This is a genomic window from Streptomyces sp. NPDC093111 (assembly GCF_040683955.1).
Lineage (GTDB): Bacteria > Actinomycetota > Actinomycetes > Streptomycetales > Streptomycetaceae > Streptomyces.
In genome coordinates this window covers 211,084-255,308 of the sequence record NZ_JBFBNW010000016.1, presented here as the reverse complement: position 1 = coordinate 255,308, position 44,225 = coordinate 211,084, and the positions used below count along the sequence as shown (strand labels likewise).

The 44,225-nt window shown below is 73.2% G+C and carries 36 protein-coding genes (1 of these 36 running past the window's edge); 18 read left to right on the top strand and 18 right to left on the bottom strand.

What is annotated here, in order from left to right; genetic code table 11:
* The first annotated feature begins 294 nt into the window (after positions 1-294).
* The 5 genes from AB0Q96_RS28170 (at position 295) to AB0Q96_RS28150 (ending at position 8,223) form a co-directional block, all read left to right on the top strand.
* Positions 295-1,368 (top strand): 5'/3'-nucleotidase SurE, encoded by a 1,074-nt coding sequence (locus AB0Q96_RS28170; RefSeq protein WP_365330217.1) that lies wholly within the window; start codon positions 295-297, stop codon positions 1,366-1,368.
* 106 nt (positions 1,369-1,474) lie between these two features.
* Positions 1,475-2,185, top strand: a complete 711-nt coding sequence (locus AB0Q96_RS28165) for a spermidine synthase (RefSeq protein WP_365330215.1) — start codon at positions 1,475-1,477, stop codon at positions 2,183-2,185.
* 60 nt (positions 2,186-2,245) lie between these two features.
* Positions 2,246-2,983, top strand: coding sequence for a response regulator transcription factor (locus AB0Q96_RS28160; protein WP_365330213.1), 738 nt, complete (start codon positions 2,246-2,248; stop codon positions 2,981-2,983).
* A gap of 50 nt (positions 2,984-3,033) precedes the next feature.
* A complete protein-coding gene (locus tag AB0Q96_RS28155) occupies positions 3,034-4,086 on the top strand; it encodes an ATP-binding protein (RefSeq protein WP_365330231.1) in 1,053 nt (350 codons plus the stop codon).
* Between the two features lie 303 nt (positions 4,087-4,389).
* Positions 4,390-8,223, top strand: coding sequence for a multifunctional oxoglutarate decarboxylase/oxoglutarate dehydrogenase thiamine pyrophosphate-binding subunit/dihydrolipoyllysine-residue succinyltransferase subunit (locus AB0Q96_RS28150; RefSeq protein WP_365330211.1), 3,834 nt, complete (start codon positions 4,390-4,392; stop codon positions 8,221-8,223).
* 80 nt (positions 8,224-8,303) lie between these two features.
* Here AB0Q96_RS28150 and fxsT read toward each other — a convergent pair whose 3' ends face one another.
* The 7 genes from fxsT to AB0Q96_RS28115 all read right to left on the bottom strand — a co-directional run bounded on the left by fxsT (position 8,304) and on the right by AB0Q96_RS28115 (position 20,214).
* Complete coding sequence (fxsT, locus tag AB0Q96_RS28145) at positions 8,304-11,333, bottom strand: FxSxx-COOH system tetratricopeptide repeat protein (RefSeq protein ID WP_365330209.1); 3,030 nt, start codon at positions 11,331-11,333, stop codon at positions 8,304-8,306.
* Positions 11,334-11,391: 58 nt separating this feature from the next.
* Complete coding sequence (locus tag AB0Q96_RS28140) at positions 11,392-12,669, bottom strand: HEXXH motif-containing putative peptide modification protein (protein ID WP_365330208.1); 1,278 nt, start codon at positions 12,667-12,669, stop codon at positions 11,392-11,394.
* Between the two features lie 75 nt (positions 12,670-12,744).
* Positions 12,745-12,966 carry a hypothetical protein gene (locus AB0Q96_RS28135; protein WP_365330206.1) on the bottom strand — a complete coding sequence of 74 codons (222 nt, stop codon included), beginning with the start codon at positions 12,964-12,966 and terminating at the stop codon, positions 12,745-12,747.
* A gap of 158 nt (positions 12,967-13,124) precedes the next feature.
* Entirely contained in the window at positions 13,125-16,262 is a 3,138-nt protein-coding gene (locus AB0Q96_RS28130) for an SAV_2336 N-terminal domain-related protein (protein ID WP_365330204.1), read from the bottom strand.
* A gap of 7 nt (positions 16,263-16,269) precedes the next feature.
* Positions 16,270-17,283: a MoxR family ATPase gene (locus AB0Q96_RS28125; protein WP_365330202.1), complete on the bottom strand. Its 1,014-nt coding sequence runs from the start codon at positions 17,281-17,283 to the stop codon at positions 16,270-16,272.
* Positions 17,284-17,644: 361 nt separating this feature from the next.
* The gene (locus tag AB0Q96_RS28120; protein ID WP_365330200.1) at positions 17,645-19,744 is read right to left on the bottom strand and encodes a trypsin-like peptidase domain-containing protein; all 2,100 of its coding nucleotides are present in this window, start codon (positions 19,742-19,744) and stop codon (positions 17,645-17,647) included.
* Entirely contained in the window at positions 19,741-20,214 is a 474-nt protein-coding gene (locus AB0Q96_RS28115) for a CU044_2847 family protein (protein ID WP_365330198.1), read from the bottom strand. The genes AB0Q96_RS28120 and AB0Q96_RS28115 overlap by 4 nt, the downstream gene beginning before the upstream one ends.
* 105 nt (positions 20,215-20,319) lie before the next feature.
* Here AB0Q96_RS28115 and AB0Q96_RS28110 point away from each other — a divergent pair, with 105 nt between their 5' ends.
* The gene (locus AB0Q96_RS28110) at positions 20,320-20,505 is read left to right on the top strand and encodes a DUF6104 family protein (RefSeq protein ID WP_037674049.1); all 186 of its coding nucleotides are present in this window, start codon (positions 20,320-20,322) and stop codon (positions 20,503-20,505) included.
* Between the two features lie 36 nt (positions 20,506-20,541).
* Here the strand turns inward: AB0Q96_RS28110 and AB0Q96_RS28105 are convergent, their stop codons facing one another.
* Positions 20,542-21,381 carry a hypothetical protein gene (locus AB0Q96_RS28105; RefSeq protein ID WP_365330196.1) on the bottom strand — a complete coding sequence of 280 codons (840 nt, stop codon included), beginning with the start codon at positions 21,379-21,381 and terminating at the stop codon, positions 20,542-20,544.
* A gap of 193 nt (positions 21,382-21,574) precedes the next feature.
* On the opposite strand from AB0Q96_RS28105, the gene AB0Q96_RS28100 reads away from it, so the two are divergent.
* Together AB0Q96_RS28100 and AB0Q96_RS28095 are read left to right on the top strand one after the other, a co-directional pair.
* Positions 21,575-22,453 (top strand): DUF4097 family beta strand repeat-containing protein, encoded by an 879-nt coding sequence (locus AB0Q96_RS28100; protein WP_365330194.1) that lies wholly within the window; start codon positions 21,575-21,577, stop codon positions 22,451-22,453.
* Position 22,454: 1 nt separating this feature from the next.
* Positions 22,455-23,588, top strand: coding sequence for a helix-turn-helix transcriptional regulator (locus tag AB0Q96_RS28095; RefSeq protein WP_365330193.1), 1,134 nt, complete (start codon positions 22,455-22,457; stop codon positions 23,586-23,588).
* 26 nt (positions 23,589-23,614) lie between these two features.
* Here AB0Q96_RS28095 and AB0Q96_RS28090 read toward each other — a convergent pair whose 3' ends face one another.
* The 3 genes from AB0Q96_RS28090 to AB0Q96_RS28080 all read right to left on the bottom strand — a co-directional run bounded on the left by AB0Q96_RS28090 (position 23,615) and on the right by AB0Q96_RS28080 (position 27,443).
* A complete protein-coding gene (locus AB0Q96_RS28090) occupies positions 23,615-25,033 on the bottom strand; it encodes a cellulase family glycosylhydrolase (RefSeq protein WP_365330191.1) in 1,419 nt (472 codons plus the stop codon).
* A 79-nt stretch (positions 25,034-25,112) separates the two neighbouring features.
* Entirely contained in the window at positions 25,113-26,078 is a 966-nt protein-coding gene (locus AB0Q96_RS28085) for a zinc-binding dehydrogenase (RefSeq protein ID WP_365330189.1), read from the bottom strand.
* 153 nt (positions 26,079-26,231) lie between these two features.
* A complete protein-coding gene (locus tag AB0Q96_RS28080) occupies positions 26,232-27,443 on the bottom strand; it encodes an NADP-dependent malic enzyme (RefSeq protein ID WP_365330187.1) in 1,212 nt (403 codons plus the stop codon).
* Positions 27,444-27,978: 535 nt separating this feature from the next.
* Here AB0Q96_RS28080 and AB0Q96_RS28075 point away from each other — a divergent pair.
* Genes AB0Q96_RS28075 through AB0Q96_RS28065 form a run of 3 tightly spaced genes read left to right on the top strand, consistent with a single transcriptional unit; the run spans position 27,979 to position 30,688 of the window.
* Positions 27,979-28,944, top strand: coding sequence for an ABC transporter substrate-binding protein (locus AB0Q96_RS28075; protein ID WP_365330185.1), 966 nt, complete (start codon positions 27,979-27,981; stop codon positions 28,942-28,944).
* A 29-nt stretch (positions 28,945-28,973) separates the two neighbouring features.
* A complete protein-coding gene (locus AB0Q96_RS28070; protein WP_365330183.1) occupies positions 28,974-29,924 on the top strand; it encodes an amino acid ABC transporter permease in 951 nt (316 codons plus the stop codon).
* On the top strand, positions 29,921-30,688 hold the full coding sequence (locus AB0Q96_RS28065) for an amino acid ABC transporter ATP-binding protein (protein WP_365330181.1): 768 nt from the start codon (positions 29,921-29,923) through the stop codon (positions 30,686-30,688). The genes AB0Q96_RS28070 and AB0Q96_RS28065 overlap by 4 nt, the downstream gene beginning before the upstream one ends.
* A gap of 77 nt (positions 30,689-30,765) precedes the next feature.
* Here the strand turns inward: AB0Q96_RS28065 and AB0Q96_RS28060 are convergent, their stop codons facing one another.
* Positions 30,766-31,530 (bottom strand): class I SAM-dependent methyltransferase, encoded by a 765-nt coding sequence (locus AB0Q96_RS28060; protein WP_365330179.1) that lies wholly within the window; start codon positions 31,528-31,530, stop codon positions 30,766-30,768.
* Between the two features lie 96 nt (positions 31,531-31,626).
* On the opposite strand from AB0Q96_RS28060, the gene AB0Q96_RS28055 reads away from it, so the two are divergent.
* A complete protein-coding gene (locus AB0Q96_RS28055) occupies positions 31,627-32,256 on the top strand; it encodes a CGNR zinc finger domain-containing protein (protein ID WP_365330177.1) in 630 nt (209 codons plus the stop codon).
* Here AB0Q96_RS28055 and sodX read toward each other — a convergent pair.
* Positions 32,160-32,582 (bottom strand): nickel-type superoxide dismutase maturation protease, encoded by a 423-nt coding sequence (gene sodX, locus AB0Q96_RS28050; RefSeq protein WP_365330175.1) that lies wholly within the window; start codon positions 32,580-32,582, stop codon positions 32,160-32,162. The two genes, AB0Q96_RS28055 and sodX, sit on opposite strands and share 97 nt — an antisense overlap.
* Positions 32,583-32,724: 142 nt before the next feature.
* On the opposite strand from sodX, the gene sodN reads away from it, so the two are divergent.
* The 3 genes from sodN (at position 32,725) to AB0Q96_RS28035 (ending at position 34,849) form a co-directional block, all read left to right on the top strand.
* On the top strand, positions 32,725-33,120 hold the full coding sequence (gene sodN / locus AB0Q96_RS28045; RefSeq protein WP_329424065.1) for a superoxide dismutase, Ni: 396 nt from the start codon (positions 32,725-32,727) through the stop codon (positions 33,118-33,120).
* Positions 33,121-33,323: 203 nt separating this feature from the next.
* A complete protein-coding gene (locus AB0Q96_RS28040; RefSeq protein ID WP_365330173.1) occupies positions 33,324-34,571 on the top strand; it encodes a hypothetical protein in 1,248 nt (415 codons plus the stop codon).
* Positions 34,568-34,849, top strand: coding sequence for a hypothetical protein (locus AB0Q96_RS28035; RefSeq protein ID WP_365330171.1), 282 nt, complete (start codon positions 34,568-34,570; stop codon positions 34,847-34,849). Before AB0Q96_RS28040 ends, AB0Q96_RS28035 begins: the two co-directional genes overlap by 4 nt.
* Here AB0Q96_RS28035 and AB0Q96_RS28030 read toward each other — a convergent pair.
* On the bottom strand, positions 34,824-36,854 hold the full coding sequence (locus tag AB0Q96_RS28030; protein ID WP_365330169.1) for a tetratricopeptide repeat protein: 2,031 nt from the start codon (positions 36,852-36,854) through the stop codon (positions 34,824-34,826). The two genes, AB0Q96_RS28035 and AB0Q96_RS28030, sit on opposite strands and share 26 nt — an antisense overlap.
* Before the next feature lie 940 nt (positions 36,855-37,794).
* Here AB0Q96_RS28030 and AB0Q96_RS28025 point away from each other — a divergent pair.
* Together AB0Q96_RS28025 and AB0Q96_RS28020 are read left to right on the top strand one after the other, a co-directional pair.
* The gene (locus AB0Q96_RS28025; RefSeq protein ID WP_365330167.1) at positions 37,795-40,758 is read left to right on the top strand and encodes a BTAD domain-containing putative transcriptional regulator; all 2,964 of its coding nucleotides are present in this window, start codon (positions 37,795-37,797) and stop codon (positions 40,756-40,758) included.
* 150 nt (positions 40,759-40,908) lie between these two features.
* Positions 40,909-41,043: a hypothetical protein gene (locus tag AB0Q96_RS28020; protein ID WP_365330165.1), complete on the top strand. Its 135-nt coding sequence runs from the start codon at positions 40,909-40,911 to the stop codon at positions 41,041-41,043.
* Positions 41,044-41,078: 35 nt separating this feature from the next.
* Here the strand turns inward: AB0Q96_RS28020 and AB0Q96_RS28015 are convergent, their stop codons facing one another.
* Positions 41,079-41,570, bottom strand: coding sequence for a GNAT family N-acetyltransferase (locus AB0Q96_RS28015; protein ID WP_365330163.1), 492 nt, complete (start codon positions 41,568-41,570; stop codon positions 41,079-41,081).
* Positions 41,567-42,520, bottom strand: a complete 954-nt coding sequence (locus tag AB0Q96_RS28010) for a LysR family transcriptional regulator (RefSeq protein WP_365330161.1) — start codon at positions 42,518-42,520, stop codon at positions 41,567-41,569. The genes AB0Q96_RS28015 and AB0Q96_RS28010 overlap by 4 nt, the downstream gene beginning before the upstream one ends.
* A 180-nt stretch (positions 42,521-42,700) precedes the next feature.
* Here AB0Q96_RS28010 and snpA point away from each other — a divergent pair, with 180 nt between their 5' ends.
* The gene (gene snpA, locus AB0Q96_RS28005) at positions 42,701-43,339 is read left to right on the top strand and encodes a snapalysin (protein ID WP_365330159.1); all 639 of its coding nucleotides are present in this window, start codon (positions 42,701-42,703) and stop codon (positions 43,337-43,339) included.
* Between the two features lie 173 nt (positions 43,340-43,512).
* Here snpA and AB0Q96_RS28000 read toward each other — a convergent pair whose 3' ends face one another.
* Positions 43,513-43,935 (bottom strand): DUF6304 family protein, encoded by a 423-nt coding sequence (locus AB0Q96_RS28000; RefSeq protein WP_365330157.1) that lies wholly within the window; start codon positions 43,933-43,935, stop codon positions 43,513-43,515.
* A gap of 42 nt (positions 43,936-43,977) precedes the next feature.
* Positions 43,978-44,225: the 3' portion of a hypothetical protein gene (locus AB0Q96_RS27995; RefSeq protein ID WP_365330155.1), read on the bottom strand. 28 nt of this gene lie beyond the right edge of the window; 248 of the gene's 276 nt are visible here — the last part of the coding sequence; its start codon lies beyond the right edge, outside the window; its stop codon occupies positions 43,978-43,980.

Below are 44,225 nucleotides of genomic sequence, written 5' to 3'. Positions count from 1 at the left end.
TAGGGGGTGTCCGGACGTGGTGGCGCCCGTAACGAGCGCAGCGAAGTGAAGGTCGCAGTCCGGACACCCCCTACCCCCGCGGAGGCACCGGCGCCCGTGGAGGCACGGGTCTCCCCCACCCACAAGCCGAGGGCACCCACCGCACCCACCGCACCCACAAAGCCGCACCACACCCACAGACCGCGGGGCTCCTGACGCTGCCCCGCGCCCGATCCGGGGCCCTCCCGTGGGGGGCAGGGCCCCGGATCGCTTTTTCCTCCCCATTTGCCATGCCCATGACATGAAGGGACCCTCATGCGCATCCGCACCGCCCTCACCACGGCAGCCGCAGCCCTCCTGACCGCCGGCACCACCGCCTACGCGGCGGCCCCCGCGACCCCCGCCGCCACCACCGAGCACCGCCCCCTCGCCGGCCTCCGCGTCCTGATCTCCAACGACGACTCCATGCAGGCCGCCAAGGCGAGCAACTCCGACGGCCTCGGCCTCTACGAGCTGCGCCGCGCGATGTGCGCCGCGGGCGCGGACGTCGTCGTGATGGCCCCCTGGCAGGTCCAGTCGGGCAAGGGCACCGCCGTCACCAACGGCGGCGTGGTCACCGCCCAGCGCCGCACCGCGCTGCCCGCCGGCTACGAGGCCGACTGCGCGACCGCCCCCTCCCAGGGCGCGGTCTTCGGCGTGTGCCTCGCCGCGGGCCCCTGCGGCAAGGACACCCCGAGCGCCACCCCGGCCGACACGGTGAAGCTGGCCCTGCGCGGCGGACTGAGAGCGAAGGTGGGCTGGAAGGAGGCCCCGGACCTCGTCCTGACCGGCATCAACTCGGGCCCGAACGTCTCGGCCAGCGTCAACGACTCGGGTACGGTCGGCGCCGCCGTCGCCGCGATCGACCAAGGCGTCCCGGCCGTCGCGTTCTCCTCGTCCGGCGACGAGAGCAACCTGTTCTTCCCGCGCGAGAACTACCGCGCCCACGCGGAGTTCGGCGCCCGCCTCGTCGCCGGCCTGAGGGCGCGCTCCCTGCTGACCCCGGAGTTCGCGCTCAAGGTCGACTACCCGGACGTGAGCACCGGCCGGCGCGCGAAGCCCCCGGTGTGGACGCGGATCGGCGACGGCGCCGTGGTCTACCACGCCTTCGAGCAGCGGGGCACGAGCGACTCCTTCGACATCGCGCTCGGCCTGTGCCCGGTGGACGGCACGGGCGAGGGCGAGTGCGCGGAGGGCCGGAAGGACGCGGACTCGACCTGGCTGCTCGACAAGGGCCACATCACGATCGCCCCGGTGACCTGGGACCGCACGTACGGCACGCCGGTCGAGGCGCGGCGCGCGCTGAACCGAATCGAACAGTACGTCAAGCACGACGCGCCCCGCTTCTGAGCGGCTCGCGCGGCAAACCCCGTACTCCGTAACGTGTTCGCCCCGGCCACCCGCCTCAGGGGGGCGGCCGGGCCGAGCACCGTGGACGAGAACGGAGCAAGCCGGTATGAGCACCCCTGCCACCCCCGCCACTCCCGCAACCCCCACCACCCCCGTCGTCATCGACCGCCGCCAGGGCCCGTACGGAGAAGTGGTCCTACGCCGCCACGCCGAGCGCTACGAGATCATCGCCAACGGCACCTTCCTGATGGACACCTCGGACGGGCGCTCGGAGCGCCTGCTGATCGACGCGGCGATGGCGGCGCTCCCCGAGCCGGTCCGCGCCTCGGGTCCGGCGGTCCTCATCGGCGGTCTGGGCGTCGGTTTCTCGCTGGCCCACGCCGCCGCCGACCCGCGCTGGCGCAGGATCGCCGTGGCGGAACGTGAGGAGGCGGTCATCGACTGGCACCGCGAGGGCCCCCTCGCGGCGATCTCCGGCCCGGCACTCGCCGACGGACGCACCGTGATCCTGCACACGGACCTCCTGACCCACCTTCGCACCTCCCCGGACACCTACGACGCCCTGTGCCTGGACATCGACAACGGCCCGGACTGGACGGTCACCGAGGACAACGAATCCCTGTACTCCGCCCAGGGGTTGGCGGCCTGCGCGGACCGGCTCAGGCCCGGCGGGATCCTCGCCGTTTGGTCCGCCCGGCCGTCCGCCGATTTCGAAGGGTCATTGCGGAATGCCGGATTCAGCGGGGTACGCACCGAAGAGATCCCCCATGCCCGGGGCGTCCCCGACGCGGTCCACCTCGCCGTACGGCCTGCGTAGCCGGGACGGCGCCGGTACCTCTAGGCTGCTGCACCGACATCGGCGACGCGAGGCGGGGCAATGGAGCAGACACACACCACTCACCACGGTGCGGCGGCCACTCCGGGGGCCCAGCGGCGCGTCCTTGTCGTGGAGGACGACTCGACGATCGTGGAGGCGATCGCCGCGCGGCTGCGCGCGGAGGGCTTCCTGGTGCAGACGGCGACGGACGGACCCGCGGCGGTCGACGCGGCGGAGGCATGGCAGCCGGACCTGATGGTCCTCGACGTGATGCTGCCCGGATTCGACGGCCTGGAGGTCTGCCGCCGGGTCCAGGCGCAGCGACCGGTCCCGGTCCTGATGCTCACGGCCCGTGACGACGAGACGGACATGCTGGTCGGTCTCGGCGTCGGCGCCGACGACTACATGACGAAGCCGTTCTCGATGCGCGAGCTGGCCGCCCGGGTGCACGTCCTGCTGCGCCGGGTGGAGCGCGCCGCGCTGGCGGCGGTCACCCCGCGCAGCGGCATCCTGCGGCTGGGCGAGCTGGAGATCGACCACGCGCAGCGCCGGGTCCGGGTCAGGGCCGAGGACGTGCACCTGACGCCGACCGAGTTCGACCTGCTGGTCTGCCTGGCGAACACGCCCCGCGCGGTGCTCTCCCGCGAGCAGCTCCTGGCGGAGGTGTGGGACTGGGCGGACGCCTCCGGCACCCGGACCGTGGACAGCCACATCAAGGCGCTGCGCCGGAAGATCGGAGCCGAGCGCATCCGTACGGTCCACGGGGTCGGCTACGCGCTGGAGACCCCGGCGTCGTGAGCCGGCCGCGGCGGGACGCCGACGGCCGCCCCCGGCGGGAGCGGCACCGGATAGTGATCTCGATCAAGACCAAGCTGGGCGCGCTGGTGGTCGGGGCGGTCCTGCTGACCTCGTGCCTGGCGCTGGTGGCGATCCGCACCTCGACCGAGTTCCGCTACATCACGATCTTCGCGATGATCGCGACCCTGCTGATCACCCAGTTCGTGGCGCAGTCGCTGACCGCGCCGCTGGACGAGATGAACACGGTGGCCGGCTCGATCTCGCGCGGCGACTTCAGCCGCCGGGTGCGCGGTGCGGACCGCCGGGACGAGCTGGGCGACCTGGCGTCCACGATCAACCGCATGGCGGACGACCTGGAGGCGGTGGACCGGCACCGCAAGGAGCTGGTGGCGAACGTCTCGCACGAGCTGCGCACTCCGATCGCCGCGCTCCGCGCGGTGCTGGAGAACGTGGTGGACGGGGTCTCCCAGGCCGACCCGGAGACGATGCGGACGGCCCTGAAGCAGACCGAGCGGCTCGGCCGGCTGGTGGAGACGCTCCTCGACCTGTCACGGCTCGACAACGGTGTCGTGGCGCTCAGGACGCGTCGCTTCGAGGTCTGGCCGTACCTGTCCGGCGTGCTGCGGGAGGCGAACCTGGCGGCCTCCCAGCGCGGTCTGACCACCAGCTCGGGGCTGCACAACCGGACGGACGTGCATCTGCACCTGGACGTGTCGCCGCCGGAGCTGACCGCGCTCGCGGACGCCGAGCGGCTGCACCAGGTGATGGCGAACCTGATCGACAACGCGGTGAAGCACTCGCCGCCGCACGGGCGCGTCACCGTACGGGCCCGGCGCGGGCCGTTCCCGGACTCCCTGGAGCTGGAGGTCGAGGACGAGGGCCCGGGCATTCCGGAGGCGGAGCGGCACAAGGTCTTCGAGCGCTTCAACCGGGGCACGGTCCCGGCCCAGCACGGTCCGGGCAGCGACGGCGGCACGGGGCTCGGCCTCGCGATCGCGCGCTGGGCGGTGGATCTGCACGGTGGCCACATCGGTGTGGCCGAATCGTCACGTGGATGCCGCATCAGGCTCACCCTTCCGGGCAGCCTTCGCTCGCGGGATTGACGTAGGGTTCGAACCGGAAGCAGACGTTCTGCGTGTAACCGTACGAGCACTCGTACGAGAGACCCGCGTGACGTGGTCAGGAACAGGACAGGGATGCGCCCCCAGGGGGCCGCGCCCGCACTTTCCCCTACCCGTACGAGGGCAGAACCACGCTTGTTTCCCGCCATTCATGGCACCGAAACACCCCGTCAAGTGTGACTTGCGCGACGTTGGAGTGCCCGGCCTGCACCTCCCGGCCAGGGAGGCGTAGCCTTTATTTCCGCTGTCCATCACCTTGTGAAGCGGAAGAGGGCGGTTACCGCCGTGTCGTCTCAGTCCCCCAGTACCCCGAGCTCCCCGACCGACCAAGACGGGCAGGGAAAGTCCCCTGCCGCCGCCTTCGGTGCCAATGAGTGGCTCGTCGACGAGATCTACCAGCAGTACCTCCAGGACCCGAATTCGGTCGATCGTGCCTGGTGGGACTTCTTCGCCGACTACAAGCCCGGCGCCGCGGAGACTCCCGCGGCCCCGGCCGCCACCACTCCGACCACGCCCAGCGCCCCCAGCGCGCCCGTGGCGACGCAGACGGGCCCCGCACAGGCCGCGCCTGCCGTCACCCCGGCCGCTCCGGCCGCCTCGGTGCCCGCGCCGGCCCCGGCCCCCGTGAAGCCCGCCCCGGCGGCTCCCGCGGCGCCCGCGCCGGTCGCGAAGCCCGCCGCCGCGGCCCCGGCCCCGGTCAAGGCCAAGGAGGCCGCCGCGAGCACCGAAGCCCCCGCGGGCCCCGAGCTGGTCACCCTGCGTGGCCCGGCCGCCGCGGTCGCGAAGAACATGAACGCCTCGCTGGAGATGCCGACGGCCACGTCCGTCCGCGCCGTCCCGGTGAAGCTGCTCTTCGACAACCGCATCGTCATCAACAACCACCTGAAGCGCGCCCGGGGCGGGAAGATCTCCTTCACCCACCTCATCGGCTACGCGATGGTGCAGGCCATCAAGGCCATGCCGACGATGAACCACTCCTTCGCGGAGAAGGACGGCAAGCCGACCCTGGTCAAGCCGGAGCACGTGAACTTCGGTCTCGCGATCGACCTGGTGAAGCCCAACGGCGACCGCCAGCTCGTCGTCGCCGGCATCAAGAAGGCCGAGACCCTGAACTTCTTCGAGTTCTGGCAGGCCTACGAGGACATCGTCAAGCGCGCCCGCGTCGGCAAGCTCACGATGGACGACTTCACCGGCGTCACGGTCTCGCTGACCAACCCCGGCGGCCTCGGCACCGTCCACTCCGTGCCGCGCCTGATGCCCGGACAGTCGGTCATCATGGGCGTCGGCTCGATGGACTACCCGGCCGAGTTCCAGGGCACCTCCCAGGACACCCTGAACAAGCTGGGCATCTCGAAGGTCATGACGCTCACGTCGACCTACGACCACCGGGTCATCCAGGGCGCCGCCTCCGGCGAGTTCCTGCGGATCGTCGCCAACCTCCTCCTCGGCGAGCAGGACTTCTACGACGACGTCTTCAAGTCGCTGCGCATCCCCTACGAGCCGGTCCGCTGGTTCCGTGACATCGACGCCTCGCACGACGACGACGTCACCAAGGCCGCGCGCGTCTTCGAGCTGATCCACTCCTACCGGGTCCGCGGCCACGTCATGGCCGACACCGACCCGCTGGAGTACAAGCAGCGCAAGCACCCCGACCTGGACATCACCGAGCACGGCCTCACCCTGTGGGACCTGGAGCGCGAGTTCGCCGTCGGCGGCTTCGCCGGCAAGTCGATGATGAAGCTCCGCGACATCCTCGGCGTGCTCCGCGACTCGTACTGCCGCACCACCGGCGTCGAGTTCATGCACATCCAGGACCCGAAGCAGCGCAAGTGGATCCAGGACCGCGTGGAGCGCCCGCACGCCCGTGTGGAGCGCGAGGAGCAGCTGCGGATCCTGCGCCGGCTGAACGCGGCGGAGGCCTTCGAGACCTTCCTGCAGACCAAGTACGTCGGCCAGAAGCGCTTCTCCCTGGAGGGCGGCGAGTCCGTCATCCCGCTGCTCGACGCGGTCATCGACTCGGCGGCCGAGTCCCGCCTCGACGAGGTCGTCATCGGCATGGCCCACCGCGGCCGCCTGAACGTCCTGGCGAACATCGTCGGCAAGTCGTACGCGCAGATCTTCCGCGAGTTCGAGGGCAACCTCGACCCGAAGTCGATGCACGGCTCCGGCGACGTGAAGTACCACCTGGGCGCCCAGGGCACCTTCACCGGTCTCGACGGCGAGCAGATCACGGTCTCGCTGGCCGCCAACCCCTCGCACCTGGAGGCGGTCGACCCGGTCCTGGAAGGCATCGTCCGCGCCAAGCAGGACGTCATCAACAAGGGCGGCACGGACTTCACCGTCCTGCCGGTCGCCCTGCACGGTGACGCGGCCTTCGCGGGCCAGGGCGTCGTGGCCGAGACCCTGAACATGTCGCAGCTGCGCGGCTACCGCACCGGCGGCACGGTCCACATCGTCATCAACAACCAGGTCGGCTTCACCGCCGCCCCGGAGTCCTCGCGTTCCTCCATGTACGCGACCGACGTGGCCCGCATGATCGAGGCGCCGATCTTCCACGTGAACGGCGACGACCCGGAGGCGTGCGTCCGGGTGGCGCGGCTCGCCTTCGAGTTCCGCCAGACGTTCAACAAGGACGTCGTCATCGACCTCATCTGCTACCGCCGCCGCGGTCACAACGAGGGCGACAACCCGCAGTTCACCAACCCGCAGATGTACACCCTGATCGACAAGAAGCGCTCGGTGCGCAAGCTGTACACCGAGTCCCTCATCGGTCGCGGCGACATCACGCTGGAAGAGGCGGAGCAGGCGCTCCAGGACTTCCAGGGCCAGCTGGAGAAGGTCTTCGCGGAGGTCCGCGAGGCCACCGCCGCCCCCTCGACCCCGCAGGTCCCGGACGCCAAGCCCGAGTTCCCGGTCGCCGTGACCACCGCGGTCTCCGCGGAGGTCGTGAAGCGGATCGCCGAGTCGCAGGTCAACGTCCCGGAGCGGGTGACGGTCCACCCGCGCCTGATGCCGCAGATGCAGCGCCGCGCGGCCTCCATCGACGACGGCACCATCGACTGGGGCTTCGGCGAGACCCTCGCCATCGGCTCCCTACTGATGGAGGGCACCCCGGTCCGCCTGTCGGGCCAGGACTCCCGCCGCGGCACCTTCGGCCAGCGCCACGCGGTCCTGGTGGACCAGGAGACCGGCGAGGACTACACCCCGCTGCTCTACCTGGCCGAGGACCAGGCCCACTACAACGTCTACGACTCGCTGCTCAGCGAGTACGCGGCGATGGGCTTCGAGTACGGCTACTCGCTGGCCCGTCCGGACTCCCTGGTCGTCTGGGAGGCCCAGTTCGGTGACTTCGTCAACGGCGCGCAGACCGTCGTCGACGAGTTCATCTCCTCGGCCGAGCAGAAGTGGGGCCAGACCTCCGGCGTCACGCTGCTCCTGCCGCACGGCTACGAGGGCCAGGGCCCGGACCACTCGTCCGCGCGCCCGGAGCGCTTCCTCCAGATGTGCGCCCAGGACAACATGACGGTCGCCATGCCGACGCTGCCGTCGAACTACTTCCACCTCCTGCGCTGGCAGGTGCACAACCCGCACCACAAGCCGCTCATCGTCTTCACCCCGAAGTCGATGCTGCGTCTGAAGGCCGCGGCGTCCAAGGTGGAGGAGTTCACCACCGGCGGGTTCCGCCCGGTCATCGGCGACACCGCCGTCGAGGCCGGCACGACGAACCCGGCGGACGTCCGCAAGGTCGTCTTCTGCGCGGGCAAGGTCTACTACGACCTGGAGGCCGAGCGTCAGAAGCGCGGCGACACGGAGACCGCGATCATCCGTCTGGAGCGCCTGTACCCGCTGCCGGGTGCCGAGCTCCAGGCCGAGATCGCCAAGTACCCGAACGCGGCGAAGTACATCTGGGCCCAGGAGGAGCCGGCGAACCAGGGTGCCTGGCCGTTCATCGCGCTCAACCTGATCGACCACCTGGACCTGGCGGTCGGCGCGGACATCCCGGCGGGCGAGCGCCTGCGGCGGATCTCCCGCCCGCACTCCTCGTCCCCGGCGGTCGGCTCGGCCAAGCGCCACCAGGCCGAGCAGGCGCAGCTGGTCGCGGAGGTCTTCGACGCCTGAGTCGAGTCCCCGGCACCGAGGAGGCCCGGCACCCCACAGGGGGTGCCGGGCCTCCGGCGTCTCCGCGGCCGGTACGGGGCTCAGCCCAGGTTGGCCTCGAAGTCCCAGTACGGCCGGTTGCGCTGACGCGCCGACAGCGTGTGCGGGTGCTGGGCGCCCAGGGTCCGGGTGAGGGTGAGCAGCGCGTCCTCCTCCAGCTTCCCCGCCTCCTCGGTCTCCCGCAGCCCGCGCAGGTCGGTGGCGAGCGCCACCTGGCAGGACAGCGTGAGCGGGTGCTCGTTGCCGAGGGTGCGCCGGGCCCTGCGCAGAGTCTCCCGGCTGAGCTCGGCGGCGTCGCTCACCCGGCCGTTGAAGTTGCGGGCGGCGGTGGTGTTGAGGGCGCAGCCGATCACCCACGGGTGGTCGGCGCCCAGGGAGGCGGTGAGCCCGGCGAGCGCCCCTTCCAGGATCGCCAGGGCGTCGGCGCGTTCGCCCGCGGCCTGGAGGACGAGCGCGGTGTTGGCGAAGACGCCGGTGGCGACGGGGTGGGCGGGGCCGACCAGGCCGCGATAGCCGGCCTCGGCCTCCTGGATGAGGTCGCGCGCATGGCTCAGGTCGCCGTGCTCGCGCAGGTAGTTGGCATAGTTGTTGATGGAGGAGAGCGTGAGGTAGTGGTCCCGCCCGTGGACCTGGTGCATCTGGTCGAGCAGGCTCGCCATGGTGGCGCCGAGGTCCTGCTGGAAGCCGCCTTCCCGGCGTCGGCACAGGGCGAGCTGGGCGCGGGCGTAGAGGGTGTTCAGGTGCTGCGGGCCGAGGACCTGGACGTGGAAGCGGACGTTGGCCTCCTGCCTGGCCAGCGCCTCGCGGTAGTTGCCGAGCAGGCGCAGGTCCTGGGCCACGGCGTTGCTGGCGCTGAGGGTGTGCGAGTGCCGGGCGCCGAGCACCGCCTCGCTGCGGGACAGGGAGGCGATGTCGTGCTCGTACGCCTCCTTGTAGCGGCCGAGCATGCGCAGCATGAGGCCGAGGTTGTGCCCGGCGACGAGGGTGAGGAACTCGTTCTCCCCGAGCAGGCGTTGAGCCTCGGCGAAGGCGTCGCGTTGGATGCGCTCGGACTCCTGGTACTGGCCGAGGAAGCGCAGGTCGCTGGCGATGGAGACGGCGGACCGCAGCGAGCCGAGCTCGTCGGGGGCGGCGGCCTCGTCCAGCTTGGCGCGCAGGGCGAGATCGAGTTCGTACGCCTCGCGGAAGCGGCCGAAGGAGCGCAGGATGTAGCACTCCTGCGTGGTGAGCTCCTGCATCTCGGCGCTGACCGGGTCCATGAAGCCGGACCAGTGTTCCCGGATCTTCTCGGCGAGCCGGATGCCGGCCCGGAACTCGGCGCTGCGGAAGCAGTAGCGCAGGCAGTTGAGGACGGCGGTCTGCACGCGCGGGTTGCGGCTGGCGAGGGCGCCGGAGGGCTCCAGGTGGGGCAGGAGTTCGGCGTAGCGCGGCCAGTGGCGGCTGTCGAGGGGGTTGCCGGGGTCGGCCTCGGCGAGCAGGGTGCGGACGGCCTTGCGGTGCGCCTCGCGGTGTTCGCCGTCGGTGAGCCGGGCGACGATGTCGTGGACGAGCCGGTGCATGTGCACGGACTCCTGGTGCGGACCCATCTCGATGTTGGCCACCGGGCCGCGTGCCTCGCGGCTCAGGACCGAGTAGTTGACCAGGGTGTCCAGGGCGCGGTTCCAGGCCGGCAGGTCGGTGACCATCCAGCGCAGGTCCTCGGGCAGGTCGGCCTGGGGGTAGGCCCGGACGATGCCGAGGGGGATGCGCCCGGGGGCGAAGGACGCGCAGAGGCTGAGCACGTCGATGGCCTGCGGCTGGGCGCGGCGGAGCCGGTTGATCAGTATCGACCAGGAGGTGAGGGACGCGTTGGGGAAGCCGTCGCCGGCGGTCGGCTCGTCCACGGTGGACAGCCGCCCGTCGCGGACCATCCGCAGGTACTCGGGCACCTCCATGCCGGACTCGCCGAGCCAGGCGGCGGCCTGGACGAGCGGCAGGGGGACGTCGCCGAACTCGGCGGCCACGTCGTCGGCCTCGGGCGCGGTGATGTGCGGGGCGCGCCGCATCAGGTAGCCGGTGGACTCGGCCCGGTCGAAGCTGGGGACTTCGAGGATGTCGGTGTGGTCGCCCCAGCCTCGGTTGCGGGAGGTGACGAGGACGTGGCCGGGGCCCTGTGGCAGCAGCACGCCGGCGCCGTCGGTGTCGTCCCAGCCGTCGAAGACGACGAGCCAGCGGGCGTGCGGGTCGCCGCGGCGCAGGGCCTCGCGGACGGCCCGGATGCGTTCGCCGGGTTCGTTGCCGCTGGGGAGCTGCAGTGCGGCGGCCAGTTCACCGAAGCGGTCGCGCTGGACGTTGCGGTCGTCGGAGTTGACCCACCACACGACGTCGTAGTCGGGGCTGAAGCGGTGGGCGTACTCGGCGGCGATCTGGGTCTTGCCGATGCCGGACATGCCGAGGAGGGTGCAGGCGGCTCTGCCGCGCTCGGCGTCCATGAGGCGTTCCTGGAGCTCCGTGAGGAGGTCGTCGCGGCCGGTGAAACGGGGATTGCGGCGGGGGATCTCGCCCCAGATCTCGGGCGGCGTCTCCGGGTAGCGCACCAGGGCGGAGGCCGGGATGCGGCGGCCCGCCGAGCGCCGGGGTTCGATGCCGAGCCGGCTGAGCAGCCGCGCCTCGGCCTCCTCCTCGCCGACGCCCCAGAGGCTGACGGGTTCGAGGACGGCGGTGGCCGGGAGGAGGGTGCGGTTGGTGAGGTTGACGGCGGCGAAGCGCTCGGCCCGCTCCAGGACGAAGCCGCGCAGGACCTCGTTCCATTCGCCGGCGGGGCGGGGGCCCAGCTGGAAGAACCAGTCGTCGAGGACGAGCAGCACGCTCCCCCGGGCCAGCAGCAGGTCGTTGAGGGAGTCGACCAGGGGCGTCTCGCGGGGCGGGTCCCACCGCTGGAGGGTCGCGCGCACCCCGTGGGCTTCGAGCCGCTGGTTGATCCATGTCGCCCAGGGCCGGTGGTAGCCGGGGAAGACCACGAGGACGTGTCCCGGCGCCGCTCTTCCCCCGTGCTCCGCCGCCGCGTCGCCACCCGACCGCTGTTCCGCCATCTGTACGTCTCCCGTCCCGCTCCCGCGCAACGCAGTGTCATGTACCGTGGGCACAGTGTTACCCAGCCGCCCTCGGGGCCGCTCTCAGGCTCGCGTGGTGCCGCCGCATCTGATGGGCGAACTTCCGTCCCTCAGTGGTCAGTTCATCTGATTCAAGCAGGATCGCCAAGGCTTCACCCACCTGATCGTGGATACGGTCGAACTGCTGACCGGCACGTGCCCGCCAGGGCCCGGGGAGCCGTTCGGCGGCCGCCGCGCCGCGCCACAGGTCGGTCAGCGCCAGGTGGGCGTAGGCGCCGTGCAGGACCCCGGAGATGGGCCGGGGCTCGGCACGCCAGCCGACCCTGTGCACGGCCGCCTGCCCCGGCCCGTAGAGCGGCACGAGCTCGTGCAGGGTGGCCAGCTTGCTGTGGTGCAGCTCGTGGACCAGCGTCTCCGCCATGTCCTGGGCACCCGAGGGCAACGAGGTCAGCACGGCTCCGGGTGCGGCGCTGAGCGTGGCCCCGAACGCTCCGGGCCCGTGGGCCACGAGGGGCACGAGCGCCCGCACCGCGCGGCGCACCTCGGCGGCCCGGGAGGGGTCGGTCCCGGCCAGCAGGGCGAGCCCCGACCGCCAGCGGTCGGACCAGGCCTCCCGGTCGGTGACGGCGTGATCGGTCGCCGCGCGGGGCGGGCTGCCGATGCCGCCGGGCGGCACGCGATAGGGGTCCATGTCGTCGAGGCGGGCGACGGAGCCGCTGAGCACGTGCAGGCCGCGCCAGCCGGGGCCCCGGCCGGTGAGGGCGCCGGTGCGGCGGTCGGTGAGCAGGAGGACGGCCGGGGCGGCGCGTTCGGCTCCCTCCGGGCGGAGCCGGACGGCGCGCGACCGGGAGGTGATCCTGATCCGGTCCGCCCGGGCGCGCAGCCGCCCGACCCCGGGCAGCACGAGGAGGCCGCCGGGTGCGTCGACCGTGAGGTTCACCGGGCAGCCGGCCCGCAACGCGGCGGTGGCGGCGAGGACGTCGAGCCGTGCCAGATGGTGGTCGAGGCCCGGCCCGACGGGCTCCGCCAGCGCGGCGGCCAGCCAGCCGCCCGTCGTCGGGTAGTCGAGCAGGTCCCGGACGACGGCGGGGTGGCGCCGTTCGGCCTCTTCGAGCAGCCGCCAGGAGGCGGTGAAGCGCCGGAACACCGCCTCGCCGACGGCGTCACGGTTCCGCTGGACCCGCACCAGCAGGGCCTTGAGCAGCAACAGACGCCGGGCGTGCAGGGCGGAGCGCAGCAGCGAGGCGCCGCCCGGCTCGGAGCGCGTGCGCGCGAGCTCCGCGAGGGCCGCGGCGTGGGGGCCGGCGAGCGTCATACCGGCCGCCTCCCGCGGGCCGCCCGGGCGTCTCCGCCTCTGGCCGAAAACAGGCGCCGCGCACCGGGCGGGACGTCAGTGGACCCCGTAGGCCTCGCCGTGGTCGGCGAGAGCGCCCTCCGGCCAGGCGTCGGCCAGTTGCTCGGGCCGCCACAGCAGCCGGTCGACGGCCGTCGCGAGCTCCGGATCGTCCATGAAGCGCAAGGTCCGCAGGTCGACGGCCGTGAGATCGGGCAGGTGCGACGAGCGACCGTCCTCCCGGTCGAGATCGGCCACCCACTCCATGTGCTCCAACACTCTCGGCTCCTCCTCACCGGCGCCTGTCCCCCACGGTCGTAGCGGCGCAGCGGTTCTTCCCGACGCCAAGAACTCAGAAACCCGTTCGACTCAACTGCGCCCATTCACGCCCCCGTTATCAAGCCGTTCCGCTTCCGCCGCTTCCGCGCGCTCCTCGTCTACGCCTCCGCCCCGCCCCACGCCCACCACGGCGGCGCGATCCGGCGCCGGTCCTCCCGGGTCAGCCGGTCGGGCCGCTGTCGCGGGTTCGCCTCGACCTCCGCGAGGAGGGTCCGGGTGCGTTCCACGTCCGTCCAGTCGACGGGGGTGAGGGCCGCGTCGAGGCGGCGCCACTGCCCTGCGGCCGACCGCAGGAGGTTCGAGGCGCGACCCGTGCGGCCCATCAGGTACAGCACCGCGCCCTGGGCGTGCAGCGCGCGGGCCGCGGTGATCGTGCCGGGGACCTCGCCGCGGGCGGTGCGGGCGTCCTCGGCGGCGCGCTGGTAGGCGGTGAGCGCGTCGGCGAGCTGCCCGTCCCGCGAGGACTCGCTCAACTGGAATCGGACCCAGCCCAGTTGCAGCCACACCTCCGCGCGGGGTCCGGGTTCGCGCGCGGCGCGGACGGCCTGGTCGAGGAGGTGGCGGCTCTCGTACAGGTCGGGCAGGAAGCCGGCCCGGTCGAAGCGCAGGGCGAGCACGCTGCCGATGAGGATCCGGGCCCGGGAGCGCGCCGCGGCGTCGGCGGGCAGGCAGGTGAGGGCTTCGCGCAGGACGGATTCGGCGCGGTCGACGGGCGCGGTGCCGGTCCCGGCGGCGGCCCGGCGCATCAGGGACTCGCCCCAGGTCATCAGGAGCCGGCCGCGCTGTTCGCCCTCGGCGGGGGTGAGCAGGGTCGCCTGTTCGTACGCCTGGTCGGCGGCCGGGCCGTCGCCGGTGGCCTCGTGGAGGCGGGCCTTGGCGGTGGTCCAGCGCAGCCGGAGGGCGGTGGAGTCCCCGAGCAGCGGCTCGGCCCGGTCGAGCGCGGCGGCGACGGTCTCCGGAGCGGAGGCGGCGAGGTGGAGGGCGTCGGCCAGGTCGAGCAGGACGGGGCCGTTCTCGCCGAGCGCCAGCGCGGCGGTGAACGCGGCGGCGGCGGGCGTCCCGTCGCCCCGGGCGAGGAGCAGGCGCCCCCGTCGGACAAGGAGGGCGGGGCGGTGGCTCTCGGGCCAGCCCGTCACGTCCGAGGCCGCGCCCCGGGGGTCCGTGGCGAGCGCGGCGAGGGCCGCGTCGAGGCGGGCGGTGTCACCCGTGTGGCGCCACAGGGCGTGCTGGGCGGCGGCCTGTTCGAGGCGGGCCTCGGCCCAGGCGGCGGCGCCGGGCGGGGCCAGTTCCCCGGCCCGTACGAGCTCGGCGACGGCCCGGGTGAGCAGCTCCTGGCGCTGTCCGGCGTCCCGTACGGCGAGGGTGCCGGCCTGCGCGTACAGCGCCTGGCCGAGGACGAGGAGGGCGCCCGCGGTGTCCTCGGCCGGCCCGCCGGGCTCCTCGGCCCCGAGGGCGGCCTCGGCCAGTTCCCGGGCGGCGGTGAGCAGCGCGGGGTCGGACTGGGCGCGCCACTGGTCGAGGAGCCGGCGGGCGCGGGCGAGCGGGTCGGGTGTGACGAGGTCGGGCTGGTAGAAGCGCAGCACGCGCGCGGGGATGCGGGCGAAGAGCTCCGTCTCGGCGTCGGCCGGCTCCAGGGGCTCCCCGTCGGGCCCGGTGACGGCGGCGGGCTCGTCCTCGGTGCCGTGTCCGGCGAGCCGGGCGGCGGCGAGGGCCGGGAAGTTGCGCATGCCCTGGCCGAAGTTGCGCTCGACGAACTCGGAGACGTGCTTCAAGACGAGCGCCGCGGCACCCCGGTCGAGCGAGCCGAGCAGATGCTCCTGGACGCCGCGCGGGTAGCTGAAGCAGGGGTACGGGGTGGGCCCGGGCAGGCGTCTGAGCAGTCCGCTGAGCAGGACCTCCGCGAGCTCCATGGGGCCGGTGTCGGGGAGCATGGCGCGCTGCACCAGCTGCATCACGGGCAGGGCGAGCGGGGCGGCGGCGAGGTGGACCGCGAGCCGCAGCGCGCCCGGGGAGGCTCCGGCGCGGAAGGCGCGCAGCAGCTCCTCGTCTCCCCGGCGCGCGCTCCGGGGCGCGCCGGTGCCCGTGGGGTACGCGGGGTGCGCGGGCTCCGGGCCTATCCGGGCGGCCCAGCCGTGGACCGCTCCCCCGCCGTGTCCGGTGAGCAGCCGCGCCCAGGAGGCGAAGGCCTCGGGGGTGGGGGTGAGCACGGGCACGGCCCGCAGGTCGGGGGCGACCGGCTCCCAGGGGGCCTCGTCGGGCTCGAAGCGCGGCTGCCCGCCGGGAGCGGCGGGGCGCAGCAGGACGCCGGGTTCGACGGGCAGGGCGGTGCGGGACCACAGGCGTGGGGGCAGCGGCTGGACGAGGGCGAGCGGGGACTGGCGGGGCCACTGGTGGATCAGCCGCTGGGCGGCGCCGCGCTGCCAGAGGGGGCCGACGCAGTCGCTGACGATGAGGGTGAGGCGGCGCCCGGTGGGGTCGTGGAGCTGGTCGCCGGGGCGGAGTCGCGGGCGCCCGTCCGGCCCGGAGGTGGTGGTGACGAGCGGCGGGCCCTCGCCGGTGTCGTAGAGGCGGTGCACCTGGACGTCGCGGAAGGCGCCGGACTGCTGGCAGGCCTGGCGCAGTTCCTCGACCATGCGGGTCCACACGACCATGGCGGGGCCGGTGTCCATGAGGAGCTGGATGTCGGGGCGCACGCCGGCCGCCGGGCGGAGCACGGGGGTGAGGATGCCGGAGGCGGCGCTGTGTTCGGCGGTGGCGTCCTCGTCGAGGCGGCCCTCGCCGGGGCGGGCCGGGAAGCGGGCGGCGTAGTGGCGCAGCGGGCGCAGCGCCTTCTGCAGGCCGAGGAGTCCGGGCAGGGCGTTGGCGCCGGGGGCGCGGACGGGCAGGGCGGCGCCGGAGCGCACGGCGGCCCCGCCGGTGCCGCCCGCGCCGGTGCGGTCGTAGCGCATGCGCAGGTCGACCGTCTCGGCGGCGCGGGCCGGCGGGTCGCTCGCGTCGGGTGGTGCCGCGGGGACGGCGGTGGCCTCGTCGCCGATGGCCGGATCCGTACGGTCCTCGGGGTGTTCGGGCAGCCCGGGGCCGGGCGGCCGGTCCCCCGGCCGCCCCTCCCGGTCGGCTCCCGGCAGCCACTGGGCGAGCCAGACGGCGTCCGCGACCTCCTCGGCGGTCGGGTCCTGGCCGCCGGCCCGCATTCTGCGGGTGAGTTCTTCCAGGTGCATCCGGCTCGTCCGGTGCATCCGGCCATCACCTCGGCTGATCGAGCGGCTGCATGAGCATGTCCGCGATGCGTTCCCGGGTCACCCGCTCGGTGCGGGGGGCGTGCTGGGTCAGGTAGAGCGCGTTGAGCAGCTGGTCGGTGGCGATGACCTCGCCGGGCTCCCGGTCGAGGAAGCGGTCGACGAGGGCGGGTTCGGCCGCGGCGGCGTCGGGGCCGAGGTGTGCCTCGATCATGGCGCCGAGCTGCTCCTCGCCGGGGGCTTCGAGCTCCAGGCGGATGCAGCGGCGCAGCAGGGCGGCGGGGAAGTCCCGTTCGCCGTTGGAGGTGAGGACGATGAACGGGAAGGTGGTGCAGCGGATCCGCCCGCCGTACACGGGCACCTTGCGCCCGTCGTCGGTGAGCACCTCCACGACCGGTTCGCGGTCGGCGAGCCGCTCCAGCTCGGGGATGGCGAACTCGCCCTCCTCCAGGGCGTTCAGAAGGTCGTTGGGCAGGTCGATGTCGCTCTTGTCCAGCTCGTCGATGAGCAGCACGCGGGGCAGCTCGGAGGGGAGCAGCGCGGTGCCGAGCGGGCCGAGCCGCAGGTACGAGCCGATGCCGGCCGGGCTCGCGGCGGTGCCGGCGCCGCCCGCGTCGGCGCGGGCGCGCTCCAGCTGGACGTCCTGGAGGCGCCCGATGGCGTCGTAGCGGTAGAGGCCGTCCTGGAGGGTGGTGCGGCTGACGACGGGCCAGCGCAGCACCCGTCCGAGGCCGAGCTCGTGGGCGACCGCGTGGGCGAGGGTGGACTTGCCGGTGCCGGGGTTGCCGGTGACCAGGAGCGGGCGGCGCAGGTAGAGCGCGGCGTTGACTGCGTCGGTCTCGGCGGGCCGGGGATGGTGGTTCTGGACCAGCCTGCGGCGCACGCCGAGCCGCCGGTCGGAGCCGGCGAGGGTGTCGTCCGCGCCTCCGGCGGAGAAGTCGCGCCAGGGCGGCGGGGCGGGCAGCCGCCGTATCTCGTCGTGCGGATGGCCGGCACCACGGTAGATCCGCCAATCGTTCACGCCTGACTCCTCCTGGCAGTGGTGATGTCACCGGCCCCTTCGACGGTACCGTTCGACCGGCCGCTGTGCCGATGGTCAAATCGGTCTGCTTGAGGGCGAGTTGGGACCGGGGACGTGGGCGGACGGGGGGCCGCGCACGCCGGGTGCGCGCGCCGGGCGGGCGGGGGCGCGATCCGGGCGGGCGAGGACGCGACCCGGGCGGGCGGGCGCGCGCGCTGGGCGGACGGGGACGCGGTCCGGGCGGGCGGGGGCGCGGTCCGGGCAGACGAGGACGCAACCCAGGCGGACGGGCGCGCGAACCGGGCGGACGGGGGCGCGGTCCGGTGGCGTGGGGACGCGCTCCGCGCCCGCCCCGTGGCGCTCACCGGTCGGCCTCGCCCAGGAGGGGTGGCCCTTGGAGGAGGTCGTCGAACGGGGGCCGGTCCGGGGGGTCGTAGAGGACGGCGAGGTCCTCGGCCCAGGCGTGCTCGGACCGTTCGCCCGGGTCGGCCTCCGGGTCGGCGGCGCGGAGGCGCAGGGTGCGGACGGGCTGGTGCAGGCCCTCGGCGGAGCCGGCGCCGGCCAGCAGCTTGCCGGCCTTGTGGTGGAACTCGGCGCAGTCGCCGTGCTCGGGCGCGCCGTGCCGCCACAGGGCGATGGGGTGCCCGGCGGCGAGCGCCACGTCCATCGCGCGGTGGCCGTCGCCGCCGCCGACCGGGCCGCAGTACACCGGCACGCTGCCGTCGACGGCCCCGCCGAGCCGCTCGTACGCGCCCATCCGGCTCTCCCTGCGGATGTGCGGGGCGTGCGCCTCGGCGCCCGCCGTGAGGACCTCGGCGCGCAGCGGCACGGCGCGCAGCGGGCCGCTCTCGCTGCCCCGCCAGCGCCGCCGCCACTCGGGTGAGGGCGGGTGGTGGCTGCGGTGGCGGTCGCGCAGGACGACGATCCGGCGCTGGCCGAGCGGGAGGGAGCGCTCGCCGAAGTGCTCCTCCTCGGGCGTGAGCCGCCAGGTGTCGAGCGGCAGGTCGAACAGCTCGCGCGGCAGGACCACCTCGACGGCGGCGAGGTGGTCCCCGCTGTCGCCGCGGCGGAGGGCGTCCACGAGGGGGGCGCGCAGGGCGTCCTGGAGCTGGTCGCGGGCCACCCCGGCGTCGTTGCCGCTCAGCGGGCTGACCGTGTGCCCGTCGAAGAGCAGCATCATGCGCCAGGTGTAGCGCTGGGGCGTCGCCCAGGGGACGTCGTCGACCTCGATGCGTACGTCGGCCCGGGCGCCGGCCTCGCGCGCGGGGCGCCCGGCGGGCTCCTCGTGCTCCGCGTCGGTGCCGCCGCTCCGGGGCGCCTCGGGGTCGAGGAGCGCGGCGATCTCCTCCTGGACGGCGCCGTGGGCGCCGCCGGACTCGTCGACGATCCAGTCCTCCAGGCGCCCGAGGCCCTCCATGCCCGGCCCGGTGCCGTACCGGTCGGTGAGGTGCCGGACGACGTGCGCCGCGTACAGGAGCACGGCGTCGAGCCCGAGGTCGGTGCTCCCGGGCCGGCCCTCCTGCTGGGTGGCGTGGAGTTCGTGCAGGAGGCCGACGCCGTCGCGCCAGGTGCGGGCGTCGGTCTCCAGGACGGCCTGGTAGTCGGGGTGGAGGACCCGGCGCTTGACGGCGTCGACCAGGGCCATGACCTCGCCGGGTCCGGTGGGCGGCGGGAGTTCGGCGAAGCGGCCGTACAGCTGGGTGCGGCGGACGGGGCTGACCCCGCGCGCGGCGGCGGGCCACAGTTCCATCTGCGCGGCGGTCCAGGTGCGTCCGCCGCGCGGGCGGCGCAGGCGGTCGAGGTGGTGCCGGTCGTGGGCGCGGAGCACCTCGTGGAGGATCTCGCCGCCGGGCACGTCGTGGAGCTCGCGCAGGGCGGTGAGCGGGACGGCGGCGCCCTCGTCGCGACCGCGGCCCTTGTTGAGGCCGATCACCGCGCCCCGGCGCAGGTCGACGACGGGCCCGCCGGAGACGCCCTCCACGGGGAGGGTCCAGCGCAGCAGGAGCGCGCCGCCGTCGACGGCGTGGGCCTCTCCCTCGGCGTGCCGGATCCGGACCTCGCCGGTCTGGTGGGACCAGCCGTGCAGGCTGATCGGGCTGGGGGTGGTGGGCGGGCGCTCGCTGAGCCGGACGCAGGCGGCGCCCTGGGCGTCGGGGACGTGGACGAGGGCGAGGTCGGGGAAGTCCCAGCGGGCCGGGACCTCTTCGGGCGTGGCGGGTCGCGGCTTGGCCAGCACGACCCGGCCGGTGGTCTCGCCGCCCTCCCAGGTGATGCCGACGGCAGGCTCGTCCCTCCACACCGCGCTCCCCCCTTTCGCCACGACGTGGGCGCAGGTCAGCACCCAGCCGGGGGCGATGAAGAAGCCCGTGCCCCAGTACGGGTCGCCGTGCGGGTCATACCCGCCACCGGGAGCGGCGATGCGTACGAGTGCGGGGCGCACGAGAGCGTCGAAGGCGCTCATGAGGCGCCATCGGCCGCCGGGGGCCGCCGGGGGCCGGTATCGGGGGCGTTCTCCGGGGAGGAGGCCGGCGACGGGACGGTGGGCGCGGTGCCGGCGGGCGGCGGGACGGCGGGGGCCGGCGCGGCGGGCGCGGGGCCCGGCTCGGTCCAGGTGAGGGAGACGTTCACGGAGGCCTTGCCGCCGCCGTCGGCGAGGACGCCGATCACCTTGCCGGCCTGCGCGGAGAGTTCGATGCCGAAGCTGACGGCGACCTCGACGGGCGACTGCGGGTCGATGCCCGCGCGCAGCGAGCCGACCACCCCGCGCACGACGTCGGTGAGGCCGCCGGCCATGGAGACGACCCGGTCGCCGATGGAGCCGATGCCGGTGTCCTGGAAGCCGCTGCCCCGGTCCAGCTCCTCCACGGCGCTGACCCGGGCCCAGACGGGCGTCCCGTCGTCCAGTCGAATGCGAGCGATTCCATGCGTCACAGCGGCCCCCGCTCCCCGAAACGATGATGAAGAAGGCTAGTGCGTGGGGCGGAGGAGGACCAGGGGACGCCGTGGAGGCGTCGCGGCACGGCCTATTCTGATCGCATGTACTTCACGGACCGTGGCATCGAGGAACTGGAGAAGCGGCGCGGCGAGGAGGAGGTCACCTTCGAGTGGCTCGCCGAGCAGCTGCGGACCTTCGTCGACCTCAACCCCGACTTCGAGGTGCCCGTCGAGCGCCTCGCGACCTGGCTGGCCCGCCTCGACGACGAGGACGACGACGAGGAGTGAGCGCGTGCCGGGCGGGCCGTGGGCCGGTCCGGCGGATCAGGGCAGGACACCCCCCTGGGGGGTGTCGCCGCGCAGCCGGTCGTAGGCGAGCCCGAGCGCCCCGTGGGCGACCAGGAGCACACCGGCCGTCACCCAGCCGCCGCTGCGGCGGGAGACCCCCAGAGCGAGCAGCGGCACTCCGGCCGCGAGCTGGGCCGCGCCCAGGAGCCGGGCCTTCGGGCCGCGCAGGTACGGGCCGAGGCGGCCGCCCTCCACGGCGTCGAGCTCGGCGCGTACGGCATCGCGCCAGCCGTGCCATTCGAGGGGTTCGGCACCCTGGACGCGGGCCACGGAGCGCAGCCGGTCGGCGCTCTCGCCGGGGGTGAGGCCGGTGGGCAGGGCGAGTCCGGCGCGGGTGAGGACGGCCGTGATGCCGACGAGCCGCGCGTGCGCGTCGGCGTCGGGGTCGGGCCGGGTGAGCGGTTCGAGGGCCTGGACGTCGAGGACCGGGTCGAGGTCGAGGCGGGCGGCGAAGGTGCGCATGGCCTCGTCCTCGCCGACGGGCGTCCCGTCGGCGAGCCAGGTGTAGCCGACGGTCCTGCGGAACCCGGCGGCGAGGGTGAACCCGGCGCGTTCCGCGTCCCACCACAGGGCGAGGACGGGCCAGGTGGCGGCGGAGACGGCGAGGGCGGTGGCCCAGCCGGTGACGACCCGTTCGACGGGCTCGCCGTCGTCGAGCCAGGGCTTCCCCTCCGGTACGAGGACGCTCCATTCGGGTCCCGCGGGGGCGAGGAGCAGCCCCTCCCTGAGCAGTTGGGCCGGCGGGCGGACCGCCGAGGGCTCGGCACGGCAGAGCAGCAGCGCTCCGGCGGGGCGGGATCCCGATGTGGCGTTCATGGCCCCTACGCTAGGGCAATTTGTCCGTGTACGGCGGTGAATGCCCGCCGCGACGCACCCCTCGCCGATCCCTGTCAGGGGTGATTCAGGGTTGACGTGACCCTACCGCGATATATCGTGTCTATCGAGATACGCGATATGTTGCGTCGCGGATCATCCGGAGTCGAGAGCCCACACACGGGAGGCAAGCACCATGACAGAGTGGTCCGTCACCGAGCCGCGGAAGCTTCCGCTGACCGATCCCGTGACCCGGCTCCAGATCCGCGTCGTCAACGGCACGGTCAACGTCGTGGGCACCGACGAGAGTTCCGCCCGCCTGGAGATCTCCGAGATCGAGGGCCCCCCGCTGATCGTGAGCCAGGAGGGCTCCACGCTGACCGTGAGCTACGAGGACCTGCACTGGAAGGGCTTCCTCAAGTGGCTCGACCCCAAGGGCCACCGGCGCCGGGCCGTCGTCTCCGTCGCCGTTCCCGCGGGCGCCGACGTCGAGGTGGGGGTGATCGGCGCCGAGGCCGTGATCTCCGGCATCAGAGGACGCACGGAGGTCCGCGGGGTCACCGGCGACACCACCCTGGTCAAGCTCTCCGGCCCGGTCCGCGCCGAGACCGTCTCGGGGAATCTGGAGGCCCAGTCCGTCACCGGCGCGCTCCGGGTCAACTCGGTGACCGGGGACGTCACCGTGTTCGAGGGCGCGGGCACCGCGGTGAAGGCCGAGACGGTCAGCGGCGACATGGTCGTCGACCTCGACCCGGCCGCGGGCCTCGACGGGCCGCCCGCCGACATCCGCCTCACCAGCGTCTCCGGCGAGGTCGCCATCCGGCTGCCGCACCCGACGGACGCCACGGTCGAGGCGAGCACGACCAGCGGCGGCGTCTCCAACGCGTTCGAGGACCTGCGGGTGGGCGGCCAGTGGGGCACCAAGTCCATCACCGGCACCCTCGGCGCCGGCCGGGGCACGGTGCGGGCCACCACGGTCTCCGGCTCCATCGCCCTGCTGCGCCGTCCCGAGCCCGAGCCCGACGGCGACGGCTGGACCGCCGCCACCCCCTCCGCGTCCGGAAAGGCCCTCTGACATGCCGCCCGTCTTCGCCCACGGCCGACTCCGCCTCTACCTGCTCAAGCTGCTCGACGAGGCGCCCCGGCACGGGTACGAGGTGATCCGCCTCCTGGAGGAGCGCTTCCAGGGGCTGTACGCGCCCTCCGCGGGCACGGTCTACCCGAGGCTCGCCAAGCTGGAGGCCGAGGGCCTGGTCACCCATGCCACCGAGGGCGGCCGCAAGGTCTACTCGATCACCGACGCGGGCCGCGCCGAGCTGGCCGGCCGGAGCGGCGAGCTGGCCGACCTGGAGGTGGAGATCCGGGAGTCCGTCTCCGAGCTGGCCGCCGAGATCCGCGACGACGTCCGCGGCGCCGCGGGCAAGCTGCGCAACGAGATGCGGGCCGCGGCGAGCGCGTCCCGCACCAAGGAGTCGTCCTCGTTCGCCGACGCCAAGGAGGAGCTGCGCCGGGCCCGGCAGGAGTGGCGGGAGCAGACCCGCCAGGCCCGCGCGGAGGCGCAGTCGGCCAAGCGCCAGGCGAAGGAGTTCCAGCGGATCGCCCGGCAGGTGCAGGAGCAGGTCCAGGAGCAGGTGTCGCGCGGCGAGTGGCCGAAGGACGTCTGGAAGGGCATCTCGGACATCACGGCCCAGCTGGGCGACCTGGTGACGGGCGCCTCCCACGACAAGGCCCCCCGCCGGGCCCCCGACCCGGACCAGCCCACCGCCCCCGCCCCCGGCACCACCCCCGGCCGGGCGCCGGCCGAGGACGCCGCCGCCGTCCCCGGCGGGGCCGCGCCCGCCGGGGACACCCTGACCGTGGCGGAGGCCCCGGGCACCGGGGGCGCCCCGGAGTCGAAGCGGCTCTCCCCCGAGCACACCCCGGCACCGGAGGGCCTGGCCGCGGAGTACGCCCCGGCCCCCGGGCACGCGCCGGGACCGGAGCGGGCGCGCGGCCCGGAGCGGGCCGCCGCCGACTGGGCGGCGGACATAGAGGCGGGGGGCGAGCCGGCCCGCGAGCTGGACCGGCTCCTCGACCGCTTCCGCGACGAGGTCCGCGACGCGGCCCGCGACCACGGGGTGCACCGGGAGCAGCTGGCCGAGGCCCGCCGCCACCTGGCGAGCGCGGCCACCGAGATCACCGCGCTCCTGCGCCCCCGCACGGGGAGCTGAGGCCGGGCCCCGGCCCGCCGCTCCCCTCAGCCCCGGGTGACCGTCACCGTCACCCGGGCGCCGGGGGCCGCGATGACCCAGGCCCTGCCGCCGGCCTTGTGCCAGACGAACGCCCTCCCCCGGGCCGCGACCTGCCACGCGCCCGGGGGCAGGGAGAGCTCGGTGACGAGGGAGCCCCGTCGGGTCGGGGAGTCGTAGGTGAGCCGGTAGACGCCCGCGGCCGGGTCGTACGAGGAGGAGCGGACGGTGCCCGCGACGGCCTCCGCGTACGGCTCCGCGGTGAGGTCCTTGTTGGGGCGGAAGGCTCCGGTGGCGTCCACCGCGCAGTAGCCGGCGCCGTAGCACCACTCCCAGCCCGCCGAGCCGGAGCTGTAGCGACCGAGCGAGGCCATCGCCTCGCGGTAGAAGCGGTTCATGTTCGGCTGGGAGTTGTTGAGCGGGCCCCACTCCCCCACGACCACCGGCACCTTGTACTGCTTGGGGTAGAGGGTGACGGCCTGTTCGTAGTTCTCGATCCAGCGGGCGGCCGGGTCGTAGTCGCCGCCCGCCTCCATCGCGCCGTTGTAGAAGTGCGGCGCGTACACGATCTTCGGGTCGTCGATCCGGCCGAGCCCGGTCGGCACGCCCTCGCCCACGATCGGGGTGGGTTCGACGAAGATCCAGCCGTCGCGGTCGACCGACCGGATCGCGTCCGCGATCCGGTTGTACATCGGGGTCAGCTGCTCGCGCTCGATCCGCTGGGCGGCGGTCGGCAGGTCCTCGCCCTCCCGCAGCTCGCCCATGGGCTCGTTGATCGGGTCGTAGCCGAGGACGGCCGGGTGGTCACGGAAGCGCTCGGCCAGCACCCGCCACATGCGGGCCTGGGCGCGGCGCAGGTCGGCGTCCTCGTAGAGGTGGGTGAAGGCGCGCTGCACGGCGGGCTCGAAGTACTCGGAGAACCAGTCGTCGGGGTGCGGGGTGAAGGGCAGTCCGTCGGTCCTGGTCGCCCACGCGGGGATGCCCCGGGAGCCGAACGCGGGCCCGAAGACGTCCTGGTGGGCGTCGAGGACGACCTTCACGTCGTACTTCCGGGCCCAGCCCAGGACCCGGTCGATCTTCCGCAGGTAGGCCTGGCTGTACTGGCCGGGCCGCGGCTCCAGGTCGTCCCAGAAGACCAGCAGGCGGGCGAAGTTGAAGCCCTTGGCCCGCATGTCGCGGAAGGAGCGCTCGGTGATGCCGCTGAGGGCCTGGTCACCGCTGTGGGACTTGTCCGCCAGGTTCCAGCCCCGCAGTTCGAGGGTGCGGCCCTGGGCGTCGGTGAGGGCGGGTATCCCGTCCCCGCTCGCGGTGGAGCCGAGTGCGGCGCCGGTCAGGGCGCCTGACGGGGCGTCCGGGACGGCGTGGGCGGTCGTCGGGGCGAGGAGCGCGGCGACGACGGCGGTCGCCATGAGGGTGGAGCGCAGCAAGGGGTGCCTCCGGCACGATGAGGTGAGCATTGTTCACGTTTCGCGTGCCGGAGATCCCATCAGTACTACTGGCGAGTCATCAAGAGGTCGTCAGGACGATCTTTCCGAAGAGTTCGCCCGAGGCCATCTTCTCGAAGCCCTCGCGCGCCCGGTCGAGCGGCAGCACCTCGTCGATCACCGGGCGCAGGCCGGTGGTCGCGCAGAACGAGAGCAGGTCCTCCAGCTCGTCCTTCGAGCCCATGGTGGAGCCGACCACCTTCAGCTCCAGGAAGAAGATCCGGGTCAGTTCGGCGTGGTCGGGCCGGTCGCCGCTGGTGGCGCCGGAGATGACGAGCGTGCCGCCCGGGCGCAGCGACTTGACCGAATGCGACCAGGTGGCGGCGCCGACCGTCTCGATGACGGCGTCCACCCGCCGGGGCAGCCGCGCCCCCGGCTCGTACGCCTCGACGGCGCCGAGCTCGACGGCCCGCTTGCGCTTGGCCTCGTCCCGGCTGGTCGCGTAGACCCGCAGGCCGGCGGCCTTGCCGAGCGCGATGGCGGCCGTGGCGACGCCGCCGCCCGCACCCTGCACGAGGACCGAGTCCCCGGGCCGTACACCGGCGTTGGTGAAGAGCATGCGGTAGGCCGTGAGCCAGGCGGTGGGGAGGCAGGCGGCCTCCTCGAAGGAGAGCTCCTTCGGCTTCGGCAGCACGTTCCAGCTGGGCACGGTGACCCGCTCGGCGAAGGTGCCCTGGTAGCGCTCGGTCAGGATCGAGCGCGGCTCGTCCGGGCCGACGCCGTGGCCGGTCTGGCCGATGACGGAGTGGAGCACGACCTCGTTGCCGTGCTCGTCGATCCCGGCGGCGTCGCAGCCGAGGATCATCGGCAGCCTCCCCTCGGGCAGTCCGACCCCGCGCAGCGACCACAGGTCGTGGTGGTTGAGCGAGGCGGCCTTGACGGTGACGGTGGTCCAGCCGGGCCGCGTCTCGGGCTCGGGGAGTTCCCCCAGTTCGAGGCCGTCGAGGGGCCGGTCGCGGTCGATTCGGGCAGCGTAGGCGGCGAACATGGGGCTGACCTTAGGGGCCGACGGGGAGCCCACGGAACCAGGCACAGGTGTGACGCGCGTCCCTCGGCGGCGCACCGCCGTCCGGGTAGGCGAAAGGGCCCCGTACGCCTGTACGGGGCCCTCTCACCGGCCTGGTGACGCGACGGTGACGCGTCAGCGGCGGGCGACGCCCTCCGCGCGGGCGGCGGCGGCGACCGCGGTCGCGACGGCGGGGGCGACCCGCTCGTCGAACGGCGACGGGATCACGCAGTCGGCGGCGAGCGCGTCGCCCACGACGTCCGCGATCGCGTTCGCGGCGGCGATCTTCATGCCCTCGGTGATCCGGGAGGCCCGGACCTGGAGCGCGCCGGCGAAGATGCCGGGGAACGCGAGGACGTTGTTGATCTGGTTCGGGTAGTCCGAACGGCCGGTGGCCACGACCGCCGCGTACTTGTGCGCGACGTCCGGGTGGACCTCGGGGTTCGGGTTGGCCATGGCGAACACGAAGGCGTTCGGCGCCATGGACGCGACCGCGGCCTCGGGGACCGTACCGCCGGAGACGCCGATGAAGACGTCCGCGCCGGCCAGCGCGTCCTCCAGGGAGCCGGTCAGACCGGCCTTGTTGGTGAGCCCGGCGATCTCGCGCTTGACGTCGGTGAGGTCGCCGCGGTCGCTGCTGACGATGCCCTTGCGGTCCGTCACGCAGACGTCGCCGAGGCCCGCCTCCAGCAGGAACTTGGCGATGGCCACACCGGCCGCGCCGGCGCCGGAGATGACCGCGCGCAGCTCGCCGAGGGTCCGGCCGGTCAGCTTCGCCGCGTTGCGGAGCGCGGCGAGGGTGACGATGGCGGTGCCGTGCTGGTCGTCGTGGAAGACCGGGATGTCGAGCCGCTCCTGCAGCTTGCGCTCGATCTCGAAGCACCGCGGCGCCGAGATGTCCTCCAGGTTCACGCCGCCGAAGGAGGGGGCGAGCCGGACGACGGTCTCGACGATCTCGTCGGTGTCGGTGGTGGCGAGCGCGATCGGCACCGCGTCCACGCCTCCGAACTGCTTGAAGAGGATGGCCTTCCCCTCCATGACCGGAAGCGAGGCCTCCGGGCCGATGTCGCCGAGTCCGAGCACCGCCGTGCCGTCGGTCACGACCGCGACGACCTGGGACTTCCAGGTGTAGTCGTTGACCAGCTCGGGGTTCTCTGCGATCGCGGTGCACACCTTGGCGACGCCGGGCGTGTACGCGAGGGACAGGTCGTCCTTGTCGCGGAGCGGCACGGTGGCCGTGATGGCCATCTTGCCGCCGCGGTGCAGCGCGAAGGCCGGATCGAAGGGCTCGCCGGGAGCCCCTTCCGTACCGCTGTCGCTGCGAGGATTGACGATCTCCGCTGCCATTGGGTTGACCCCTTAAGTCTTCTTCATTTGAGGGTTGCCGCTCCTGGATGAGGAGGGGTGGGTGGGTCCCGCAGCCGCCGTGTCTGGCAGCCGCGCGGGCGCGCCGCACAACGCGCCCTGAGCCCCGGATGAGGGGTGTAAGGATCCTTCTTACCGGACGGACGGGTCCGGAGACGAGTCCATACTGCCTCGGTGACGCGACTCATACCGAGCGCTACCGGGTACGGACGGAGAACGACACGTCACGCGATGTCCGGAAAGATGTATTCCCCACCCGAATAGCGGCCTTCGTATCGTCCGAATGGCGAGATCGGCGGGATAATTTTCGGTACGGGGAATGACTTCCCGCAGAAGGTTCTGCCTTGGGGCATCTGGTCACCGGGATTCGGCAATGACCCGTTACCCGATTTTGACATCCGTGGCCGTCGGTTTGAGGCGGTCCGAATGGCAAGATGCCGTAATCACACGAGGTCGCGGCACTCGAAGGTGCGTGCGCGACCTATGGCAACTCCCTCAACGCCGGAGGAACCCGACCATGACCGCACGCTCCACGCGCTGTACGACCGCCAAGACCCGCACCTCCCGTCTTGCCGCGGTCGCCGCCATCGCGGTCGCCGGCTCCATGCTGCTGACCGCCTGCGGTGACCAGACCAACAGCGGCACCACCAAGGAGGGCGGCTCCTCCTCCGCCGGCTCCAGCAAGGCCCCGCTCTTCTCGAAGCTGCCGGCGGACATCCAGAAGGCCGGCGTCATCAAGGTCGGCACGGACGCCTCGTACGCTCCGATGGAGTTCACCGAGGAGGGCAAGATCGTCGGTGTCGACCCCGACATCGCGCAGGCGCTGAGCAAGCAGCTCGGCGTGGACTTCCAGTTCACCTCGGGCACCTTCGACGGCCTGATCACCTCGGTCTACACCGGCCGCCAGGACCTGATCATGTCCTCGATGACGGACAACAAGAAGCGCCAGGAGGGCCTGGACGACAACGGGAAGAAGATCGGCAAGGGCATCGACTTCGTCGACTACTTCAGCTCCGGCGTCTCCCTGCTGGTCAAGAAGGGCAACCCGCAGGGCGTCAACTCCCTCGACGACCTGTGCGGCAAGACCGTCGCCGTCCAGCGCGGCACGATCTACGAGGACACCTTCAAGGCCCAGGCCACCAAGTGCGGCGCCAAGAAGCTCACCATCCAGGCCTTCGACACCGACGCCGAGGCGCAGACCCGCGTCAAGGCCGGCGGCGCCGTCGCCGACCTGAACGACTACCCGGTGGCCGCGTACATCGCGAAGACCTCGGGCGGCGGCAACGACTTCGAGGTCGTCGGCAGCCAGAGCGACGTCGGCCTCTTCGGCATCGGCGTCTCCAAGGACAAGACGCAGCTGCGCGACGCCATCAAGGAAGCGCTCGACGCGAGCATCAAGGACGGCTCCTACGCCGCCGCCCTGAAGAAGTGGAACGTCGAGGGCAGCGCCGTGCAGTCGGCGACGATCAACGCCGGCAAGTGACCTCCTCGCTCCACTGAAGGGCAGTCGTCATGACTGACAAGATCTCCAAGGACCCGGCCGCCGCTCCGGCCGGTCCTGGCCCCTCGGGTACGCCGTACGAGGCCATCAAGGCCATCCCCGTACGGCACTACGGCCGCTGGATCAGCGCCGTCGTGGTGGTCGCGCTCCTCGGCTGGCTCGTCTACGCCTTCTCCCAGGGCAACATCATCTGGGCCACGGTGTGGGACAAGCTCTTCGACACGTCCGTCCTGGACGGCCTGAAGAACACGGTCATCATCAGCGTCGCCTCGATGGCGCTCGGCCTGGTGCTCGGCGTCCTCTTCGCCGTCATGCGCCTGTCGAAGAACCCCGTCACCGGCGCGGTCGCCTGGCTGTACATCTGGTTCTTCCGCGGCACCCCGGTCTACGTGCAGCTGCTGGTCTGGTTCAACCTCTCGCTGATCTTCGAGTACATCAACCTCGGACCGATCTACAAGAACGAGACCGTCGACGTCATGACGCCGTTCATGGTCGCGCTCCTGGGCCTCGGCCTCAACGAGGGCGCGTACATGGCGGAGATCGTCCGCGCCGGCATCCAGTCGGTCGACGAGGGCCAGACCGAGGCCGCCCACGCGCTCGGCATGTCGCAGACGAAGACCATGTGGCGGGTCGTGCTGCCGCAGGCCATGCGCGTCATCGTGCCCCCGACGGGCAACGAGTTCATCAACATGTTGAAGACCTCGTCCCTGGTCTCCGCAGTCCAGTACACCGAGCTGCTACGCGCGTCGTCGAACATCGGCACCACGGCCGGCGCCGTGATGGAGATGCTCTTCGTGGCCTCCATCTGGTACCTCGCCCTGACCAGCGTGTTCAGCGTCGGGCAGTACTACCTGGAGCGCCGCTTCGCCCGCGGCTCCACGCGCAACCTGCCTGCCACTCCGTGGCAGCGCGTCAAGAAGAACCTCGTCACGTTCAAGCGTTCCCCGGAGGCGACCCGATGACCGGTCAGCCCATGGTCAAGGCCGAAGGCGTCCACAAGTCCTACGGCGCCGCTCACATCCTCCGGGGCATCGACCTGGAGGTGCAGAACGGCGAGGTGTTCTGTCTGGTCGGGCCGTCCGGCTCCGGCAAGTCGACCTTCCTTCGCTGCATCAACCACCTGGAGCGCATCGACGGCGGCCGGCTCTCGGTCGACGGCCAGCTCGTCGGCTACCGCCAGAAGGGCGACAAGCTGTACGAGCTGAAGGACAGCGAGGTCGCGGCCCAGCGCCGGGACATCGGCATGGTCTTCCAGCGCTTCAACCTGTTCCCCCACATGACGGCCCTGGCCAACGTCATGGAGGCGCCCATCCAGGTCAAGGGCGAGTCCAAGGCGGTGGCGCGCGAGCGCGCCGAGCGCCTGCTCGACCGGGTCGGCCTCGGCGACAAGAAGGGGAACTACCCCTCGCAGCTCTCCGGCGGCCAGCAGCAGCGCGTGGCCATCGCCCGCGCGCTGGCGATGGAGCCGAAGCTGATGCTCTTCGACGAGCCGACCTCGGCCCTCGACCCGGAGCTCGTGGGCGACGTCCTCGACGTCATGCGGGACCTGGCCGAGTCGGGCATGACGATGATCGTCGTGACGCACGAGATGGGCTTCGCCCGCGAGGTCGGCGACTCGCTGGTCTTCATGGACGGCGGCGTGGTCGTCGAGTCGGGCCACCCGAGGGACGTCCTCGGCAACCCGCAGCACGACCGGACGAAGGCGTTCCTGTCGAAGGTGCTGTAGCGGCACGGACGGCGTGAACGGGAAGGGGCGGTACGGGCACGAGCCCGCACCGCCCCTTCCCGCTCCCCGGCCGCCGCTCAGCGCACGGCGAGCATCAGCGTGTCCGAGGGCGAGGCCCAGACGGCCCGGGCCTCACCGAAACCGGCGGAGCGCAGGGCGTCGGCGTGCCAGCGGGGCGCGGGCATGTCGCCGTCGGCGTGCTCCCCGTAGATCTCGAAGCGGCGCGCGGTGGGCCCGGCGAGGACGGGGTCCTGCGCGGCGAGCGCCCACCAGTCGGCCCAGTCGACCGCACCGGCGGCCTTGGCCTCGGCCATCCGGGCGTGCCGCCGGGCCCGCTCGGCGGCGTTGATGCGGGGAGTGTCCTGGTCGATCATGTGGTCGGCGTTCATGAACACCCCGCCACCCCGCACGAGCCCCGCCAGCTGCCCGTACAGGCCGGCCAGCGGCTCGCTGTGCAGCCAGTGGAGGGCGGTGGCGGTGAGCACGGCGTCGTACGTGTCGTGGGGCAGCGCGGCGGCCCACTGGGGGTCCTTGAGGTCGGCGGTCACGAAGCTCACCCGTTCGTCGCCGGCGAAGTACCCCTCGGCGATGGCGAGCAGGGCGGGGTCGAGGTCGACACCGGTGCTGGTCGCCTTCGGGAACCGACGGAGCAGCCGGTCCGTAATACTTCCCGTACCGCAGGCGAGGTCGAGGACGCGGGGCTCCGGTCCCACCAGCGCCTCGACCATGTCGAGCATGACGCGGAACCGCTCCTCACGGTCCGGCATGTACCACTCCTGCTGGCGGTCCCAGCTCCGCTGCCAGGCCGCCCAGTCGGTTCCGGTCACCGCCGCGTCCGTCATCGCTCCACCCTCGCCCTCGACGTAATACCCTCAAAGGAAAAGCGTCACTTACGCTCCCTCCGCACCGACCCTAGACCGCCGCCGTAAGGACTACAAGTGGAACTGGCCTATTACTCGGATTACGCCGTGCGCCTGGTCAACACCGAGGAGCCGGTGCGCTCCAAGGACTCCCTGACCTCGGTCGAAGCGGTCCGGGAACTCTTCGGCGAGGCGTCCCAGATGGCCCGGCGGGTGACCGACTCCGACGTGACCCGCTTCCGCGCGGTGCGCGCCCGGCTGCGCGCGGTGTTCACGGCGGCCGACGAGGGCGACCACACCCACGCGGTGGACCTGCTGAACTCCCTCCTCCTGGAGTTCCCGGTCAGCCCGCAGATCTCGGGCCACGACTACCTGGACGAGGAGGGCCGGCCGCGGTGGCACATGCACCTCGCCGACCACCCCTCGAACGCGACCGCGGGATACGCCGCGATCGCCGCCATGGGCCTCGCCTTCCACCTCACCGAGTTCGGCGCCGACCGCCTCGGCCTGTGCCAGGCCGCGCCCTGCCGCAACGCGTACCTCGACACGTCGACCAACCGCTCCCGCCGTTACTGCTCCGACCGGTGCGCCACCCGCGCCAACGTGGCCGCCTACCGCGCCCGCAAGCGCCTGGAGGCGGAACGCGCCGACCTGACGGGCCTGACGGCGGAGACCAGCCAGCCGAGCACCACCCCGATCGACCGCTGACGCCCGGGGGTGACGGGCCGGTACCGCGCCCGCACCCGCCCGAGCACCAAGGGCGCGGGGACGACCCCGAAGACCCGGCTGTCCCCCTCGGCGTCCGGGTTGTCCCCCAGCACCCACCAGCCGCCGTCCCGTCGCTCGACCAGCCGCTTCACGATCAGCAGGTCCTGCTGCAGCGGATGCCGCAGCACGGCCACGTTCCCGGGCCGCAACCGCGCCCCGTACTGCACGAACAGCTGGTCGCCGTGGAGCAGGGTGGGCACCATCGACACCCCCGTCACCTCGGCGATCCCGAACGGGGCCCCGGGCTCCCGCCCCGATCCCACCATCAAGCACCTCACAGTCCAATCGTCCACGAGTCCCATGCCGACCCTGGACTTTTGTCCTAAGCCCAAGGGGGCGCTCGCGAAAACGTGCTTCTCACCGAGTAATGTCCCACCTGAGAAGACGATCACGAGGAAGGACAGCAGCATGCTCTCCCGCCTGTTTGCCCCCAAGGTGAAGGTCAGCGCCCACTGCGACCTCCCCTGCGGTGTGTACGACCCGGCCCAGGCCCGCATCGAGGCCGAGTCGGTCAAGGCCGTCCAGGAGAAGTTCCAGGCCAACGAGGACCCGCACTTCCGGGCCCGCGCCACGGTCATCAAGGAGCAGCGCGCGGAGCTCGCCAAGCACCACGTCTCGGTGCTGTGGAGCGACTACTTCAAGCCCCCGCACTTCGAGAAGTACCCCGAGCTGCACACGCTCATCAACGACACCCTGAAGGCCCTGTCGGCGGCCAAGGCCTCGACGGACCCGAAGACGGGCGAGAAGGCGCTGGAGCTCATCGCCGAGATCGACCGCATTTTCTGGGAAACGAAGAAGGCCTGACCTTCCTCGTTCCCGCCCCGGAGGGGCCCGACCGCATCGGCGGACGGGCCCCTTCGGTGTTTGCGCGGCGCGCCCGGGTCCCCGCGCCCTGAAGTCGGCGGCAAGGTTTCGGCAAGCCGGTCGCAAGGGGGTGGACGGGCTTGTCGGGAAGGTTCGTCGGCGAACTGGACGCGCAACCGGAGACGGGGGCTTCGATGGACGTGGTGGACAGGAATCCGGCGCAGTGGGTGACCCTCCAGGGGTGCCGGAAGGTGCTGGTGGTGGTGCATACCGAGGTGTACGGGAGGCGGTTGCGGGAGTTGTTGCCGTTGCTCGCGGCGGATCTGCGGGTGCAGGTGGCGTTCACGGTGGCGCCGCACGCCTTCAACGGCGGGGCGTTGCGGGCGCTGCGCGGGCTCGGTGGGGTGGTGCTGCCGTGGGAGGAGGCGGTGCGGACCGAGTTCGACCTCGCGCTCGCGGCCGGCTCGCAGGGGGTGGAGCAGGTGCGGGCGCCGCTGGTGCGGCTGCCGCACGGGGCCGGGCACGTGAAGTTGCAGCGGGTCGCCGATGTGCGGGAGGACGGCGGGGCCCGGGCCGTGGGCGGGATGGGGCGGTCGTATCTGATGTGGGGTGGGAGGGTCGTGCCCGCCGCGTACGCCGTGGCGCACCGGGAGGACCTGGAGCTGCTGCGCGCGTCCTGCCCCGAGGCGCTGCCCGTCACCGAGGTCGTCGGGGACGGGGTCCACGACCGGATCGCGGCCAGTCTGCCGCTGCGCGAGCGCTACCGGTTCGCGCTGGGGCTGCGGCCCGGGGAGCGGCTGGTGCTCGTCTCGTCGACGTGGGGGCTCGGCTCCTCGTTCAACCGGCTGGACGCGCTCCTGCCGCGGCTGCTCGCGGAGTTGCCGGAGCGGGCGTACCGGATCGCCGTGCTCGTCCATCCCAACGTCTGGTCGGGTCACGGTGACTGGCAGGTGCGGGCCTGGCTGGCCGGCCTGCGGCGGCGGGGCATCACGCTCGTGTCGCCGGGGGACGACTGGCGGCCGTTGCTGGTCGCGGCGGACTGGGTGATCGGCGACCACGGTTCCGTCACGCTGTACGCGACGATGACGCCGGCGGCCATCCTGCTGGCCCGCTTCCCCGAGGAGGACGTCAATCCCGCCTCCCCCGGCGCCGAACTGGCCCGGGTCGCCCCGGCGCTCTCCCCCGGGCACCCGCTGGCGGAGCAGCTGGCGTACGCGGCGGCCACGTACCCGGCGGAGGCGTACGCCCGGATCGCGGGCCGGATCTCCTCCGAGCCGGGGCGGTTCAACGCCAACATGCGGCGGCTGCTGTACCGGGTGCTCCGGCTCGGCGAGCCCGCGTACGCGCCGGAGACCGCCCCGCTGTCCGATCCGCCCGCCCTGGACGCGGGCGGGGCGGACGGCGCGGACGGCGCGGACGGCGCGGACGGGGTGTCGGGGGTGTGCGCGTGAGCGGCGTGGCGGTGGGCGAGGGGTCCGACGAGTTGGTCTGTGTCGCGCTCGACGGGGGTGCCGGGGAGACCTGGCGGCAGTGCGCGGACGTGCTGAGTTCCATGGGCTCCTTCCCTCATCCGGCCGCCGTGCGGCTGGCCCGTTCCGTGCTGCTGCGGTACCCGGGGTGTCTGCTGACCGTCGTCGCGCGCCGCGAGGGCGGGTGCGTCGTCGGGCTGCGGGCGGCGGGCGGGGTCGTCGTCGTGCTCGTCGTCAGGGGAGCCGGCCCAGCTCGGTGAGGCGGGTGCGCAGGCGGGCCGTGTCGGAGTCGCTGACCGGTTCGTAGAGGGCCAGGGACCGCTCGTACCGGTCCCTGGCCTCGGTCCGGTCGCCGCGCAGCTCCGCGGTCTCGCCCAGCATTTCGAGGGTCCGGGCCCGCCAGTGGACCGAGCCCGCCGCCGTGAACTCGTCGAGCGCCTGCCACAGCACCGTCTCGGCGTCCTCGCCGGTCGTGTGGCGCGCCCCGGCGCGGGCCAGGGCCAGGCCGAGCAGGGCGAGCGCGCGGGCCGCGTCGTACGGGTCGGGCACCGCGAGGAGGGCGGCCCTGGCCTCGGCGAGCGGGGGCACGGCCGCTCCGGGGCGGCCCGCCGTCAGGGCCGCGTCCCCGAGGCAGATCCGGGTCATCGCGGCGCCGCGCCGGTAGCCGATGGCCTCGCGCAGGGCGAGGGCCTCGGTCAGGTACGTGGTGGCGTCGTCGAGCCGGCCGGCCAGCAGGTGCGACTGGCCGAGGCCGTGCAGGGCCTGGGCCTCGGCCTTGCGGTCGGCGTCCGCGCGGGCGCCGTGCACCGCCTCGGCGAACCAGGCGAGGGCCTCGTCGGAGCGCCCCGCGTTGCGCAGCCCGACGCCGCCCGAGGTCAGCATGCGGCTGAGCCCCCGCCGGTCCCCGTCCCGCTCGGCGGCGGCGCGGCCGATCTCGTGGGCCTCGGTCCACAGGTCGTACGGGCGCAGGCGCAGGAAGAGCGGCCACATGGCGTCGGCGAGCTGCCACGCGGTGGCGTCCCAGCCGTGTTCGGCGGCGGTCCGCAGGGCGGCCATCAGGTGGAACCGTTCGGTGTCGAGCCAGCCGAGCGCCCCGGCCGCGGTGTCGAAGGGCGGCCGGTGGCCGGGCGGGAAGGCGTAGTCGCGGCGCAGGCTGCGATGGCTGGGCGTGAGCAGTTCCTCGGCGGCGGTCGCCGCGGCCAGGTAGTGGTCCACGACCCTGCGGACGGTCTCCCGGCGGGCCTCCGGGGCCTCGGTGGTGTCGGCGAGCTGGCCGGCGTGGGCGCGGACGAGGTCGTGGAAGCGGTAGCGCCCGAGGCCGGTGGTGTCGTCGGGGCCCAGGTCCTCCAGGAGGCTCACCTCGGCGAGGTCGTCGAGCAGCCGGTCGCCCTCGTCGGGTCCGACGGCGCAGGCCGCGGCGGCGACGGGCCCGTTCAGGACGGCCACCGGCGGCAGGCCGAGTCTGCGGTAGCCGCGGGCGAGTTCGGGGGTCAGCTGGTGGTACGAGGCGTCGAGCGCGAGCCGTACGGCGTCCTCCCCGCCGACGCTGAGCGCGGCGAGGCGGGCCGCGCCGGATCCGCCCAGCGCTCCCGCCATCGCGGAGAGGGACTGCTGGGGCCGGGCCGCCAGCCGGGCCGCGGCGACCGAGACGGCGAGCGGCAGGCCGGCGCAGAGCGCGGCGACCTCCTCGGCGGCCTCGGGTTCGCGCCGTACCCGGTCGGCGCCGATCCGGCCCGCGAGCAGCCGGACCGCGTCGGCGGCGGACAGCACGCCGAGCTGCTGGAAGGAGGCGCCGTCGATGCCGAGGGCGGTGAGCCGCCGGCGGCTCGTCACGACGACGAGGCTGCCCGGGGAGGAGGGCAGCAGGGGGCGGACCTGGGCGGCGCTGAGGGCGTTGTCGAGCATGACGACGAGCCGGAGCCCTGCGGTGTGGGAGCGCCAGAGGGCCGCCGACTCGGCCGGTTCCACGGGGACCTCCTTCACACCGAGGGCCCTGAGGAAGCGTCCGAGGATCTCGCCGGGGGCGGCGGGCCCGCTGTCGGGGAGGTGGCCGCGCAGGTCCGCGTAGAGCTGCCCGTCCGGGAAGCGGTCGCCGAGGCCGTGCAGCCAGCGGGTGACGAGCGAGGACTTGCCGACCCCTGCGGGTCCGCTGACGACCGTGAGGAGGGGGCGGGCGCCGAGCTGCGGAAGGAGCGCGTCCAGGAGTGCGAGGGCGTCCGTGCGGCCGGTGAAGTGCTCGGGGTCGGGGAGGAGTTGCCGCGGCACCTGGCGCGCGTCCGCGCCGGGCGGGACGGCGGGAACCGGCGGTACGTGGATGTGGACGCCGCCCTGGACCGCGCCGGCCTGGACGACCGGGCCGTGGACGGTGGCGGCGCCGGTCAGGGCGTTGGACGTGCGGGTCGTGACGGCGGGTGCGGCCGGAGGGCGGGCGGGTCTGTGGGTCGCCGCGCCTTGCGCCCTCTGTGCCCCCTGTGTTCCCTGCGCCGCCTCCGCGCCTTGTGCGCCTTGTGCCCCCTCTGCTGTCTCCGCGCCTTGTGCGCCTTGTGCCCCCTCTGCCGTCTCCGCGCCTTGTGCGCCTTGTGCCCCCTCTGCCGTCTCCGCGCCTTGTGCGCCTTGTGCCCCCTCTGCCGTCTCCGCTCCCTCCGTTCCCTCCGCCCTCTCTACCCCCTCGGCTCTCTCCGCGCCCTGTGCTCCCTCCGCTCCCTCCAGGACCGCGGCCGTCCACTCCCCCAGGACGCCCGCGAGGCGCGGGTCCGCGGTCGCGGCGGTCGCCAGGCGCCCGGCCAGGTCCGCGTGGGCGGCGGGAGGGGCCGTCGGCCCGCCCCGTAAGAGATCGGCGACCGCCGGATCCGGGTCGAGCCCCCTCAGCCGGTCGGCCAGAACGCGCCACATTTCGGGGCGTGCCGCCCCTTGGAGCAGGGCAGTGGTGAGCCGTGGAGCCGTCACGGGTTCCATATCTTCCGTCTCCCCCCGTATGTCCGTCGGCGCCTATGACTCTGGCCTTCTTGGACGGCATGACCCCTACCCTCAATTGACCCAAATCAGACCGAACACTCTGATCAATCGAGATCAACAGATCATTCTGGCCAAGCAATTTGATCGAGTGGCGCCATCTTTTGACCGAGTTGGCATCGTGTCATCCTTTGGCCTCTACAAGCGAGTGCAGGCACACACGTGCGGGCCTACCTGCGATAGGGGGCGCTCGGTGGACTTCGGAATACTCCTGCTGGGGCCGGTCGAATTCCGCTTGGACGGAAGCCGCGACGTCCCGGGAACCCCGAAGGAACGGCTGACCCTCACCGCCCTGGCCCTGGACGCCGGACACCCCGTCACCCTCGACACCCTCGTGCACCGGGTGTGGGACGACCGGCCGCCCAGCAAACCGCGCGCCAGCCTGCACGCGTACGCGGCGCGCATCCGGCGCCGCCTGCGCACCGCCGCGTGCCCCGCGCTCCTGCTCCAGGGGGCGCACGCGTACACCCTGGAGATCGACCCGGACCTGGTCGACTGGCACCGCTACCGGCGCCTGACCGACGAGGCCCGCGCGCTCTCCGGCGGCGGGGACACCGCCGGCGCGCTGGCGCGTCTCACCGAGGCGGACGGGCTGTGGCACGGCGAGCCGCTCGCGGGGCTCACCGGCCTGTGGGCGGAGGGGACGCGGACCCACTTCACCGAGAAGCGGCTCGCCGCCACGCTGACGCGGACCGCGATCGAGCTGGGCCTCGGCCGCCACGCCGAACTCGTCCCCGACCTGACGGCGCTGCTCGACGCGCACCCGACGGACGAGACCATCGCGGCCCAGCTGATGACGGCCGCCTACGGCTCCGGGCGCCAGGGGGACGCCCTGCGCGCCTACGACTCGGTGCGCCGCAGACTCTCCGAGGAGCTGGGGTCGGACCCCGGCGAGGCCCTGTCCCGGGTCCACCGGCTGGTCCTGGACCGCGCGCCCGTCGCCGAGCTGCTGCCGCGCCCGGCACCGGCCCAGCCGTCCCCCGCCGCGCCCCACACCCTGCCGGGACACGGGGACCTCGTCGGCCGGGAACGCGAGCTCGGGCTGATCACGAACGTCGGCACCCCGGGCGACACGGGGACGGCGGACCCTTCCGGCGCGGGCGGCGGCGCGGGCGGCGGCGGGGTCATCGCCCTCCAGACGATCGCCGGAATGCCGGGGGTCGGGAAATCCCTGCTGGCCGTGCACGCGGCCCGCCTGCTCGCCGGCCGCTACCCCGACGGGCAGGTCCTGCTCGATCTGCGCACCCACGCCCCCGGGCGCCAGGGCCTGAGCGCGCAGGCGGCGCTCTTCACCCTGCTCCGGGTCTTCGGTGTCGCGGCGGACTCCATCCCTGCGGACCCCGACGAACGCACCTCGCTCTGGCGCACCCTGCTCAGCAACCGGCGCGCCGTGATCGTCCTCGACGACGCGGCCGACGCGGAGCAGGTACGGCCGCTCCTCCCCGGCAGTTCCCCGTCCCTGGTGATCGTCACCAGCCGGCGGCGCCTCACCGGGCTGCCCGGGGTCCGCTCGCTCTTCCTCGACATCCTGCCCGCCACCGACGCCGCCGCCCTCTTCCGGCGCCTCGTCGGCGACGACCGGGTACGGGACCCGGAGGACGTGGCGCGCATCGTCCGGCTCTGCGGGCACCTGCCGCTCGCGGTCGAACTGGCCGCCGGACGTCTGGCGTCCCGCCCCTCCTGGACCACCTCGCACCTGGTGGAGAAACTCACCAGAACACCCGGCAGACTCGCCGAGATCAGAGACGGATTCCGTGAGATCGCCCGGGTATTCGAAATGTCGTACCACGCTCTGACACAAGAGCGAAGGAAGGCGTTCCGTCTGCTGAGTCTGCACTTCGGAGCCACTTTCGGACCGCATGCCGCCGCCGCGCTCACCGGCCTTTCCCTCGACGCGACGGAACGCGCGCTCGACTCCCTCCTCGACGATCATCTGCTGTCCGAACCGGCGCCGGAGAGATTCCAGTTCCATGATCTCGTCGGCGAATACGCGCGCCTGCTCGCCGCGATGGAGGACTCGCCCGCCGAACGCGATCTCGCGCAGGGCCGGTTGATCCATTTCTATCTCCAGGCGTCCCGGCGGGCCGCGCGAATGATCCATCCACGTCGATTCCGGTACGAACCCACGACGCCTTCGCCCGGGGGCGGTTCGGCGTTCGCGCTGCCCGAGTGGCGGGACGCCCAGGAGGCCCGGGACTGGCTCGCCCGGGAACGCGCCGGCCTCGTCGCCGCCGAGCAGTGCGCGCGCACGCGCGGGCGCCCGTTCGAAGCGGCCCTGCTCGCCGGGGCCCTGGCCGGTTTCCTGGAGGAGGACGGCCACTGGAGCGAGGCCCAGCGCATGCACGGCCCCGCCGCCCGCCACTGGAGCGCGGTGGGCGACGCCCGGGGCGAGGCCGCCGCCCTCATCGACCTGGCCGGCGCCCAGTCCCGGGCGAGCCGCTACTCCCGCGCCCTGTCGAGCGCCCACCGGGCCCTCGATCTCGCCGGCGCGACCGGCGACCCGGAGACGGAGGCGGAGGTCCGGCACCTCCTCGGCGTCATCCACTGGCACCTCGGCCGGCACGGCACCGCGCTGACCTTCCAGAGCGCGACGCTGGAATTGCGGAGACGGACCGGTGACGCCTGGCAGATAGCCCGCTGCCGGAACAACATGGGCATCACGCACCTTTTCATCGGAGACTACGAGGCGTCCGAGGAATCCTTCCACTCCGCCCTCAAGGGATTCCGCTCCTGCGGCGACGAGCGGGAAGTCGCCCGCGTCCTCAACAACCTCTCCGATTTGCATATCCATCGCGGCGAGCGGAACATCGCACGCCGCGTGGCCCTGGAATCCCTCGCCCTCCTCGAAAGAATAGGGAGCGATACGGAGCGGGCTTCCGCACAGGTCAATCTGGCCAACACCATGATCGCCGAGAGCGAATCCGACGAGATGCTCGCGCTGTACCGCGAGGCCCTATCGGTCTTCCGCGGAGTGGGTGATCTCCGCAATTCCGCCGCCACCCTCCACAGCATCGGCGACGCCCTCCACGCGGTGGGGCGCACGACCGAGGCGATCCTGCACTACAAGGGCGCGTGGACGGCGGCACGGGACATCGGGGCGGCGCACGAGGAGAGCGAGGCGCGGCGGGCGCTGGCCGCATTGGAAAACCTGGGCTAATACCTCTGGCATATGCCTTTACTTTGACGAGTACCGAATCTAGCAGAAAGATCATCGACACGGAGTCGATTTGCCGCATTGGGAAACAGGTGGTGAACTCCCGCCAAGTGCCGCAATGGGGCGGCCCAGATCACCTTTGTGAGAAGCAAGATGAACTCGTTCACCACGCGTCTGATCGTCGCCATCGCCGGAACCGCCACCGCCATCGGCGTCGCCATATGCATCCCGAGCTCGACGACCGAAACGGACTCCCTCCTCGCCGTCTCCGTCGTCGACCGCACCTGATGCACCCCGGGCCCGGAACCACTCCGGGCCCATTCTCATTCCCCGGCCGCCCGCCAGGAATACCGTCGCTTCTCCTTCGACGTCGCCCCCAGGCGGTCGTAGAAGCGGATCGCGCCCTCGTTCCACGGCGGGGTCTGCCACTGGATCTCGCCGAGGCCGAGGGCGGCCGCCTCGGCGCGGACCGCCGTCATCAGCAGCGCGCCGAGGCCGTGGCCCCGGGCCGCCTCGGTGAGGTAGAGGCAGTCCATGTGGAGGTACTCGGCGGCGTCCCACGTCGAGAGTTCGGGAGCGCAGGTGGCGTACCCGGCGAGGGTGGCGTCGGGGAGTTCGGCGACCAGGCAGCGCAGGCGGGGCGCCGGGGTCGCGAAGAGGAGGCCGTGGAGGCGGTCGGCCAGGCCGGGGGCGGGGGCCGTGGCCTTCTCGTACGCGGCGTGTTCGGCGGCCAGTTCGGCGACGCGCGCCAGGTCCTGTGGGCGGGCGTGGCGGACGCGGGCCGTACGGGTCTCCCGGGCGTGCTCGGCGTTCATGCCGACATCATGCACGGCCCCGCCGTCCCGCCCGCGCGCAGCCAGCTCCGGTACGGGGCCGCGCCCAGCGCCGCCTCCCGGTAGGCGGCGACCAGTTCGGCGTACGGGCGGTCGAGGGGGACGCCGGGGGCGGCGTACAGCAGGAGGCGGACGGCCAGGGGGTCGCCGCGCAGGGGGCGGACGGCCATGTCCTCGCGGGGGCCCGAGGTGGGCTGGCAGGGGGCGACGGCCTCGCCGAGGACGATGAGCGAGGCGGCCGTGTGGTAGTCGGCGTGCAGCAGGGGCGGGTCGAGGCCCGCCGCGCGCAGCACCCGGTGCAGGCCGTCCCATTCGCCGTCGACGGCCGGGTCGACGGCCCACCGGTCGCCGGCGAGGTCGGCGAGTTCCACGACCTCCCGCCCGGCCGCCGGGTGGTCGCGGGCCATGGAGATGAACTGGGGTTCCCGTTCGACGAGGACGCGCCCCTTGAGGCCGGGCGGGACCCGCAGCGGACAGCCCTCGACCTCGTGGACGAAGGCCAGGTCCAGCCGGCCGGCCGCGACGGTGCGCAGCAGGGTGTGGGCCGAGACGTCCACGCGCAGGGCGATGTCGCTGTCCGGCAGGTCCTGGCGGAGGCGGCGGAGCCAGCCGGGGAGGGCGCGGCTGGCGGTGGAGCCGACCCGGAGCGCGGGGCCGCGGGTGCGGGCCGCGGCGGCGCGGGTCTCGGTGATGAGCGCGGTCATGCCGTCGACGAGGGGGCGGGCGCGGCCGAGGACGGTGCGGCCGAGCGGGGTGGGGTGGCAGCCGGTGCGGGTGCGGGAGAAGAGTTCGGCGCCCAGGGCGTTCTCGATGCGGCGCAGTTGGGTGGTCAGCGAGGGCTGGCTGACGCCCAGTTGGCGCGCGGCCTTGTGCAGACTGCCGGTGTCCGCGATGGCGCAGAGCGCCCGCAGGTGCCTGACCTCCAGCTCCATGGAGCCGAGGTTAGGGCGGGAGGGGCGGGGGCACCAGATGGCCTCCGCTTCCTCAAGGGGCTTGATGCGGTGGGGAGTTGGCGGATCGGTGATGTGTTGGTGTTATCGGGTGCTGACATCATTCCCCACCTGCCCCGGCTCCCCCGACACTCTCCTCAACCCCACAGGAGGAGCCCCCCCATGCGACACCCGAAGATCCTCACGTCCTTACTGACCGCCGCCCTCGGTGCCGGCCTCACCCTCTCCCTCGGCGCCGTTCCCGCCACGGCGGTCGCGTCGCCCGCTCCGTACGCCGGTTACGCCGGGTCGAGCGCGGAGGCCAAGGCCAACCAGGCGTTCTTCGACGCCGTCATGAAGTCCGTGGCGAAGAAGCGGGCCGCCGCGCCTGGTGCCGCCGCCGTCACCGTGGTCTACAGCTCGGCCAACGCCCCGCGTTTCCGCAGCCAGATATCCCAGTCCGCGCAGATCTGGAACAGCTCCGTCGCCAACGTGCGTCTGGTGGAGGGGTCGAACGCCGACTTCAGCTACTACGAGGGCAATGACTCGCGCGGCTCGTACGCGAGCACCGACGGGCACGGCAACGGCTACATCTTCCTCGACTACCGGCAGAACCAGCAGTACAACTCCACCCGTGTGACCGCCCACGAGACCGGGCACGTGCTCGGGCTCCCCGACCGCTACAGCGGCCCGTGCAGCGAGCTGATGTCCGGTGGCGGGCCCGGCACGTCCTGCCAGAACGCCTATCCGAACGCCCAGGAGCGGTCGCGCGTCGACCAGCTGTGGCGTTACGGCCTCGCCTCGGCGTTCAAGACGCCGTGACCCCCGCGGCCGGCATGACCCTCGTGGCCCCCGTGGGCGTCGTGACCCCCGTGGGCTTCGTGGCCTCGTGACGGCCTAGGAGGACCCGGAAAGCCGGGCGAGACCGTCCCGACCCCCTCCCCGGGGCCGGGACGGTCTCGCCCGGTGGTGGTTCATGGGCCCTGTCGGGCGGGTCAGGCGGCGGCGCGGAGCAGCTTCCGGACGAGCTCGGTGCCGGGCGGGAGCTGACGTCCGACCCGGGCGACGGCCTCGTCGAAGTCGGCCCCGGCGATGCCGGATTCGAAGGCCGTGCCTCCGTAGTGCAGGGTCAGGCTGAGGTCGGCGCGCTCGCCGAGCGTCAGCAGACAGCTGAGGGTGGCCTGTTGGGTCGCGCCGTCCGCGACCACGGGGAGCGGGAGGTCCCACTCCAGCACGCATCCGCCGAGGGCCTGCCCGCCCTCGTCCACGGCACGCAGCGCGGCGAAGCCTGCTCCCTTGTACTCGATTCCCCTGATCCGGGTGGCCACATGGCCCCCGTCGGCGGCGATGACGATCGCTTCCGCCCCGAGGCGGTCCCGGTACCAGCCGGTCCAGACTTCTGTCGACTCCGATGACATGCGCGGACTGTAGCGGTATGACCGGCTCCGGCGCGCGCCCGGTCACCCCTTGGCCGGACTTCTCCCGGTCTCGCCGCTCTCGCCGTTCTTGCCGGTCACGTGCGTGCTCGCGGCTTCCGCGCCGCTCCCCTCGGCCCCGGCGGGCTCGGGCTCGTACCGCTCGCACCGCGGGTTGCGGCACGGCTGGACCTCCCACTCCGGCACCCAGGCCCCGAGGACCTTGTGCCGCTGCGCGAGGACGCCGCGGGGCCGCCCGCAGGCCGGGCAGGGGTGCTCGGCCCGGGGGTCCC

Excerpts from the sequence above, each read along its gene's own strand:
- AB0Q96_RS28170 (WP_365330217.1), top strand. The coding sequence starts at position 295 with ATGCGCATCCGCACCGCCCTCACCACGGCAGCCGCAGCCCTCCTGACC.
- AB0Q96_RS28165 (WP_365330215.1), top strand. The coding sequence starts at position 1,475 with ATGAGCACCCCTGCCACCCCCGCCACTCCCGCAACCCCCACCACCCCC.
- AB0Q96_RS28160 (WP_365330213.1), top strand. The coding sequence starts at position 2,246 with ATGGAGCAGACACACACCACTCACCACGGTGCGGCGGCCACTCCGGGG.
- fxsT (WP_365330209.1), bottom strand. The coding sequence starts at position 11,333 with ATGGCGGAACAGCGGTCGGGTGGCGACGCGGCGGCGGAGCACGGGGGA.
- AB0Q96_RS28140 (WP_365330208.1), bottom strand. The coding sequence starts at position 12,669 with ATGACGCTCGCCGGCCCCCACGCCGCGGCCCTCGCGGAGCTCGCGCGC.
- AB0Q96_RS28130 (WP_365330204.1), bottom strand. The coding sequence starts at position 16,262 with ATGCACCGGACGAGCCGGATGCACCTGGAAGAACTCACCCGCAGAATG.
- AB0Q96_RS28120 (WP_365330200.1), bottom strand. The coding sequence starts at position 19,744 with ATGAGCGCCTTCGACGCTCTCGTGCGCCCCGCACTCGTACGCATCGCC.
- AB0Q96_RS28110 (WP_037674049.1), top strand. The coding sequence starts at position 20,320 with ATGTACTTCACGGACCGTGGCATCGAGGAACTGGAGAAGCGGCGCGGC.
- AB0Q96_RS28105 (WP_365330196.1), bottom strand. The coding sequence starts at position 21,381 with ATGAACGCCACATCGGGATCCCGCCCCGCCGGAGCGCTGCTGCTCTGC.
- AB0Q96_RS28100 (WP_365330194.1), top strand. The coding sequence starts at position 21,575 with ATGACAGAGTGGTCCGTCACCGAGCCGCGGAAGCTTCCGCTGACCGAT.
- AB0Q96_RS28095 (WP_365330193.1), top strand. The coding sequence starts at position 22,455 with ATGCCGCCCGTCTTCGCCCACGGCCGACTCCGCCTCTACCTGCTCAAG.
- AB0Q96_RS28085 (WP_365330189.1), bottom strand. The coding sequence starts at position 26,078 with ATGTTCGCCGCCTACGCTGCCCGAATCGACCGCGACCGGCCCCTCGAC.
- AB0Q96_RS28080 (WP_365330187.1), bottom strand. The coding sequence starts at position 27,443 with ATGGCAGCGGAGATCGTCAATCCTCGCAGCGACAGCGGTACGGAAGGG.
- AB0Q96_RS28075 (WP_365330185.1), top strand. The coding sequence starts at position 27,979 with ATGACCGCACGCTCCACGCGCTGTACGACCGCCAAGACCCGCACCTCC.
- AB0Q96_RS28070 (WP_365330183.1), top strand. The coding sequence starts at position 28,974 with ATGACTGACAAGATCTCCAAGGACCCGGCCGCCGCTCCGGCCGGTCCT.
- AB0Q96_RS28065 (WP_365330181.1), top strand. The coding sequence starts at position 29,921 with ATGACCGGTCAGCCCATGGTCAAGGCCGAAGGCGTCCACAAGTCCTAC.
- AB0Q96_RS28060 (WP_365330179.1), bottom strand. The coding sequence starts at position 31,530 with ATGACGGACGCGGCGGTGACCGGAACCGACTGGGCGGCCTGGCAGCGG.
- sodX (WP_365330175.1), bottom strand. The coding sequence starts at position 32,582 with ATGGTGGGATCGGGGCGGGAGCCCGGGGCCCCGTTCGGGATCGCCGAG.
- sodN (WP_329424065.1), top strand. The coding sequence starts at position 32,725 with ATGCTCTCCCGCCTGTTTGCCCCCAAGGTGAAGGTCAGCGCCCACTGC.
- AB0Q96_RS28020 (WP_365330165.1), top strand. The coding sequence starts at position 40,909 with ATGAACTCGTTCACCACGCGTCTGATCGTCGCCATCGCCGGAACCGCC.
- AB0Q96_RS28015 (WP_365330163.1), bottom strand. The coding sequence starts at position 41,570 with ATGAACGCCGAGCACGCCCGGGAGACCCGTACGGCCCGCGTCCGCCAC.
- AB0Q96_RS28010 (WP_365330161.1), bottom strand. The coding sequence starts at position 42,520 with ATGGAGCTGGAGGTCAGGCACCTGCGGGCGCTCTGCGCCATCGCGGAC.
- snpA (WP_365330159.1), top strand. The coding sequence starts at position 42,701 with ATGCGACACCCGAAGATCCTCACGTCCTTACTGACCGCCGCCCTCGGT.
- AB0Q96_RS28000 (WP_365330157.1), bottom strand. The coding sequence starts at position 43,935 with ATGTCATCGGAGTCGACAGAAGTCTGGACCGGCTGGTACCGGGACCGC.